This is a genomic window from Polaribacter sp. KT25b (assembly GCF_900105145.1).
Classification (GTDB): domain Bacteria; phylum Bacteroidota; class Bacteroidia; order Flavobacteriales; family Flavobacteriaceae; genus Polaribacter.
The window spans coordinates 3,837,913-3,895,583 of record NZ_LT629752.1 but is presented as its reverse complement, the minus strand read 5'-3'; the positions used below and the strand labels follow the sequence as shown (position 1 = coordinate 3,895,583).

The 57,671-nt window shown below is 29.3% G+C and carries 50 protein-coding genes (1 of these 50 running past the window's edge); 40 read left to right on the top strand and 10 right to left on the bottom strand.

What is annotated here, in order from left to right; genetic code table 11:
• Nucleotides 1-130 precede the first annotated feature (130 nt).
• From BLT70_RS16930 to BLT70_RS16870, 13 genes are all read left to right on the top strand, one after another.
• A complete protein-coding gene (locus BLT70_RS16930; protein ID WP_091897181.1) occupies nucleotides 131-1,372 on the top strand; it encodes a PAS domain-containing sensor histidine kinase in 1,242 nt (413 codons plus the stop codon).
• On the top strand, nucleotides 1,369-2,427 hold the full coding sequence (locus BLT70_RS16925; RefSeq protein ID WP_091897178.1) for a response regulator: 1,059 nt from the start codon (nucleotides 1,369-1,371) through the stop codon (nucleotides 2,425-2,427). The genes BLT70_RS16930 and BLT70_RS16925 overlap by 4 nt, the downstream gene beginning before the upstream one ends.
• An 88-nt stretch (nucleotides 2,428-2,515) precedes the next feature.
• Nucleotides 2,516-3,358 carry a universal stress protein gene (locus tag BLT70_RS16920; RefSeq protein ID WP_091897175.1) on the top strand — a complete coding sequence of 281 codons (843 nt, stop codon included), beginning with the start codon at nucleotides 2,516-2,518 and terminating at the stop codon, nucleotides 3,356-3,358.
• Nucleotides 3,359-3,369: 11 nt separating this feature from the next.
• Nucleotides 3,370-3,756, top strand: a complete 387-nt coding sequence (locus BLT70_RS16915; RefSeq protein ID WP_091897172.1) for a hypothetical protein — start codon at nucleotides 3,370-3,372, stop codon at nucleotides 3,754-3,756.
• A 26-nt stretch (nucleotides 3,757-3,782) separates the two neighbouring features.
• Nucleotides 3,783-4,085 (top strand): ribosome-associated translation inhibitor RaiA, encoded by a 303-nt coding sequence (gene raiA, locus BLT70_RS16910; protein WP_091897169.1) that lies wholly within the window; start codon nucleotides 3,783-3,785, stop codon nucleotides 4,083-4,085.
• A 110-nt stretch (nucleotides 4,086-4,195) separates the two neighbouring features.
• Nucleotides 4,196-5,044, top strand: a complete 849-nt coding sequence (locus tag BLT70_RS16905) for a universal stress protein (RefSeq protein ID WP_091897166.1) — start codon at nucleotides 4,196-4,198, stop codon at nucleotides 5,042-5,044.
• Nucleotides 5,045-5,062: 18 nt separating this feature from the next.
• Nucleotides 5,063-5,914: a universal stress protein gene (locus BLT70_RS16900; RefSeq protein ID WP_091897164.1), complete on the top strand. Its 852-nt coding sequence runs from the start codon at nucleotides 5,063-5,065 to the stop codon at nucleotides 5,912-5,914.
• A gap of 71 nt (nucleotides 5,915-5,985) precedes the next feature.
• Nucleotides 5,986-6,840: a universal stress protein gene (locus tag BLT70_RS16895; RefSeq protein ID WP_091897161.1), complete on the top strand. Its 855-nt coding sequence runs from the start codon at nucleotides 5,986-5,988 to the stop codon at nucleotides 6,838-6,840.
• A gap of 146 nt (nucleotides 6,841-6,986) precedes the next feature.
• Nucleotides 6,987-7,838, top strand: coding sequence for an ATP cone domain-containing protein (locus tag BLT70_RS16890; RefSeq protein WP_091897158.1), 852 nt, complete (start codon nucleotides 6,987-6,989; stop codon nucleotides 7,836-7,838).
• A gap of 3 nt (nucleotides 7,839-7,841) precedes the next feature.
• On the top strand, nucleotides 7,842-9,215 hold the full coding sequence (locus BLT70_RS16885) for an MBL fold metallo-hydrolase RNA specificity domain-containing protein (RefSeq protein ID WP_091897155.1): 1,374 nt from the start codon (nucleotides 7,842-7,844) through the stop codon (nucleotides 9,213-9,215).
• Nucleotides 9,216-9,230: 15 nt separating this feature from the next.
• The gene (locus BLT70_RS16880; RefSeq protein ID WP_091897152.1) at nucleotides 9,231-9,647 is read left to right on the top strand and encodes a hypothetical protein; all 417 of its coding nucleotides are present in this window, start codon (nucleotides 9,231-9,233) and stop codon (nucleotides 9,645-9,647) included.
• Nucleotides 9,648-9,747: 100 nt separating this feature from the next.
• Complete coding sequence (locus BLT70_RS16875; protein WP_091897149.1) at nucleotides 9,748-10,197, top strand: hypothetical protein; 450 nt, start codon at nucleotides 9,748-9,750, stop codon at nucleotides 10,195-10,197.
• Between the two features lie 12 nt (nucleotides 10,198-10,209).
• Nucleotides 10,210-10,851 carry a hypothetical protein gene (locus BLT70_RS16870; RefSeq protein WP_091897146.1) on the top strand — a complete coding sequence of 214 codons (642 nt, stop codon included), beginning with the start codon at nucleotides 10,210-10,212 and terminating at the stop codon, nucleotides 10,849-10,851.
• A 105-nt stretch (nucleotides 10,852-10,956) separates the two neighbouring features.
• On the opposite strand, the gene BLT70_RS16865 is transcribed toward BLT70_RS16870, so the two are convergent.
• The gene (locus BLT70_RS16865) at nucleotides 10,957-12,030 is read right to left on the bottom strand and encodes a T9SS type A sorting domain-containing protein (RefSeq protein WP_091897144.1); all 1,074 of its coding nucleotides are present in this window, start codon (nucleotides 12,028-12,030) and stop codon (nucleotides 10,957-10,959) included.
• 667 nt (nucleotides 12,031-12,697) lie between these two features.
• On the opposite strand from BLT70_RS16865, the gene BLT70_RS16860 reads away from it, so the two are divergent.
• Both BLT70_RS16860 and BLT70_RS16855 read left to right on the top strand, forming a co-directional pair.
• Nucleotides 12,698-15,886, top strand: a complete 3,189-nt coding sequence (locus BLT70_RS16860; protein ID WP_091897141.1) for a TonB-dependent receptor — start codon at nucleotides 12,698-12,700, stop codon at nucleotides 15,884-15,886.
• 10 nt (nucleotides 15,887-15,896) lie between these two features.
• On the top strand, nucleotides 15,897-17,198 hold the full coding sequence (locus BLT70_RS16855; RefSeq protein WP_091897844.1) for a RagB/SusD family nutrient uptake outer membrane protein: 1,302 nt from the start codon (nucleotides 15,897-15,899) through the stop codon (nucleotides 17,196-17,198).
• 556 nt (nucleotides 17,199-17,754) lie between these two features.
• Here BLT70_RS16855 and BLT70_RS16850 read toward each other — a convergent pair.
• From BLT70_RS16850 to gndA, 7 genes are all read right to left on the bottom strand, one after another.
• Nucleotides 17,755-18,813 carry a polysaccharide lyase family 7 protein gene (locus tag BLT70_RS16850; protein ID WP_091897138.1) on the bottom strand — a complete coding sequence of 353 codons (1,059 nt, stop codon included), beginning with the start codon at nucleotides 18,811-18,813 and terminating at the stop codon, nucleotides 17,755-17,757.
• Between the two features lie 53 nt (nucleotides 18,814-18,866).
• Complete coding sequence (locus BLT70_RS16845; protein ID WP_091897135.1) at nucleotides 18,867-19,301, bottom strand: RbsD/FucU domain-containing protein; 435 nt, start codon at nucleotides 19,299-19,301, stop codon at nucleotides 18,867-18,869.
• Nucleotides 19,302-19,382: 81 nt separating this feature from the next.
• A complete protein-coding gene (locus tag BLT70_RS16840; RefSeq protein ID WP_091897133.1) occupies nucleotides 19,383-20,150 on the bottom strand; it encodes an SDR family NAD(P)-dependent oxidoreductase in 768 nt (255 codons plus the stop codon).
• A 9-nt stretch (nucleotides 20,151-20,159) separates the two neighbouring features.
• A complete protein-coding gene (locus BLT70_RS16835) occupies nucleotides 20,160-21,254 on the bottom strand; it encodes a polysaccharide lyase family 7 protein (protein WP_091897841.1) in 1,095 nt (364 codons plus the stop codon).
• Between the two features lie 7 nt (nucleotides 21,255-21,261).
• The gene (locus tag BLT70_RS16830; RefSeq protein ID WP_091897130.1) at nucleotides 21,262-21,969 is read right to left on the bottom strand and encodes a FadR/GntR family transcriptional regulator; all 708 of its coding nucleotides are present in this window, start codon (nucleotides 21,967-21,969) and stop codon (nucleotides 21,262-21,264) included.
• 56 nt (nucleotides 21,970-22,025) lie between these two features.
• Complete coding sequence (locus BLT70_RS16825; RefSeq protein WP_172824438.1) at nucleotides 22,026-23,300, bottom strand: Nramp family divalent metal transporter; 1,275 nt, start codon at nucleotides 23,298-23,300, stop codon at nucleotides 22,026-22,028.
• 17 nt (nucleotides 23,301-23,317) lie between these two features.
• The gene (gene gndA / locus BLT70_RS16820) at nucleotides 23,318-25,219 is read right to left on the bottom strand and encodes an NADP-dependent phosphogluconate dehydrogenase (protein WP_231962758.1); all 1,902 of its coding nucleotides are present in this window, start codon (nucleotides 25,217-25,219) and stop codon (nucleotides 23,318-23,320) included.
• Nucleotides 25,220-25,637: 418 nt separating this feature from the next.
• On the opposite strand from gndA, the gene BLT70_RS16815 reads away from it, so the two are divergent.
• From BLT70_RS16815 to BLT70_RS16800, 4 genes are read left to right on the top strand one after another with little or no spacing between them, the layout of a single operon-like run.
• Nucleotides 25,638-26,219, top strand: a complete 582-nt coding sequence (locus BLT70_RS16815) for a HupE/UreJ family protein (RefSeq protein WP_091897127.1) — start codon at nucleotides 25,638-25,640, stop codon at nucleotides 26,217-26,219.
• A gap of 55 nt (nucleotides 26,220-26,274) precedes the next feature.
• Nucleotides 26,275-26,700 (top strand): dCMP deaminase family protein, encoded by a 426-nt coding sequence (locus BLT70_RS16810; protein WP_091897124.1) that lies wholly within the window; start codon nucleotides 26,275-26,277, stop codon nucleotides 26,698-26,700.
• Complete coding sequence (locus BLT70_RS16805; RefSeq protein WP_091897121.1) at nucleotides 26,693-28,351, top strand: S41 family peptidase; 1,659 nt, start codon at nucleotides 26,693-26,695, stop codon at nucleotides 28,349-28,351. The genes BLT70_RS16810 and BLT70_RS16805 overlap by 8 nt, the downstream gene beginning before the upstream one ends.
• Before the next feature lie 15 nt (nucleotides 28,352-28,366).
• Nucleotides 28,367-29,131 carry a UDP-2,3-diacylglucosamine diphosphatase gene (locus BLT70_RS16800; RefSeq protein WP_172824437.1) on the top strand — a complete coding sequence of 255 codons (765 nt, stop codon included), beginning with the start codon at nucleotides 28,367-28,369 and terminating at the stop codon, nucleotides 29,129-29,131.
• 46 nt (nucleotides 29,132-29,177) lie between these two features.
• Here the strand turns inward: BLT70_RS16800 and BLT70_RS16795 are convergent, their stop codons facing one another.
• Together BLT70_RS16795 and BLT70_RS16790 are read right to left on the bottom strand one after the other, a co-directional pair.
• Nucleotides 29,178-30,002, bottom strand: coding sequence for a hypothetical protein (locus BLT70_RS16795; protein ID WP_091897118.1), 825 nt, complete (start codon nucleotides 30,000-30,002; stop codon nucleotides 29,178-29,180).
• A 5-nt stretch (nucleotides 30,003-30,007) separates the two neighbouring features.
• Nucleotides 30,008-32,869, bottom strand: a complete 2,862-nt coding sequence (locus tag BLT70_RS16790; protein WP_091897116.1) for a TonB-dependent receptor — start codon at nucleotides 32,867-32,869, stop codon at nucleotides 30,008-30,010.
• Nucleotides 32,870-33,109: 240 nt separating this feature from the next.
• Here BLT70_RS16790 and BLT70_RS16785 point away from each other — a divergent pair, with 240 nt between their 5' ends.
• The 21 genes from BLT70_RS16785 to BLT70_RS16685 form a co-directional block, all read left to right on the top strand.
• A complete protein-coding gene (locus BLT70_RS16785; RefSeq protein WP_091897113.1) occupies nucleotides 33,110-34,099 on the top strand; it encodes a MoxR family ATPase in 990 nt (329 codons plus the stop codon).
• Between the two features lie 67 nt (nucleotides 34,100-34,166).
• Complete coding sequence (locus BLT70_RS16780) at nucleotides 34,167-35,036, top strand: DUF58 domain-containing protein (RefSeq protein WP_091897110.1); 870 nt, start codon at nucleotides 34,167-34,169, stop codon at nucleotides 35,034-35,036.
• 7 nt (nucleotides 35,037-35,043) lie between these two features.
• On the top strand, nucleotides 35,044-35,958 hold the full coding sequence (locus BLT70_RS16775) for a hypothetical protein (RefSeq protein ID WP_091897829.1): 915 nt from the start codon (nucleotides 35,044-35,046) through the stop codon (nucleotides 35,956-35,958).
• Nucleotides 35,945-36,952 (top strand): VWA domain-containing protein, encoded by a 1,008-nt coding sequence (locus BLT70_RS16770; RefSeq protein ID WP_091897107.1) that lies wholly within the window; start codon nucleotides 35,945-35,947, stop codon nucleotides 36,950-36,952. Before BLT70_RS16775 ends, BLT70_RS16770 begins: the two co-directional genes overlap by 14 nt.
• Nucleotides 36,953-36,999: 47 nt before the next feature.
• Nucleotides 37,000-37,185, top strand: coding sequence for a four helix bundle protein (locus tag BLT70_RS17465; protein ID WP_231962757.1), 186 nt, complete (start codon nucleotides 37,000-37,002; stop codon nucleotides 37,183-37,185).
• 267 nt (nucleotides 37,186-37,452) lie between these two features.
• Nucleotides 37,453-38,499 (top strand): VWA domain-containing protein, encoded by a 1,047-nt coding sequence (locus BLT70_RS16760; RefSeq protein WP_157691933.1) that lies wholly within the window; start codon nucleotides 37,453-37,455, stop codon nucleotides 38,497-38,499.
• An 857-nt stretch (nucleotides 38,500-39,356) separates the two neighbouring features.
• Nucleotides 39,357-40,772 carry an FAD binding domain-containing protein gene (locus BLT70_RS16755; RefSeq protein WP_091897104.1) on the top strand — a complete coding sequence of 472 codons (1,416 nt, stop codon included), beginning with the start codon at nucleotides 39,357-39,359 and terminating at the stop codon, nucleotides 40,770-40,772.
• Nucleotides 40,765-43,089, top strand: a complete 2,325-nt coding sequence (locus tag BLT70_RS16750; RefSeq protein WP_091897824.1) for a xanthine dehydrogenase molybdopterin binding subunit — start codon at nucleotides 40,765-40,767, stop codon at nucleotides 43,087-43,089. The genes BLT70_RS16755 and BLT70_RS16750 overlap by 8 nt, the downstream gene beginning before the upstream one ends.
• Nucleotide 43,090: 1 nt before the next feature.
• Nucleotides 43,091-44,428 carry an allantoinase AllB gene (gene allB, locus BLT70_RS16745; protein WP_091897084.1) on the top strand — a complete coding sequence of 446 codons (1,338 nt, stop codon included), beginning with the start codon at nucleotides 43,091-43,093 and terminating at the stop codon, nucleotides 44,426-44,428.
• An 8-nt stretch (nucleotides 44,429-44,436) separates the two neighbouring features.
• Nucleotides 44,437-45,840 carry a urate hydroxylase PuuD gene (locus tag BLT70_RS16740; RefSeq protein ID WP_091897081.1) on the top strand — a complete coding sequence of 468 codons (1,404 nt, stop codon included), beginning with the start codon at nucleotides 44,437-44,439 and terminating at the stop codon, nucleotides 45,838-45,840.
• Nucleotides 45,841-45,845: 5 nt separating this feature from the next.
• Nucleotides 45,846-46,715 carry a 2-oxo-4-hydroxy-4-carboxy-5-ureidoimidazoline decarboxylase gene (gene uraD, locus BLT70_RS17355; protein WP_197678370.1) on the top strand — a complete coding sequence of 290 codons (870 nt, stop codon included), beginning with the start codon at nucleotides 45,846-45,848 and terminating at the stop codon, nucleotides 46,713-46,715.
• A 33-nt stretch (nucleotides 46,716-46,748) separates the two neighbouring features.
• Nucleotides 46,749-47,531, top strand: a complete 783-nt coding sequence (gene xdhC, locus BLT70_RS16730; protein WP_091897078.1) for a xanthine dehydrogenase accessory protein XdhC — start codon at nucleotides 46,749-46,751, stop codon at nucleotides 47,529-47,531.
• Between the two features lie 10 nt (nucleotides 47,532-47,541).
• Nucleotides 47,542-48,660, top strand: coding sequence for an alanine--glyoxylate aminotransferase family protein (locus BLT70_RS16725; protein WP_091897075.1), 1,119 nt, complete (start codon nucleotides 47,542-47,544; stop codon nucleotides 48,658-48,660).
• Entirely contained in the window at nucleotides 48,653-49,876 is a 1,224-nt protein-coding gene (locus BLT70_RS16720; RefSeq protein ID WP_091897072.1) for a M20 family metallo-hydrolase, read from the top strand. Before BLT70_RS16725 ends, BLT70_RS16720 begins: the two co-directional genes overlap by 8 nt.
• 38 nt (nucleotides 49,877-49,914) lie before the next feature.
• Entirely contained in the window at nucleotides 49,915-51,180 is a 1,266-nt protein-coding gene (locus BLT70_RS16715) for a M20 family metallo-hydrolase (RefSeq protein WP_091897069.1), read from the top strand.
• A 3-nt stretch (nucleotides 51,181-51,183) separates the two neighbouring features.
• On the top strand, nucleotides 51,184-51,945 hold the full coding sequence (allE, locus tag BLT70_RS16710) for a (S)-ureidoglycine aminohydrolase (RefSeq protein ID WP_197678369.1): 762 nt from the start codon (nucleotides 51,184-51,186) through the stop codon (nucleotides 51,943-51,945).
• A gap of 351 nt (nucleotides 51,946-52,296) precedes the next feature.
• Complete coding sequence (locus tag BLT70_RS16705) at nucleotides 52,297-53,118, top strand: tetratricopeptide repeat protein (RefSeq protein WP_091897066.1); 822 nt, start codon at nucleotides 52,297-52,299, stop codon at nucleotides 53,116-53,118.
• Between the two features lie 21 nt (nucleotides 53,119-53,139).
• Entirely contained in the window at nucleotides 53,140-54,909 is a 1,770-nt protein-coding gene (locus BLT70_RS16700; protein WP_091897063.1) for a BatD family protein, read from the top strand.
• A gap of 1 nt (nucleotide 54,910) precedes the next feature.
• Nucleotides 54,911-55,669, top strand: coding sequence for a tetratricopeptide repeat protein (locus BLT70_RS16695; protein ID WP_091897060.1), 759 nt, complete (start codon nucleotides 54,911-54,913; stop codon nucleotides 55,667-55,669).
• 52 nt (nucleotides 55,670-55,721) lie between these two features.
• The gene (locus BLT70_RS16690; protein WP_231962756.1) at nucleotides 55,722-56,018 is read left to right on the top strand and encodes a hypothetical protein; all 297 of its coding nucleotides are present in this window, start codon (nucleotides 55,722-55,724) and stop codon (nucleotides 56,016-56,018) included.
• Between the two features lie 78 nt (nucleotides 56,019-56,096).
• A protein-coding gene (locus BLT70_RS16685) for a SulP family inorganic anion transporter (RefSeq protein ID WP_091897057.1) crosses the window boundary here: on the top strand, nucleotides 56,097-57,671 show its 5' portion. It continues 18 nt past the right edge of the window; 1,575 of the gene's 1,593 nt are visible here — the first part of the coding sequence; its start codon is at nucleotides 56,097-56,099; the stop codon falls past the right edge of the window.

The following is a 57,671-nucleotide window of genomic DNA, read 5'->3' as shown; positions in this document are numbered from 1 at the left end:
AATTTATGAATATGAGTAAAAATAGATTATATAACGTTATTAAATTATGATATTAATCATAATTAACTATAATTTTCTGTAAAAATGTAGTATTTTTATTTCCTTATTAAATCTGATAATTATAGCTAAAATGTTAAATAAAGAACAAGATGTTTTTAACGTACTTTTTGAAGCTGTGTCTGAAGGTGTTGTTGTTGTAGACGACCAACAAAACATAGTTTCTGTAAATTCTTCTGTAGAAAAAATGTTTGGTTATGAGAAAAATGAACTTCTAGAAAAAAAATTAAATGTTCTAATTCCTAAAGATTATCATGCTGGTCATGGAGCTCATTTTAATGGGTTTATGAAGCATAAAGAAAAAAGACAAATGGGAAACGGGCGCGATTTATATGGCGCTAGAAAAAATGGCGATATTTTTCCGTTAGAAGCTGGTTTAAATCCGTTTGAAATTTATGGAAAAACTTTTATAATGGCTTTAATTATAGATATTTCTGTTAGAAAAAGGCAAGAACAAGAAATCTATAAATTAAATGAAGAATTAGAAAAAAAGGTTAGTGAAAGAACAAAAGAATTAAGAAAAACTGTTAATGAATTAAAGGCAGTAAATCTTGAGCTAGATGAAGAAAACCATAAAAGAATAGAAGCAGAAAATCAAATTAAAGATGCTTTAAAAAAGGAAAAAGAACTAAATGAATTAAAAACAAAATTTTTATCGTTAGTTTCTCATGAATTTAAAACACCTTTAAGTGGTATTTTAACATCAACAATATTATTAGGAAAATATAAATTAGCAGAACAACAAGAAAAAAGAGATAAGCATTTAGGTACCATTACCAATAAAGTACATTATTTAAATAATATTTTAAACGATTTTTTATCCGTAGAAAAGTTAGATACAGGTAAAATAAATTACAAATTTCATACTTTTAGATTAAGTAAAGTTTTAGATGAAGTAATTTATAATGCTAACATGCTTTTAAAAGAAGGACAAAGAATTAAATATCCAGAAAATATTGATGAAATTTCTTTAACACAAGATGAAAAAACAATTGAACTTGCGCTATCTAATTTAGTAAATAATGCTATTAAATATTCGCCAGAAAATACAGATATTGACATTAATATAACTCAAGACAAACAATATACTACAATTAAGATTAAAGATAACGGAATTGGAATTCCAGAGGAAGATCAAAAAAATATATTTAACCGTTATTTTAGAGCAGAAAATGCATTATTAACACAAGGAACAGGAATTGGCTTAAATATTATTAAAAGCCATTTAGAAAATTTAGGCGGAACAATTACCTTTGAAAGTAAAGAAAATATTGGTTCTACTTTTACCATGAAGATTATTAACACAGCAAAATGAAAAAAATACTACTAATTGAAGACGATTTAATTTTAAGAGAAAACACATCAGAACTTTTAGAATTAGCAAACTACGAAGTTATAAATGCACCTAATGGTAAAATTGGTGTAGAAGTAGCTAAAGTTGCTTTGCCAGATATTATTGTTTGCGATATTATGATGCCAGAACTAGATGGTTATGGCGTGTTACAAGCTTTACACACAAATGAAAGCACACATCATATTCCTTTTATTTTTTTATCAGCAAAAACAGAAAGAAAAGATGTTAGAAAAGGAATGGATTTAGGTGCTGATGATTATATTACAAAACCTTTTAACGAAGATGAATTAATTAGTGCTATTGAAAGTAGATTAGCAAAAGCTGCAATATTAAAAGATCTTAGAGAAAAAAAGGAAGAGAAAAAAGTAGTAATAGAAGAAAAAGAATCAATAAGAAATTTAAATGATTTAAAAAATTATTTTGATGATAATGGCGAAATTTTTCATTTTGCTAAAAATCAAATTATATACCAAGAAGGCAATAACTCTAATTACATTTATTTAATAATTAGTGGTCTTATAAAATGCCATAAATTAGATGAACAAGGTAAACAACTAACAACGGCTTTATATAAAGAAGATGATTTGTTTGGTTATACATCTTTTACACAAAATTTATCATATCAAGAATCTGCAACTGCCATTAAAGATTCAGAATTGGTTGGTCTTTCTAAAAAAGCATTAACAAATGTTTTAAACAAAAACCATCAAGTAACTTTAGAATTAATAGAATTACTAACAGAAGATTTAGCGGTTGTAAAAAATCAGCTTTTACAAATGGCTTACAGTTCTGTAAGTAAAAAAACTGCAAATACAATTTTAAAATTTGTAGAAAAATTGAATAGCAAGCCAGAAGAACAAATAAGAATTTCTAGAAACGATTTAGCTAGTGTTGCTGGTATTGCAACCGAAACTTTAATAAGAACATTATCTAACTTTAAAAAACAAAATATTATAGAAATTGAAGGTAGAAATATTAGAATTTTAGATTTAGAAAAACTAAAAGACATCTATTAGTTTTTAGCTAATTAGAGCCAATATGACCAATATCATTTTTTAAAAAGCCCTGTAACGATAAATTTGTCTAACTCTAAGACGAATTTAAATGAAGACGATTTTATTACCCACAGATTTTTCTGATAATTCTTGGAATGCTATTGAGTATGCTTTAAATTTTTATAAAGACTCAACTTGCAACTTTTATTTATTACATATTAATAGATTAAGTAACGTAGCTACTACCGATTACCCATATATTCCTACAGAAGATGTTATTGTAGATATTTATATAAAACCGGCTAAAACGCAATTAAAAGCGCTTCTAAAAAAAATATCAGAGAATTTTCCAAAAAATAAAAAACATAAATTTCACACATTAACAGAAAGCAATTTCTTTATAGAATCTATAAGAAATAACGTCGAAGAAAAAAAAGTAGATGTTATTGTTATGGGTACAAAAGGTGCTTCTGGATTAAGTAAATTTATTATTGGCAGCAATACAGGCGATGTTATTACTAAAGTAAAATGCACAACACTTGTTGTACCAGAAAATGCAAAATATAAAAAACTAGAAGAAGTAGCTTTTCCTACGGATTTTTCTTTATCTAACAATTTACAAGTATTACAACCAATTGCAGAAATTTTAGAAGAAACTAGCTCTTCATTAAGAGTGCTTAATATTAGTAAAAAAGATTCTGTATTAAATAGAGATCAACAAAAAAGCAAAGAATTATTAGAAGATTATTTTTATAATTACAAACATAGTTTCCATTTTTTAACTAATAAAAAAGTAGAAGATGCCGTGCAATGTTTTGTAGAAAGTAGAAATATAGATTTAATAGCAATGGTTGCAAAAAACCTAAATTATTTTCAACAAATATTATTTCACACTAAAGTAGAGGAAATTAGTTATCATACAGATGTTCCTTTCTTAGTTCTTCATGAATAAAAACAAAGGTTATGGATAGTTCAATTTTTTTAGCAAAGTTTTGGGGATATTATTTACTTATCTTTTTCGTTATTTTGAGCTTTAATCCAAAAAGGATAAGACAGATATTTAATGATTTAGAAGATCAAAAATTCTTGATTATTTTATCATTTTTATCAATTATAATTGGGTTGTTAAACATTCTATTTCATAACATTTGGGAACCTAATTGGAAACTTATAATTACACTAATTGGTTACACATCTTTAGTAATTGGTTTATCTCTTTTTATTATTCCGAAACAGACAATCAATTGGTTAAAATTTGTAAACATAAAATTTGTACAAGTAATATATACATTACTTTTTCTAATAGGATTATACCTTTTAAACATTGGGTACGCAATCATTTTAATTTAATTTTAATAACTTAAAAATCCATAATTATGAACGTAAACATTCAATTCATTAACATGACAACAAGTGAAACTATGGAAGCTTATACTATTAAAAAGTTAGATAGTTTGGTTAAAAAGTTTGAGAAAATTATTAGTGCAAACGTAGTTTTTAAAAAAGAAAAAAACTCTAAAGATAAAGGAACGATTTGCGAAATAGAATTAAGCGCTCCTGGACCAAGATTGTTTGCTTCTTCTGATGAAAAAAATTATGAACTTGCTGTAAAAAACACAATTTCTGACTTAGAAATTCAATTAAAAAAGAGAAAAGGAATAGCAAAACCTTATTTGTAATTTGTAAATACAGATTTTAAATATTTATTATTCTTATCATAACATGATGTAGATCATTGTCTTAGTGCAAAAATAGGTATAAATTTAGATATGCCTTAAAAACACTTACAATGAAAAAGATATTAATTCCTATCGATTTTTCTAAAAACTCAATAAATGCTATCAACTATGCTTTAGCGTTGTTTAAACATGAGTTTTGTAAGTTTTATATTTTAAATGCATATCAAGAAGATATTAATTTAAGCAATGCGCCTATTACTAAAGAAGTAATTAATGAGGTTATTAGAACTGCAGGTAAAGACTCTCAATTACAACTAAAAAATACGCTAAAGCAAATTAAAAAGCTTTCCCAAAACTCTAAACATCTATTTAAAATTCTATCTGCCAATAACATTCTTGTTGATGAGGCAGATAGAGTTGTAGAAGAAAAAAACATAGATCTCATTGTTATGGGAACTCTGGGCAAAACAAATAATAAAAAACTAACGTTTGGAAGCCACACACTACAAGTTTTAAAATATGTTAGATGTCCTGTTTTAGTAATTCCTCAAGGTTATACTTATAAAAAGCCCAATCATATTCTTTTTGCTACAGATTACAGCATGCCTTATCAACAAAGAGAATTAGCGCTTTTAAATGAAGTAGCTTCTGATTATAAATCAACAATCGATATACTTTATATATCAGACAGTGGCTCTTTATCTGTTAGGCAAGAAGGCTACAAATCTTTTATTAAAGAAAACTTAAAAAACACAAAAATTCATTTTAAAATAACAAAAGATAAAAATATCTCGAACGAAATTAATAAGTACATAGAAGATTATGAAACAGATATTTTAGTTATGATAAATAGAAGACATTCTTTTTTAGAAAACATACTTTTTAAAGATAATATTGATAAAATAAGTTTATCAATAAAGATTCCTTTTTTAGCATTACAAAACATGAGACGTACTTAATTATTAAAAATAAACATTATGAAAAATATACTTTTACCTACCGATTTTTCTGATAATTCTTGGAATGCAATTCAATATGCAGTTGAATTGTTTAAAGATGAAAAATGTAATTTCTTTTTACTAAACACGTATACACCCATAATTTATGATGTAGAATACATGAATGTAGGTGCTGCAAGTTTTGGTTTAATTGATGCAATGAGAGAAGCATCAGAAAAGGGTGTTAGTAAACTTCAAAAGAAAATTGAAAAAAAATATGTGAATTCTGATCATAAATTTATTCAAATTTCTTCATTTAACACCTTAACCTTCGAAATTCAAGAACTTTCTGAAGCCAAACCAATGGATTATATTGTAATGGGTACAAAAGGTGCAACTGGTTTAGATGAAGTTTTATTTGGTTCAAATACAGTGCATGTAATTAAAAAGGCAAAATGCCCAGTATTAGCAATACCTAGTGGTTTTAGTTTTGAAGCTCCAAAAGAAATCTTATTTCCATCTGATTATGAAATTTCTTTTAAGAAAAAACAAGTAAAACCAATTGTAGATATTGCTCTTTCTCAAACTTCAAAAGTTCATGTTTTAAATGTGTCTTATGGTTATGATTTATCTGAAAAACAAGAAAAAAATAAACAAAAACTAAATACGTTATTCAATACTATTTCTCACGTATTTCATAGCGTACCTGATCAAAATGTAACAGAAGCTATTTCTGAATTTCAACAAAAAACACGCGTTAATTTGTTGGTGATGATTAATAATAAGCATTCTTTTTTCGAAAACTTATTTTTTAAATCAAAAATTAAAGAAATCGGTTTTCATTTAAATGTTCCTTTTTTGGTAATTCCTTCAAATACAAAAAAGGACTAAGTTGACTTAGATCATTTTATATTTTTAGATTATTAATTATAATTACATCAGCATATTTAACAACTCATATTATGAAACGTAAAATATTATTACCAACAGATTTCTCTAAAAATTCTTGGAATGCTATAGAGTATGCTCTAAAATTATTTAAAAATGATGAATGTGTTTTTTACTTTTTAAATGTATTTACTGCAACACAAAATGTTTATGACATTCTAATAAACTTTGAACCTGGAAGCGAATTATACGAACTTTCAAAAGCAAAATCTGAACAAGGTTTAGTACGAATTTTAGATGTCTTAGATGTTGAAGGTTATAAAAACCCAAAACATCATTTTGAAACCATTTCTACTTTTAATTATCCTTTAGAAGCCATCAAAAATATTGTGGAGCAGAAAGATATAGAAATGATTGTAATGGGCACAAAAGGAGAAACAAATTCAACACAAATTGCTTACGGTAGAACTGCAATTTATGTTATGGAAAAGGTTAGAAATTGCCCCGTAATTGTGGTTCCAGAAAAAGCAAACCACACCTTACCAAAAGAAATTGTTTTTCCAACAAGTTATAAAACACATTATAAAAGACGAGAGTTAATTTATCTGATAGAAATAGCTATAAAATGTGATGCTAAAATTGCAATCTTACATGTTTCTGAAGAAGAAAAATTAACTAATAATCAAATAGAAAACAAGCAATTGCTTACAGAAATTTTTGAAGATGTTTCCTGTTCATTTCATGAGTTAAAATATAACTCAGTAGAAGCTGCAATAAATATTTTTATTGAAAGTAGAGATAGTAATATGGTGGCATTTATTAATAAAAAGCATTATTTTTTTGGTAGTGTTTTAACACAACCTCTTGTAAAAGAAATGGGCTTTCATTCTAATATTCCAATATTAGTAATGCACGATTTAAGAAACTAAAACAAGATAAAAAATACAAAAAATTTAGTTAGAAAGTAAATTAGAACAATTGAAACAGCAGTTATAACACCTAATTATCAAGCAAAAAAATAGATTAGAGATTTCTTTAAATCAAATTAATTTAGTTTCATTTTTTGATTTTAAATATGAACGATAAAGATATAAGCATCATAAAATATTCTGGAGAAAAAGTAAAATTTTCTGCTAATAAGCTCTACAATTCATTAAAAAAAACTGGAGCAGAAGATGTTGTTATAAATCAAATTATAGAGAAAGTTAAAGATGAATTATATGAAGGGATTTCTACAAAAGAAATTTATGATAGAGCATTTTCATTACTCAAAAAACAGGAAAATTGTTTAGCTTCTAAATACAAATTAAAAAAAGCAATATACGAATTAGGTCCAACTGGTTTTCCTTTTGAAAGGTTTGTTGCAGCAATCTTAAAACATTCTGGCTACAATGTAGAAGTAGGTCAAATTTTAAATGGTAAATGCGTTACTCATGAAATAGATGTTACTGCAAATAAAAATAATGAAACTACAATTATAGAATGTAAGTTTCACAGCGAACAAGGTTTTAATTGTAATGTAAAAGTTCCGTTATATATTAACTCTCGTTATTTAGATGTTAAATCATTTTGGGATAAAAGCAGTAAAATTCAAAATAAACTAACAGCAGGTTGGGTTGTAACAAATACAAGGTTTACAGAAGATGCTTTAAAGTTTGGTAACTGTTGTGGCTTGTATTTATTAAGTTGGGATTATCCTAAAGGAAATGGTTTAAAAGACAGAATAGATCGCTTAGGATTATACCCAATAACAGTATCAACATTACTTACAAATAGAGAAAAACAGTTTCTATTAAATAGAAATGTAGTTTTATGTAGAGAGTTAATTGAAGACTTTTTTTTCTTAGATCATTTAGGTATTTCTAGCATCAGAAAAGATAAAATACTAAATGAATTTAAGCAATTGTGTAACAGTAAAAATCACTAAACGATGGATCATTTTGCTAAAATAAAATTCTTAGGAGCTTCTGGAGTTGTAACAGGCTCAAAATTTTTGATTGAAACTTCAGAAAAAAACATATTGATAGATTGTGGTATGTTTCAAGGTTTAAAAGAACTTAGAGAATTAAACTGGAAAGATTTACCTGTAGCTGTTAAAAAGATTGATGTTGTGCTTTTAACGCATGGTCATTTAGATCATGTTGGTTATTTACCAAGACTAGTTAAACAAGGTTTTACAGGCAAAATTATTGGTACAGCACCCACATTAGCAATTGCAGAAATTATATTAAATGATAGTGCTAAAATTAATGAAGAAGATGCAGAAAAAGCGAATAGAGAACATTATTCTAAACACGAACCTGCATTGCCTTTTTACACAGTTGAAGATGCCGAAAAAACTATAAATCTATTTAAAGTAGAAGTTGAAAATAAATGGATTGATTTATCAGAAAATATTAAATATCGTTTTCAATATAATGGTCATATTATTGGCGCAACTTTTATAGAATTAGATATTCACGGAAAACGTTTTGTGTTTTCTGGAGATATTGGCAGAAGCAATGATTATCTTTTAGAGAATCCGAAAACGCCAGAATGGGCAGATTTCTTATTTATTGAATGCACTTATGGTAATAAATTACATCCAAAAGAAGATGTAGAACAAAAGTTAGCAAACATTATTATTGATACAATTTACAACAAAGGAAATCTAATCATTCCGAGTTTTGCCGTAGAACGTATGCAAACATTGATGTACATTTTATGGAAATTATACAAAGAAAACAAGATTCCGAATATTCCAATTTTTGTTGATAGCCCAATGGGAGAAAAAGTTTTAGAAGTTTTTAAACGATTTCCAGCCTGGCATAAATTACCAATTGAAGACTATAATGCAATGTGTAATCACATAAATATTGTTCAATCTTTTAAAGAAACTTGGGAAACGATTGATAATAAAAGATCTAAAATTATAATTGCTGGAAGCGGAATGGTAACCGGAGGAAGAGTTTTAACGTATTTGCAACAATTGATAGATGAGCCTTCTACAACTGTTTTATTAGTAGGTTATCAAGCAGAAGCAACTCGTGGAAGACAACTTTTAGAAGGTGCTCATGAAATTCGCTTTTACGGTAAATATTATCCTGTAAAAGCAACGATTAAAACCATAGAAAGTTTGTCTGCGCATGGCGATCAGCAAGATTTATTAAATTGGATGAAGAACATTAAAAACATCCCAGAAAAAGTGTATTTAATTCATGGAGAACCAACTGCTTTAGATGCTTTTAGAGTAAAAATAAAAGACACTTATAATTGGCAAGCAACTATACCTAAACTAGATAGTGTTGAGGAAGTTGTAATTTAATTAACATCAAACAAAATGGAAACAAAAAATATTTTTAAAAGTTTTAATGAAAAAAAATCTATTGAAGAATTAAAGTACAATATGCTTCAATTTAAAACAAAAATAGAAGAAGAGCTTATTGAATATAAATTCTATGAAAACCTCATAGAAGCATCAATCTATAAAACGAATGCAATTAATTTATTTGAAAACTTAGAGCTATTTAAAAAAGAAATTAATGCAACAGAAAATGAAGCTTCAGACTTGTTTATAGAAATTAATTTACACTCAAACTCAATTTCAAATAAGATTGAATGTGATGATTTATTTTGTGATAATTTTTTTATTAAAAGGCATGATGAATTAGAAGAAAAAACACATAATTTCTTTATTAAATGCACAAAATTTAAAATTCAGTTTTTTCAATATCTAGAAAGTGTAATAATTAATTAAAAACCTATAACAAACTGATAATTATCAGTTTATATTTTAATTTTTAAATATAACTTAGTAGCACAACTTTTTTTATAATCTTAATTTTATAATTGTAATTATGAAAACAACACCTATAAATACAAACTATATTGAATGGTTAAGTGCAGAAGAAATGCACAATAACTCTAAAGAATGGCTTTTAGAATTAGAGTTTTTAAATGATGAATATTTATTTTTTGAAGACCTAATAAAATGGAATACGCTTCAATTAATTGATTTTCAAGCATACTCTAAAAGTAAAGAAATTGTTGAAAATTTTAGCAAGTCTAAAAATACAAATGACACCTTAATTAAATTGATTAAAAAACATGAAAATGAGCTGGAAATTTTAGTTGATGGAATAGATCAACCAAAAGAAGAAACAGCATATAAAAAAGAGCATAAAGCCCTTTTAATTTCATTTAAAAATCATTTAAAAGAACACAGAGCATTAAAGTCAAGTTTATTTGATATTCTAAAAAAAATTAAGAAATCAGAAAAGCAAAATAGAATCATAGATGTAGAATAAAATCACCACAAGATGAAAAATTTTCTTTTTTTACTATCGGCATTATTATTAATGAATTGCAGCACAACAGAACTTGTAGATGTTTGGAAAAATCCTGCAATAGATTCACTTGTAATATCTAAAGTATTAATTGTTGGTATGACATCAAATATTGAAGCTAGAAAAGAATTTGAGCAAAAACTAAAAAAAGAATTTGAATCAAGAGGTATAGAAGCTGTTATGAGTTTAGAGTTATTTGAGCCAACATTTACAGCCGAAAAAAAATCTAAAGAAGAGTTAAGAATTGTTGAGAAAATTTTAGCAACCAGTTATTTTGATGCTATTTTATTTACAAAAATTAAAGGAATAGAAAATAAAACAGTTTATACAAAAACATTTAAAAACAAAGAGCATTTAGATATTAGGTTTAAAGATGATTATTATAAAAATCAAGAAATTTTTTACAATCCAGATTACTATAAAAAGTTTGATATTTACCATGCAGAAACTTCTTTGTATTGCATTTGCCCTGTAAAAGAAAGAGAGTTAATGTGGAAAGGTTCTATAGATATTATTGATCCTTCTTCTACAGAAGAAACTGTAAATGATTATGTAAACTTGTTAATATTTGCTCTAGAAGAAGAAAATGTTTTAAAGAAAATAGCGGTAGAATAAAGTTGTAAAAAGAATATTTTGGGTTTTTAAAGCTGATGAAAAGACGAAAGTTTTTGGGCTTAAAAATCCAATTTATGTTTAGCAAACAAATTAACCAACCTTCAATTATTCAACAACAAATTTTAAAACTTTTGTAGTAATTGTATCTTTTTTAAAGACCACAAAATACATTCCTTTAGAAAGTTCAGAGACGTTTAATTTATTTTGATGTAAGCTGTTTTTGATAAAAATTTGTCTTCCAAAAGTGTCATAAAGTTCTACAGAAGTATAAGTATCAGAAGTTACATTTTTAAAATTCACTTCATGCGATGCTGGGTTTGGAAACAACACAATTTGATCTGCGTTACTTGTTAAATCATCTACAGAAAGTGATCCCGTAATTTCTTCAATGCTAAAATCTGCAAATTTTACAATTTCGTCTTGCAAATCTGCTGGACTGTTTAAACTTCTGTAAATTCCCCATTTTGGTCTTGCAAATTCAGCGCCATCTTGCCACATATCAACAGAGTTATTCGCATACGTAAAAATAACTTGACTGGTTGCAATATTTTTTATTTCAATTTCGTAACGACCAACGTCACCAAAAGTAATTTTCTCATAAACTTCTACCCAATTTCCTCTAAACAAATCTAAATCTGCAGTTTTTAATGTATTTTGATCGTTCGTTGGCGTATATCTTAACTCTAATCTATCTGGACTCGATTTTCTTAAGGTTAATGTAATCATTGGTATTGATTCGTAAGAACCGCCAACAGATTTTATTTGATGAATATGTGTAAAACTTGTGGATGGTTTAAAAGTATCACTTATTTTAAACTTCCATTTATATGCTACAGTTTCGCCAATAGTTGCTTTTAAATTTTCTGGTGATGAGTCGTAAGATTTAATCTCTGTTCTTTGTCTATCAAAAGTTTTACAACGGTCGTTATCAGGAGAAACATGTGCATAAAAACGAAATACATTTTTATTTAAATCAGTATCAAAAACCTCATCTATATGTCTACCAAAAGTTGTGTGAACACAATCTGGCACTTCAATAACATCTTTTCCTGCATTTGCTAAAATCGAATTAATTAACTCGTAAGTATTACCTGGACCATTTGCTTCTAATATAACTTGACTAGAAATTCCTTGATAAATCAAGATAAAAATGAACGATAAAAAGATGCTTTTTTTCATAATTGTAATTGGTTAACCAATTTAGGTTTCCAAATATACACTAAAAATAATTGTTAATTGAGAATTATATAAAACCAAATTATTCTGATAATCATAACCTTATATATAGTACTAATAATTAAATACAGTTTTTATAAAGATGATAGTAAGCATGCAATAACTATCAAATATCATTTGATAAGGTTGTTTTAAAAAATTATTAATTAAGAGTTTTAGATATATTTAGCCTTTTCTCGTTTCTAAAATTATTTATCAATTACCAAATGCGCATTTTCATTTAAATTCTTAATAGAATATCTTATTAGGTGTTTTTTATCTTAAAAAAAGATAAAAGAGAACTTATTTTACCCAGAAAATTGGGCTTATTCATACAAATTTCATTCATTTTAATCATAAATTATACTTGATTTTAAAAAAAAAATGAAAATTTATACCTCATCAACTAGATATCTTAAAAAAAATGAAAAACCCAACAAACAGTACTGTTTTAGTAATAATTTAACACTTAAACACTACAGAAAGTTAATGTTTTTTATATAAGAAATCCCTCTTTCGATAAAATAACACACAAATAAGATAAAATAATACATATTATTTGTATATTTGGCGAACCAGTTTGGTTAACCAATTTGGACAACCAATAAATCAATAATTTAAAATAAATTAAATGTCAAAAAACAACTTAATTAAAAAAATTAGCACATGCCTATTTCTTCTGGCATCGCTTTTTGCTTATTCACAGCAAAAAGTAACAGGAAAAGTAACAGACGACACTTCTGGGGGAGTTTTACCCGGAGTTAGTGTTCAGGTTAAAGGAACTACTACAGGTACCAGTACAGATTTTGATGGTCTGTTTAGTCTTAAAGTACCAAATAACGAAGCTATATTAGTTTTTAGTTATATTGGTTATGCAAAACAAGAAATTAAAGTAGATGGAAAATCAACTATAAATGTAATTTTAAAAGAAGACGCAAGTACTTTAGATGAAATTATAATTGTAGGTTATGGTACTAGTAAAAAATCTCATTTAACAGGTTCTGTTTCTAAAATTGGTGGTGATGATGTTGCTGCCGTTCAAGCTACTCGTGTAGATGAAGCATTAGCTGGTAAGTTATCGGGGGTTTTAATTCAAAACGCTAGCGGTGGACCTGGTGCAGATCCAAAAATTCAAATTAGAGCAGCTTCTTCTATATCAAGTGATTCAAATCCGTTAATTGTTGTTGATGGGTTTCCTATTTCAGGAAGTTTAGCGACAGTTAATCCTAGCGATATTGAAAGTATGGAAGTATTAAAAGATGCTGCTTCTGCTGCTATTTATGGTTCTAGAGGTGCAAATGGTGTAATTTTAGTTACTACCAAAACAGGTAAGTCTGGTAAAACTACTTTTAACTATAATACATATCTTAGTGTTTCTAATAAATATAGAGATAACATTCTTAAAACGGGTTCTGAATGGGCTGCGTTTTCAAGAAAAGAAATTGCTGCAGGAAATTGGGATCTTTCTCAAATTGACCCAGCATTCATTGAATATAGATTATCTGCTTATGAAAATTCTCCAGGAGAAGTAAGTGTAGAAGATTGGTTATACCAAAGTGGTACAAGTGTTAATCATGATTTTAGCATGAGTGGTGGTACTGACACTTCAAATTACTTTGCTTCTGTTGGATATCAAGATACCGAAGGAATTGTAAGAACTCAAGGATATGAAAGATTTAATGCACGTTTAAATGTAAACACTCAATTTGGAGAAAAATTTAAAACAGGCTTAAGTTTTAATGGGTTTATGTCTAAAAGAGATATTGTAGCTCATGATATAAGAGATTTGGCTAGATCTTATAGTTTTCACCCAATTTATCATACCGAAGAATCTATTGCGTTTGTTCAAGATTTAGATAGACAAGCACAAGCTTTAGGTTTAAATGGATTTGATAGTGGAAGAAATTCAAAAACAGATGGAGTTACTGGATATGTACAAAGTATTCAAGATTTAGTACCTGGTGATTTTGTTAACGACTGGCATTATGGTAGAGCAAATAACGGTATTGGAGGTTCTGGAGATCAAGGTCCAGCAGCGAAATTAGACAACGCCACAAATTGGGAAAAAACTTACTTTTTTAATGTTAGTTCATATTTAGAATATAACATAATGGAAGGATTAAATTTAAAAACTGTTTTAGGTGCAGATCTTAGAGATACTCAATTATATTACTACCAAGGAATCTTAGCAGATAACCAAGCTAGATGGGAAAATACAGATTTAGACCAAACAGATACAAAAAGATCTTCTGTTTTAAGTACAACAACTTTAAGCTATGCTAAAGAAATTGGAAAACATGATATCTCTGCTGTTGCAGGTATTGAATTTCAAAATAACTATACAAAAGCAACTCAGTTATTAGGAAGTTACGTGCCTTTTGGTGAAGTAATTAATTATGGCTTATTAGAACCAGAAAACATTACCGTATCAGAACGAAATGAAACTAGTACAAGAAGAAGTGTTTTTGGTAGAGTTAGTTATGCTTATGATGATAAATATTTAGCGTCTGTATCTCTTAGAAGAGACGGTGATTCTCGTTTTGGGGCTAACAATAGATATGAAGTATTTCCTGCGGTTTCTTTAGGATGGAATTTACATAAAGAAGATTTTTTAGCAGATAATGAAAAATTAAGTAAATTAAAATTAAGATTTAGTACAGGTTCTTTAGGTACAGCATCTTTTTTAGGAGCATATAGCTCTTTAAGCTTATTAGAATCTGGTACTACAGTATATGGAAACGGATATTTGATTCCTACAGATGTAGCTAACCCAGATTTAACATGGCAAACAAATACTGAAACAAATTTTGGTGTAGATTTTGGTTTTGTTAACAATCGTTATACGTTAGGTGTAGATTACTATACGTCTGATATTGAAAACATTTTACTAGAACAAAGTGTATCTGAAGTATTAGGTACAAACCAAATTAAATTAAACTCAGGTGATGTAAAAAGTACTGGTTTAGAATTTGAATTAGGTGCAGATTTAATTAGAAAAGAAGATTTATCATGGAATTTAAGTGCAAACTTATCTACAGTTAAAACAGAAATTACAGACTTAGGTGAAAGAGATGAATTACCAAGATTACCTTCTGGTCAATCTGGAAGAGATATTGTATTTAGAAACTACGTAGGTGGTCAAATTGGTGAAATGTGGGGAATAGAAACTGCTGGTCAAGTAGAAATGAAATATTTAGAAGACCCAACAAGAAGCCCAAATAACACTTCTGGTGAATATTATGTAGTTGACCAACAAGGAGATGGTATAATCGATATTACTAAAACAGTTGAAGAAGGCGGAGATTTAATTAAAGTTGGTAATAATACTCCTGATTTTTATTGGGGATTAAACTCTTCAATTAATTATAAAGCTTTTGATATTTCTATGCAATTTCAAGGAGCTCAAGGTGGAGAAGTTTTTAATGTTGATCCATATTACTACGGTTCTCAATGGGGAGGTAGATTAGTTGATAATTTTAAAGATGCAGATGGTCGTGCTGTACATAATGGTATGTTTGTTAAAGATGCTAAAAGTAATTTAGACGCTAATGTACAAGATGCTTCTTATTTAGCTTTAAGAAACCTTACTATTGGTTACACTGTAGAAGATAATATTGTAGAAAAAATGGGTTTAAGTTCCATAAGAATATATGGAGCAGCAACAAATCTATTATACATATTCGGAGACGATTATACGTCTTATAATCCAGAAGGTATAGAAACTACTGGTGATTACCAAGGACCTGTTAACTCTGGTTTTCAAATAGGTGCAAGTCCTGTAGTTAGAAGTTTTACTGTAGGATTAAATGTTAAATTTTAAAATGAAAAAAATGAAAAAAATATTTTTAATAGTTTTTGTTTCAATGATGTTTATAACATCATGTGATAATAGTTTAGAACAAGTACCGCCAAATATTGCAAATGCAGATTCTTTGACAGATTTTACAGGAGTTTTAAATGCAGCTTATTACTATCAAACAGCAGCAGGTACTCCATTAGCAGTAATGGGAGATTTTAGAGCAGATAATGCAATTTTTGATGAGGCTCCTCATAATTCTTTTCAAGTTTTTAATGGAGATTTAATTACTTTGGAAGGTGATTTTTTCCAACCTTTTTACGCTAACCTATATAAATCTATATTAAGCGCAAACAATGTAATTGAAAATTCTACAAATGCAACTCATATTGCAGAAGCTAAATTTTTAAGAGGATTAGCATATTTTAATCTAGTAAAAGTTTTTGGTGATATTCCTGTAAATTTATCTGCAAGTCCTAGTACAACAGATACCTCAATTTTAGCAAAACAACCCGTAGCTGATGTTTATAAAATTGTTATTGATGATTTTACAGATGCAATAAATGGGTTAGATAATTCTGGTATTATTACAGGAAGAGCATCTAAGCTTGCAGCTCAAGGAATGTTAGGTAAAACATATATTTTTATGGGAGATTTTACTAATGCAGAAACTCATTTAAAAGATGTTATTAATGGTGCAGCAGCAGCGGGCGTGAGCTTACAAGATAATTTTGCTGATGTTTTTGGAAGTGTTAATGATTTAAATTCTGAAATTATATTTGCAACTCAAACTTCTGGCGCAATAACTGCAGGTAGTGGTACTGTATTTGCTGCTTGGTTTGGTGGTAATGACACGAAAGCAGATGAATATCCTATAACAAGTTCTTTAGTAGATGCTTTTGACGCAGAAGGTGATGTAACAAGAAAGGATGCAACTATTTTAATTAGTGCAACAAATAGAGTTGGTGTTAAATTTGATGGAGCAGATCAAGATTTTATAGATTTAAGATTAGGAGATGCAATTTTATTATATGCAGAAGCATTAAATGAAAACAACAAAACTTCTGATGCCATTATTCAATTAAATAAAATTAGAAATAGAGCTAATTTAGCTAATACAACTGCAACTACTAAAGCTACTGTTAAAGTTGCAATTGCAAATGAAAGAAGATTAGAATTAGCTTTTGAAGGGCATAGATGGTTTGATTTGGTAAGAACAAATACCGTTAGTGCAGAAATGGGTACAACAGTTGATAGCAAATATTATGTATTTCCAATTCCAACTTCAGAAATTTTTGCAAGTGATGGAATAATAACACAAAATACAGGATATTAAAAAATAATTATTTGAATTAAGTTTGAAAAGGGTTACAACATTAAAAGTTGTAACCCTTTTATATTTTATAGAAATTATTAGCTTTTTATTTATAAACAAATAAAAATAGCTTTAGCATTAATATTCATTTTTATTACTAGGTCTTATTATTACTGCAAAACATTAACGCTAATTTGCCAACTAATCAAGTATCATTGTTCATCATCAACATTTTTTTTAAACACTCATAAAAAGATTTTATCTTTACTATATATCAACTAAACTAAAGCAACAAAAAATAAAGATTACTTATTATAAGTTATACTACCCAATATAATCATAAACAGAAACTTAAAAAAGCAAGAAACACTCTTTAATAATAGTTTAAATTAACCCTATAAATCAAAATTTTATACCTACAAAAGAAAAAATCGACTAAATATTAAGCATCTATTTTATCAGCAAAAAATTAAATTCGAACTAAGTTTAGAAAGTAATAAATCCAATTAAATAGAGAGTTATTGTTTTTAAGAGATATGCTTTCTATTTTCCTATTACCGTAATCTAAATAAAACTACTAATTTTTGGGTGGCGTACCCGCACCCACAGTAGCTTCTTTAAACCATACTTCAGAATAACAGCCGTTTGCATATTGTTTTGCAATATCTCCATTATACGTTTCAGATCCTGTATACCAAACTATATTATCTTCTGGATTCTTTCCATTTGTTTGATTATATGCACCTTGTTTAAAATACTGAATTTCTCCAGCGTACGCATTTTCACGCTCTACTCCATCACGACCTATTGCAGCATATAATGTCCATATTTGTTGTGGAATATCTTCTTTCGTTGAGAAATCTGATTTCAATAAGTTTTTTGTAAATTTAATAGTTTCATGACCTTCACTTTTAAAGGTAAGATACATAATTCCTTTATAAACATTTATTTCATAACTAAACTCTTCACCTAATTCAATTCCGTCTATAGGTTCTTTTGGATATGAAGTTGCATTTTCACCAACAACAGACATATCATTACCCCAAACCGCGGTTGAATAATCCCATCTTTTTGAATTATCACCTTTTGTATTAATTTCATAGTTCCAAAAAACAGAACCTTTTTTATGTCTAGGAAATTTTTTATAAAATATTTTTATAGGTTCATTTTCATGACCTTCATCACTATGAATTTGACCAACAACAACTGAGTATGAAGCTGCAACTCTTGCATCTCCAGAAGTAGAAACATGTTGTACTTTTAATGTGCCTGTTAACTTCCCTCCTATTTCAGGAATCCAATGTTTTTTTTGCCCTAATTCTGTTCTTGTATTGCTAGAAGTTTTTGAAGTTATTCCTGCATTTGGTGTTTTGTATACCACCCAATTTGTCTTTCCATCATTAGAAACATAGAAAAAATCCTTTTTACTATATTTTAATAAGTCATCAGAATGTTCTCCATCACCTAGAAGAATTTTCCATTCATCCATAAAAGGAATCACATCACTAGGATATGTGACAGAATTGGTTTCTTTAATAGGAGTTTTTTTCTTTGACTTAAAACAACCTACTAATAGTAAACCAAAGCTTACTACTAAAAAATATTTTATGAATATTTTAGCGATTCTTATTTTCATTATTTTTCTATTTAATTTTATTATTTTTCTTGTAACAGTGTGTTTTACAATCTTTAAAAATTGCTTTCTTCTGCCATTTTTACCACTCCAACAGTTAGTATCAAATTAGCAAAACGACGTTGTTCTCCTGTTTGAATAATTAATGTTGTATTTTGGTCTCTAATTTTATCATAAAAAGCCCATCTTTCCATTTCATCCCAAGTTACATCTCCAAGCAACTTTTTATATGCATCATGTATTTCTGCATTTGCTTCTGCTGGTTTTTCCATAACAATTGCACCTTGAATGGGACAAACTTCTAATATACCTTCTAGCACTGTAAGAGCATCTAACAATCCGGGACGAAAATTAAGATGAACAGTTGTAGAATTTAGCCCTTTCATAGCACCAACAGGTAGGTTACCATCAGCAATAACTACTTGAGCAAAATGACCAGAACGTGCAAGCACTTCCATAATTGTTGGATGAATTACTGGAGTTTTTAGCATAGTTTTAGGTTTAGGCACTGATTAAATTTAAACGCTAAGAACTTAAATTGATCTTGTGTTTATTCACTTTTTTATAATAAATTACATATTGTAAACACCTCCATTGATGTCTAGTGTAGCACCAGTTATAAAACCATCATATTCTGATGCTAAATATAAAACAGCTCTTGCTACATCTGCTGCGTTACCCGCTCTTTGAATTGGAATTCCAGCAATTGTTTCTGCTGCTGATTCTTTTGTTGTATGTGTATTATGAAATGATGTACCAAGAATTAAACCAGGAGCAACTGCATTAACTTTTGTTCCTTGAGGACCTAATTCTGTAGATAATGCTCTTGTAAATGTTAAAATAGCACCTTTGCTGGTTGCATACACTAATGACCCTGGGTGACCTCCTTTACGTCCTGCAAGTGAAGCTAAATTAACAATACTACTAGTATCGTTTTTTGCTAAATATGGTACAGCAGCTTTTGTTACAAACATCATAGAAGTCATATTAATATCCATTACTTTATGCCAAAATTCAGCTTCCATTTCGCCTAATAATCTTCTAGCCACAAGAGATCCTGCGTTATTAATTAGTATATCTAAACCACCGAAAACCTCAACAGTTTTTTCTACCATTGTAATTGCATCAGCTTCTTTGGTTAAATCCCCACTAATAGCTACAGCATTTACTCCTTTACTTTTTGCATATATTACCAACTCATTTGCAGTATCGGCACTAGAAAAATAGTGTATTGCAACATTAGATCCAGCATCTATAAAGTGTTTTGATATGGATTCTCCAATTCCTTGAGCTCCTGCAGTTATAAGTACGTTTTTCCCGTTTAATTTATTCTGATTCATATTGATATATTATTTATGATCGTTTTTATTAAAATAACCTTGATTGGAAACAGCAGCTTTACTTACCGAAATACTTGCTTTTTTAAACCAAACCTCGGCATAATTTCCGTCTTCATATTGTTTTTGAATATCCCCTCCATGTGTTTCTGCACCAGAACACCAATTTTTATTTACTTCCGGAGATTTACCATTTGTTTGATTGTAACAACCCAACTTAAAGAAACAACCCTCTCCTTTATATGCTTCTTTTCGTTCTACGCCATCTTGACCAATTGGCACAAATAATTTTTGTGTTTGTTCTGGAATATCTGCTTTTGTAGAAAAATCGGATTTAATTAAGTTTTTTGTAAATGTTTTGGTCTCGTGTCCTTCACTAGTAAATGTTAAGTTCATAATACCATCTTTAACTTCAATTTCATAGCTAAATTCTTCGCCTAACTCAATACCTTCTTCTGGTTCACTTGGAGGTGTATTTGCATCTGGTCCAACTACAGAAAAATCATTACCCCAAACAGGTAAAGAATAATCCCATCTTACAGAATTATCATTACCCGCAGTATTAATTTCGTAATGCCAAAAAACAGAACCTTTAGTATGACCAGGATATATTTTATAGAATATTTTTAATGGTTCATTTTCATGTTTATCTGCACTATGAATTTGACCTACAACCACAGCATGAGACGCCGCAACAGTTTTATCACCAGTAGAAGAAACATTCATTACTTTAAGCGTTGCTGATAATTTATCATTTGCAGTTTCAGGATACCATTTTTTAATTTGCCCTAATTCTGTTCTTGTATTGTTTGATGTTCCATGTGTACTTCCTGCATTTGGTGCTTTAAAAACAACCCATTCTCCATTGGCATCTTTTTCGGTATAAAAGAAATCTTTATTTTCAAAATCATTAGCAATTCCTGCATTTACACCGTTTCCTAAAACTAATTTCCAGTGATCAAAAAATGGAATAATATCACTTGCATACATTGTTTTTTGTACTTCTTTTTTAGCTTTTGGCTTCGTTTCTTTTTTACAGCTATTAAGTGTTAATAAAGCTCCAAAAAGCAAGCATACCGATACGGACTTAATTATTTGTTTTTTCATTTTTAATTTATTTAGTTTCATTTATTTCTATGTGTTTTGATAATTTAAAAAAGTGCTTATGCATCATTTTTGTTGCAATTTGAGAGTCTTTAGATTTTATTGCTAAATAAATATCTTCGTGTTTTTTAATTTCTGAAAATACTTTATCACCTTCACAAACAGTATCTCGATCGTATGTTTTTAGAATTGGCGGTGTTAATAAAAGCATTAATGACACCATTGTATTATTTTTACTAGCTTTTGCTATCGATATATGAAATAATAAATCTTCTTCTAAATAATCATCACCAATAGTAATTTTGGCTTTAAAAGCATTTAATGCATCTTTTATTCGTTTTAAATCAAAATCTGTACGTCTTTGAGCAGCTAAAGAAACAATCTCTAACTCTAATGAAATACGAGTTTCTACAAGCTCATTAAAAGCTGGTATATCTAGAGACACTATTTCCTCTATCATACCGTTAAAACCAGTTAACCCAATTGCTAGAATAGTACCACTTTGAGACATTGATTTTAACACGCCATAAAATTCAAGTTTTCTTATAGCTTCTCTAATATGATTTCTTTTTACATCAAATTTTTCTGACATAACTCTTTCTGATGGTAACTTATCTCCACGCTCTAAATTTTTAGCGTTAATTAAATCACGAATCTTACAGATTACATCATTCTGAAACATTCTATTTGAATTTTCATCTATTAAACTTATTTTCATACGTTTGACTATTCTATTATTATATAAAACTTGGCTGTAATTAAAATTTATTTCATTTAAAAATATTCTAAAAGAGCTAATATACCGTTGTATGAAATCACTAAAGAAAAGAACAACGCAGCGTACATTCCAATATAAACCCCTAAACTAGTCTTGTAATCTTTCATTACTTTTTTACTACTTAACATCAGTATAATTCCAAATATTACAACTGGCAAAACAAAGACATTAAATACTTGAGATAATATTTGAATTTCTATTGGATTTGCTCCAAAAGCAGGACCAATTAAAGCAACCAAACAAGCTATAGCAGTAATTATTCTAAACTGACGAGAGTTTGTATCTAAAACACCAGACTGATAATCTGCAATTAATAAAGGAGCGATTAACAAACAAGGAAATATAGAAGATAAACCCGCACTTAATGCGCCAAAAAAGAAAATAGAAACTGCCCATTTACCCGCAACTGGTTCTAAAGTATTTGCCATATCTAAAACTTGAGTAACTTCTTTACCTTGATAAAATAAAGCTCCAGCTGCTACTGCCATTATAACTCCACTAATTACAAAAATTAAAACTGCCGCTGTAATAGAATCTTTTTTCTGTTGATCTAAATTTTTAATGGTCCAACCTTTTCCTTTTACAAATAATGGTCTTGATAAAAATGTAGCAGATGCCATCGTTGTACCAACAAAAGCAGCAACCAACATTTTTCCGCCAGGAATATCTGGTATTGTTGGTATTAATCCTTTTACAACATCCAAAGGTAATGGTTGTACAAAACATAATGATAACAGAAACGAAAACCCCATTAAGCTTACAAATAGGACGAGTATTTTTTCAAAAAAAGTATATTTACCTACCAACATTAATAAGTAAAAAGTAACAATTATTATAATTGCAGTTATTAAAACGGTTTCATATTTATATGCTTCTAAACCTTGAAAATTTATTGCTAGTATTTCAAAAATAATATTGGCAGAAATACCCAAAATTCCCATTAAAGAATTCCATTGACCAAAAGTTATACCAACAATAATTAGAATCGCTAAAACCTTACCATATTTTAAATGTTTCTTAAATCCATAAAGTGCTGTTTCGCCAGTTAGTAAAGCATAATTTCCATAAGCAAACATTAAAACTCCAGAAAAAACACAACTTAATAATAGCACCCATAATAATTGCATATTAAACTTACTTCCGGCAACAATCATAGAAGTTACACTACCTGTACCTATGGTATAACCAATGGCAAAAATTCCTGGCCCAAAGCCTAAAACTATTGCAATAATTTTTTTTAGTAATGATTTCTTCTTTTCGACTGTGGACATCGTTTTATGGTTTTAGTTTAGTTATTTATCCAATCTGTATGATAAAATTTCTTTGAATTATCATCTTTTCTTTGATACGTATGTGCACCAAAATAATCGCGTTGAGCTTGTATTAAGTTTGCTGATGAATCTGCGACTGCAAAACTGTTTAAAAAATTAATAGCTTCACTAAAAGTAGGAATTGCTAATTCATTTAAAATACCTTCAGAAACCACTTTTTTAATACTTGGTTTTAATAATTTTATTTTTTTAATTATTATTTTATTGGTTAACAAATTATCTGTTGTTTTAAAGATGTCAACAAACTCTACCATCAAATCAGATTTAATAATACAACCACCTGTCCAGATTCTAGCTAATTCGCTTAAATTCAAATTCCAACTATAACTTTTAGAAGCCTCTTGAATTAATTTAAAACCTTGATAATGATTTATAATTCTAGCAAATTGATATGCTTTTAGAATATCATCCGTAGTAAGATTTAGATTAGAAGTAGTATTTTTTTCAAAATTTTCACTTGCAGTAATTCGTTCTTCTTTATAAAATGAAGTATAACGAGCAAATAATGCAGAAGCTATCATGGTACTTGGCACTCCTAATTCAGCAGTCGAAATAGTTGTCCAGTTTCCCGTTCCTTTATTTCCTGCTTTGTCCATTATTTTGTTCACTAACCAATCATCACCTTCTTTTTTTCTTAAAATATCAATCGTAATTTCTAATAAATAACTGTTTGTTGATGCTTTCCAAGATTCTAAAATAGTGGCAATTTGGTCTGGATTATTTCCTAAAGCTTTTAACATTACATAAACCTCAGCAAGTAATTGCATTTCTGCATACTCAATTCCATTGTGCACCATTTTTACAAAATGACCACTTCCTTCAGTTCCTATGTGAGTACAACAAGGCAAATTATTAGCATCTTTAGCTGCAATCGCTTCTAAAAAAGGCTGAATATCTTTATAAACATCTTTATCACAACCAGGCATAATTGACGGTCCTTTTAAAGCGCCTTCTTCGCCACCAGAAACTCCAGTGCCAACAAAATGAATATTTTTAGATTTTAAATAATGAAATCGTTCTTTTGTTTTATTATAGTTTGAGTTCCCTCCATCAATTAAAATATCTCCAGCATCTAAAAATGGCAAAAGATCTTCAATAACATAATCTACAATTTTACCAGCATTCACCATTAACATGATTTTTCTTGGTTTTTGTAGAGAATTCACAAAAGATTCTATATTATCAAAAGCAAGACTTGATGATAATTCTTTAAATTCATTCTTAAATTTTTTCGCTACATCTTCTTCTACACCTTCAACATGTCTGTTAAATAAAGAAATGTTAAATCCTTTATTTGCTAGGTTTCTACTAAGGCTTTTACCCATAACTCCTAATCCGAATAAACCAAATTCAGATTTTTTTAAGATTTCCTTACTAATCATTTCTACAATATTATTAGGTGATAAATTTATATCTATTTCAATAGCGTTTTTTGGTGCTTCTAAAATGTCAAATTGAGATTTTAACAAGTCAGAACTCATAAAATGCCCTTTACGATCGTTAATTCTTTGCTTAATTTGTTCGAAAGAACCATTTAGGAAAACCCATTCTGCGCGCTCTTTTATATCCGTATTTAAAATGTCGCGGTATTTTTCTTTTAATGCCGAACAAACAATAACACAACCTTTATTTACCAATTGTTCTATCGCTAATTTGTTTAGCGTTTGCAACCAACCCAATCTATCATCATCATTTAAAGGCTCTCCTTTAGACATTTTTAAAATATTTTCTTCCGGATGAAAATCATCTCCATCAAAAAAAGGAATATTTAATTTTTCTGATAATAAGCTTCCTATGGTGCTTTTTCCCACTCCAGAAACCCCCATAATAAAGATAATTTTAGCTTTCGTTTTAATCATAATATTTTGGTTAACCAGTTTGGGCACCCAAATATAGGCTTTTTAAATTAAAGAATTACATAAGAACAAAATTTTTATTTAAAAGCTAAACACCTGTTTCTTTTATAATTAAACCTTATCAATGTATGACTTATAAATTTTTAATCTTTTTTCAGATTTTCTATCTTTTTTAATTTTGATATATACTACACACAAATATTACATGAATATTATATCCAAAAAATCATTCTATCAGAAAAAATATTACTTTTTGTTTTTGAAGAATTACGAGAGATAATTGGTTTGAATCAAGATTTTAAACGAAGTGATTTAACAATATAATCGAATTGATTTATTCTGATTTAAAATCAATCCTTTTTATAATTATCTAAAATTATTGTTTTTAATATCTTTGACACTCTCTAAATTAGAATTTTAAATGGACGATTTTTTACTTTATTTTAAAATGGGCTTATATCACGTGCTAGATTACCTAGCTATTGATCATATTTTATTTTTAATTGTTTTAGCGGTTGTGTTCACTTTTAAACAATGGAAAAAAGTATTATGGCTTGTTACATTATTTACATTAGGACACTCTACTAGCCTAGCTTTAGCTGCTTTTAAAATTGTGGAAATTAGAGTTGATTTAATTGAATTTTTAATTCCCTTAACCATTTTTATTACAGGTGTAATTAACTTGTTTACAGCTAAAAGAACATCCAACGGAAAAGAAAATCTTAACTTAATTTTTGCGCTATTTTTTGGATTAATTCATGGCTTAGGATTTTCTAATTACTTTAAAATGATGATTGGTCAAGAAGAAGATAAAATTTTACCTTTAGCAGAATTTGCGCTTGGTATTGAAGCTGCACAAATAATTATTGTTTTAGCAATTTTAAGTTTCGGCTACTTATTTATAAATCTTTTTAGGGTAAATAGAAGAGATTGGATTTTAGTTTTATCATCAATTGTTATTGGTTTTGCGATACAAATGATGATGGACAGAGTTTTCTGGTAATTATTTTGTCTATTAATTAACATCCTAATTCTACAAATCTTTATACTTTCGTTATATGACAGAAAAAAAGCAATTAAAATACGATAAAGCTTATTTAAAAATGGCTTTAGAATGGGGTAAATTATCGCATTGTAAACGCAAACAAGTTGGTGCGTTAATTGTAAAAGATAGAATGATTATTTCTGATGGTTTTAACGGAACACCAACAGGTTTTAATAATTGTTGTGAAGATGAAGAAGGAATTACAAAATGGGAAGTTTTACACGCAGAAGCAAACGCAATTTTAAAAGTTGCTTCTTCTACACAATCTGCTAAAAACGCAACTTTATATATAACATTATCGCCTTGCACACAATGCAGCAAATTAATACATCAAGCAGGTATAAAACGTGTTGTTTACGCCAAAGCTTACAGAGACAATGCTGGTTTAGAATTTTTAGAAAAAGCTGGTGTAGAAATTAAATATTTACCTTATGAATAAAAATAATCTACCAATATATTTTTCAATTGCTATTGTTCTAGGAATTTTAATTGGCGTTTTTTTTGCAGGGAATTCCAACGATATGTTATCGTTTTCTAAATCGCAATCAAAAGAGTTAAAAATTAAAAAACTTATTAATTTTATAGAGCAAGATTATGTAGATAAAATAGATACAGACAGCTTATTAGACGATGCAATTACTACAATATTGGGCGATTTAGACCCACATTCTGTTTACATTCCAAAAGAAGAATTACAAGAAGTTACAGAAAATATGCAAGGTAATTTTGTAGGAATTGGCGTTCAATTTAGAATGATAAAAGACTCAATAACCGTTGTGCAAACTATAAAAGGAGGCCCAAGTATTAAAGCAGGAATTAAAGCAGGAGATCGTATTTTAATAGCAAACAACGATACTTTATACGGCAAAAGACTTAGAAGCAATAATATTCCTCAGTATCTTAAAGGAAAACCAGACACAAAAGTAAAACTTCAAATCTATAGAAAAAGCAACAACTCTTTATTTAATGTTGATGTTACTCGCGGAAACGTAAACATTAAAAGTGTCGATTTAGCTTATATGATGAACGATTCTATTGGCTATATAAAGCTAGATCGTTTTGCTAGAAATACATATAAAGAATTTAAACCCGCTTTAAATACCTTAATTAAAAAAGGAATGAAATCTTTGGTTTTAGATTTACGCGGAAATGGTGGTGGTTATATAGATATTGCAAACAGAATTATTGATGAGTTTTTAGAAGACAATAAACTCATGGTATTTACAAAAAACAATAAAGAACAAATAGAAGAATTTTTTGCTACAGAAATTGGCTCTTTCGAAAAAGGTGGTTTATATGTTTTAATTGATGAAAATTCTGCTTCTGCATCAGAAATTGTTGCTGGCGCTTTGCAAGACAACGATAAAGGAACCATAATTGGAAGACGGTCTTTTGGTAAAGGTTTAGTGCAAATAGAAATGGATTTAGGCGATGGTTCTGCTGTTCGTTTAACAACTGCAAGATATTACACTCCAACTGGTCGTTCTATTCAAAAGCCATATACAAATGGCGAAAAAACAAGTTACTATAAAGATTATCAGAAAAGAATTATTAGCGGAGAATTGTTAACTAAAGACAGCATTAAAGTGGTAGATTCTTTACAATACAAAACACCAAAAGGAAAAATAGTTTATGGCGGAGGCGGTATTATTCCTGATGTTTTTGTTGCAATAGACACTGCTTCTTATATGTCTAATTTCTATTTTAATTCAATTAATAATTTTGCTTTTGATTATGTAGATAACAATCGAAAAAAATTATCAAAATGGACAGTTGATAGTTTTATTGCTGATTTTGACAAAGACGAAACAGTTTTTTACAACTATTTAACTAGTATAGAAAATAGCAAAAACCCATTATTAAAAGATTTAAAAAACTTAAAAATAACATATAAAGACGGAACTGCTTTTAATTCAAACTCCAATATTACAAACGGAAGTTTAGATTTAAAAAAACAAGAAAGTTTAAAAAAATACTTAAAAGCAGCAATCGCAAATACTCTTTTTGGCGATATTGGATTTTATAAAATTATACATCAAGATGATAAAATGTTACAAAAGGTTTTAGAGTTGGAAAGTAAAAAGGAATAGCTTTTCTTTGCACTAATGATTACAATAACTACATCAGAAAATAAAAAAGTATATTTTGCTTCAGATCAACATTTAGGAGCACCAACAGCAGCAGCAAGTTTTCCTCGAGAAAAAAAGTTTGTTGCTTGGTTAAATAAAATTAAAAAAGATGCAGGAGCAATTTTTTTAGTAGGCGATTTATTCGATTTTTGGTTCGAATACGACACCGTTGTTCCTAAAGGATTTGTGCGTGTTTTAGGAAAACTAGCAGAAATAAAAGATGCTGGAATTCCTATTTATTTCTTTGTTGGTAATCATGATTTATGGATGAATGATTATTTTGAAAAAGAATTAAACATTCCTGTTTATCACAAACCACAAGAATTTCTCATCAACAATAAAAAATTTTTTATTGGTCATGGAGATGGTTTAGGCCCTGATGACAAAGGCTTTAAACGCATGAAGAAAGTGTTTACATTTCCTTTATTTAAATGGATGTATAAATGGCTTCACCCAGATTTAGGCGTAAAATTAGGTCAATATATGTCCGTAAAAAACAAAGCGATTTCTGGTGATGAAGACGCAAAATACTTAGGCAACGAAAAAGAATGGCTAGTTTTATATTGTAAATACAAACTTACAGAAAAACATTACGATTATTTTGTGTTTGGACATAGACATTTGCCTTTAGAAGTTGAACTTCAAGAAAATAGCAAATACATAAACCTTGGTGATTGGATTAACTATTTTACATATGGAGAGTTTGAAGAAAATTTTAAATTACTTGAATATAAGCAATAAAAAAAGCGGCAAAATTTGCCGCTTTTTTATAAAATATTAGTTTTACTTAAAGTGCCGTAAACGTATATTCTAAACCAGAAGCATCTGCATTAAGAGATGTTTCAATTTTTAAAACATACTTATCTTTATCTATTGTTAAGTTAAATACTTGAGGGCTTTCTCCTGCAACAGTAATTGTTAAAACAACTGGATCACTCGCATTATTATCATTCCAATAATCTTCAACAAAAATATAAGCTGAGCCAATAGGTAAAGCTGTTGAAATTTCTTCTAAAGCTACAGTTTCACCACTATACCCATAAACTGTTGTAACCAATGAAGAATCAAAATTATCATATACATCTACCAAATTAGGGTCTAGCACATCAAAAATAAAAACATCATAATCATAAAAATCATCTGCCCATTCAAATGTATATTTAACTGGACTTGGAACCAAAAAGATAGATTTATTTTCTACAATAGTTAAGTCTGCAGAAGAACTACCAGCCACAAACACCTCATACCTACCTGCTGCCAAAAAAGTAACATTAGCAGTTATATTTGTATCTCCAGAAAGTAAAGAAGTATTGTCAACAGTATAATCTGTATTCAATACAGCTGCACTACCATCTTTTGTAACATTAAAAGTGAAATCTACATCTGTGGAAATTGCAGTATTTACACCTACAGTAATATTTTGACTTTCGTCTACATTTGCAATAGCTACTTCTTGTTGCGTAGCATCTGTTTCTATAAAAATAGTGTTCACTATATCTGTAGTTTCAATTTGAGAAACAACTTCATCAAAATCTTCGCTATTATCACAGCTTAGAAAACTTATGCTAACACTTAAAAGTGCAATTCCTAAAAATTTATTAATATTCTTCATCGTTTTTATTTTAAAGTGAATGTTAATTTACCAAATACGTATCTTCCATTAAACCCAAATTGAGAAGTTCTTCTTGAAAAGATGAATTGACCTCCATAATTACTTGCTGTAGGCACTTCATCTGGGTATACGTCTAATAAATTATTAGATCCAACAGTTAATCTTAAATTCTCTGTTACTTCATAACCAAAAGTTAAATCCGTAATAATTTTTGCATCATAAGTTACTGCTCCTGCAAAGTCTGGGTCATTTACAGAACCAAAATAAACATTTCGTAACATAGCACTAAACTTACCAGTTTTATAACTATTAGTTAAATTAAACTTCGTTCTTGGCATTGCATCTTGTATATAACCTTTTAAAGTAGCATCTAAAATTTCAGTTCCAAGAATAGATTTTACATTTTTAATTTCTGTTTTAGAGAATGTTCCTGATAAAATATTATTCAAAGTACCATTTTCTCCAATACTCATATTTTGATCAATTACAATATCTAATCCGCTAGACTCTGTATCAAAACCATTGGTAAAAAACTTAGCTGCTCCTGCTGCTGCTGCATCAAAAATTGCTGTTTGTTCAGCTCCACTAGGGCTATAACTTCTTGTTAAACCAACTCTATCATCAACATTTACCATATAAGCATCTACAGTAATTTTTATTTTTGACTCTGGTAATTTAGCTGTTAAACCTAAACTAAAATTTTGAGAAGTTTCTTCTTTTAGTGTTGGAATTCCAATTAAATCTGCTAATCTACTATTGTTTGCGAAAGTTCCTTGCTCTATTGGTAAGCCACCAACAAATTGTGTAGCAGTTGCATTAAAATAAATTTGATGTAAATCTGGCGCTCTAAAACCAGTACTAATTGCAGCACGAATTGCAAAATTATCAGAAGCTTTAAATCTAGAAGCTATTTTCCAATTAAAAACATCTCCAAAATCATTATAATTCTCATAACGTATTGCAGCGCTTACTAAAAAAGATTCAGATAAATCTGCCTCTAAATCTAAGTAAGTTGCAAAACTATTTCTGTTTTGATCTACTTCATTTTCTGGCCTATATCCTGGGAAAACTTGAGCGCCTCCAGGTACATTACCACCAAAATAACTTTTAACTTTATCACTATCTAATGTAAGATTGTTTACAGGCTCTCCATATACATCATAGGCTGTGTATGAAGATTCTTCACCTGCAAGTAATTGATAATTTTCAACACGATATTCCCCTCCAAAAGCAACATTTAATCCTTCAAAAGTATCTTCATAAAACTTAGACACATCTAAATTAGTAGTATTTTGTGCAAAAGAAAATCCTCCAGCTTCAAATTCATTTGGAGATGAAGCTCCTAAAGTTGCATTGGTTGTATTTACAATCGTAAAATCAAAACTATTTACACCATAAGTATTAGAGAAATCAACATCCCATTCTCCTATTTTACCTTTAATTCCTGCTGCAAATGATTTATCTATTACACGAGATGCAATATGAGGTAAAAAACCGTTAGCATAAGCATCTGTATTTCCACGTCCATCGGTATAAGCTGGTCTTCTAAAAAAACCTGCTGCTAAACCGTCTCTAAAACTTAGACCCCCAAAAGAATAAAATGTAGCTCCATTATCATCCAAAGGCAACTCCATATTCATCATAAACTGTCCAGAACGCAGTTTAGATTGTCCTACTTTCATTCTAAAATCATCACGAGTTAAACCTCTTTGTGTTAATTCATATTCTGATACTGCTCCATTATTTCCATTAGAAGAAATAATGTCTAAAAATGAATCTCCATTTGCTATACCAGCATCATAAACTGCTTGCAAAGACGGATCTAAACCACCAACATAGGATGCTAATGCACTTGGGTTCATTGCAAAGGCTGCATCATAACCTAAGTTACGTGTAGCAATATCAAACATTGTGTAAATTGGTTGCCCCATAGAATCACTTCTATTGGTTGCGCCTCTTGTAGCTAAAGATCCTGTAAAATTAATATAACCACCATTATCTCCTAAATCTACACCATAATTTGCATCAATTTGAAATTTTTCGCCATCTACACCACCTTCATTATATTGGTTAGAATGTTCACTAAAATTTGCACCACTGTTAATATTTATTGCTAACTCATTAGTAGCTTTCTTTAAAACAATGTTAATTACTCCAGCAATTGCATCAGAACCATATTGAGCAGCTGCACCATCACGTAAAACTTCAATTCTTTCAATAGAAGCAGTGGGAATAGAGTTCATATCTGTACCAACTGTACCTGTACCAACTGTACCATTTACATTTACTAAGGCAGATTTATGACGTCTTTTCCCATTAATTAAAACCAATACTTGATCTGGCCCTAAACCTCTTAAAGACGCTGGATCTACATGATCTGTACCATCAGAAACTGTTTGTGTAGTTGATGTAAATGAAGGCGCCACATAATTTAATATTTCTGTAACAGAAGTTTGAGCTCCTGAATTAGAAAGATTTTCCATACTTATAATATCTATAGGAACAGGAGTATCAATCATTGTTCTAGATTTATTTCTAGACCCAATAATAACAACTTCTCCTAAAGCATTATCTTCTTTTACAACTATTGTTAAATAAGACGCCTTATTCACTGTAACTTCTTTAGTTTTAAAACCCATAGAAGAAATTACTAATTTTATTGGTAATTCTTTTACAGGTATAGAAAATTCTCCGTTATCATCTGTAACGGTTCCATTAGTAGTTCCTTTTTCAACTACATTCATATAAGGCAAAGCACCTCCAGATGAGTCTGTAACTTTTCCTTTTATTGTTTGTGCCGCCATTATTAATGGTAACAAAAACAAGAAAGAAAACATTAATGTTTTTAAAATGTCATTTTTTTTCATATTCAATAAAATTTTGAGTTATACACAAATATTGATTAATATATCGAGTATTCCTATTTAATTTAACAAAAAAATAACGTTTTTAAATTAAATTTAAATAATACATATTTTTTTTAACACAATAATTATCATCTATTTAAAAAAGTAATTTTAAAAAACATCTTTAACCTTCTTTTAACAAAAAGAATTTTGTTAAAATTGTAGCTTTGTTTCAAAAAAATAATACCTAATAAATATACAATGGATGTAGATGTAAGAGCTATTAATGAAAAAATAGAAAGAGAAAGTGCCTTTATAGATATTCTTACTTTAGAAATGAATAAAGTAATTATTGGACAAAAACAAATGATTGAAAGTTTGTTAATTGGCTTACTTGGTAATGGGCATATTTTACTTGAAGGTGTACCTGGTTTGGCAAAAACTTTAGCCATTAACACTTTAGCGAAAGCTGTACAAGCAAGTTTTAGTAGAGTGCAATTTACACCAGATTTATTACCTGCGGATGTTGTAGGAACAATGATTTACAACATGAAAGTAAATGATTTTTCTATAAAGAAAGGTCCAATTTTCGCAAACTTTGTATTAGCGGATGAGATAAACAGAGCGCCTGCAAAAGTGCAATCTGCTTTATTAGAAGCGATGCAAGAACGTCAAATTACAATTGGTGATACTACTTTTAAATTAGAAGAACCTTTCTTAGTAATGGCAACACAAAACCCTGTAGAACAAGAAGGAACATATCCTTTACCAGAAGCACAAGTTGATAGATTTATGCTAAAAGTGGTTATCGATTATCCAAAACTACAAGACGAACAAGTTATTATGCGTCAAAATTTATCTGGCGGATTTGCAACTGTAAATCCGGTAATAACTGTAGAACAAATTTTAAGAGCAAGAGAAGTTGCTAATGAAGTTTATATGGATGAAAAAATTGAGAAATATATTCTTGATATTATTTTCGCAACTCGTTATCCAGAGAAATATAATTTACCAAAATTAAAAGATTTAATAAGTTTTGGAGCATCACCTCGTGGAAGTATCAACTTAGCAAAAGCTGCTAAATGTTATGCTTTTATCAAAAGAAGAGGATATGTAATTCCAGAAGATGTTAGAGCCGTTGTTTTTGATGTTTTACGTCACAGAATTGGTATTACGTATGAAGCAGAAGCAGAAAATGTAACTTCAGAAGACATTATAAATTCAATTATAAACGAAGTAGAAGTACCTTAGAAAGCTATTAGCTAATTGCCTTTAGCCTTTCGCTAAAAGCTAACCTACCAAAAGCCAACAGCATAAAATGGAAACTAAAGAGATACTTAAAAAAGTTCGTAAAATTGAGATTAAGACAAGACGTTTGTCTGATCATATTTTTGGAGGTGAATATCATTCATCATTCAAAGGGCGTGGTATGACTTTTTCTGAAGTAAGACAATATCAATTTGGCGATGATGTAAGAGCTATTGATTGGAATGTTACCGCACGTTACAATGAACCTTATATTAAAGTTTTTGAGGAAGAACGTGAGTTAACAATGATGTTAATGGTAGATATTTCTGGATCAGAATCTTTTGGAACATCAACTCAATTTAAAAAAGATACGGTTACAGAAATTGCAGCAACACTAGCCTTTTCTGCCACTCAAAATAATGATAAAGTAGGTTTAATTTTATTTTCTGATGATATTGAGTTATTTATTCCGCCTAAAAAAGGAAAAAGTCACGTTTTACGAATTATTAGAGAACTGATAGAATTTAAACCAAAAAGTAAAAAAACAGATATTTCTGTGGCTTTAAAATTTTTATCAAGCGTGATGAAAAAGAAAGCAATTGTTTTTATGTTATCAGATTTTATTGATGATGATTATGAAAAAACATTAAAAATTGCTGCTAGAAAACACGATTTAACAGGAATCAGAATTTTTGATAAACATGATGAGGAAATTCCGAATTTAGGAATGGTTCAAATGTTAGATGCAGAAACTGGAGCTGTACAGTTGATAAATACGTCTTCAAAATCAATCCGAAGAAATTACAAAGCAAATGCGCTAAGATTAACAGATTATTACGTTAACACTTTTAAAAGATGTGGTGCAGGTACAATAAACACAAGGGTTGATGAAGGTTACGTAAAAAAATTACTTGGCTATTTTAAACATAAAGGAAGATAAGCAAAAAATGAAAAAATACATTTTACATATTTTTTTACTGATAACGACAATTAGTTTTGCCCAAAATCCGATGGTTAAAGCGCAAATTGAAACGTCGCGAATTAGAATTGGCGAACAATTTAATTTAAAAATTTCTGTAAATGAAATTGACGATGTTATTTTGCCAAAACTAGCATTAAAAGGATTAGAAGTAGTTGATTCTGCAAAGATTGATACTCTTAATAATATGCTTATTCAAAAGTATATTATAACTGGTTTTGATAGTGGCGCATATTACATTCCGCAGCAACACGTATTTGTAAAAAACCAAGCGTATCTTACAGATTCTTTATTGGTAAATGTTGCTACAGTTGCCATTGATACCACAAAAGTTAAGAAATATCCTATAAAAACCATCAAAGCAGAACCTTATACTTTTGATGATTTTAAAATATACATTTATATACTTATTGCTGCTTTAGCAATAATTGGTTTTTGGATTTACTGGTTTGTTATCAGAAAAAGAAAAATTGAAGAAGATACACCAACTTTTAGAGTTTTACCACCTTTCGAAGAAGCTGTCTTTAAATTAAATGAATTGGATGAAAAACTTTTATGGCAGAACAATAAAGTTAAAGAATATTATAGTGAATTAACAGAAATTGTGCGTGGTTATATTGAACGCGAATTAAGTGTACCTGCTTTAGAAAAAACTACGGATGAAGTTGTAGAAATGTTAAAAGATTTTAATGAAGCAGAAACAATAAGAACATCAAAAGAAACCATTAAAAAATTAAAAGAATTACTGCAAGAGGCAGATTTAGTAAAATTTGCAAAATCTAAACCTTTGTCTTTAGAAATTGAAGAAGACAGAAAAGATGCACTTGATATTATTAGTAATTTAAAACCAAAACCAGTTAGAAAAAATGATGAATTGGAATAATTTTGAATTTCTAAATCCGGAGTTTTTATGGCTGTTGATTTTAATTCCGCTTTTAGCAATTTGGTATTTCTTTATGCGCAAAAAAGATGCCGCAGTTTTAACCATACCAAGTGTAAAAGGTTTTAAAGCAAAAGCGTCGATTTTACCTAAATTAAAACCAATTTTACACCTTTTAAGACTCTTTGCTTTAGCGGCAATTATAGTTGCTTTGGCTAGACCTAGAAATGTTTCTGTTAGTAAAAAAACAAAAACAAACAGAGGTATAGATATTGTTATGGCTATTGATGTTTCTGCAAGTATGTTGGCTCGAGATTTAAAACCCAACAGACTAGAAGCGCTTAAAAAAGTGGCTGTAAATTTTGTTGATAGAAGACCAAATGATAGAATAGGAATTGTTGTTTACGCAGGTGAAAGTTTCACACAAACACCTATTACAAGCGATAAAAGCATTGTAAAACGTACTATTTCTGAATTACATTGGGGACAATTAGATGGCGGAACAGCAATAGGAATGGGTTTAGGCTCTGGCGTAAATAGATTAAAAGAAAGTAAGGCAAAATCTAAAGTTATTATTTTATTGACTGATGGTGTAAACAACTCTGGAAACATAGATCCAAGAACTGCTACAGAACTTGCAAAAGAATTAGAAATCAAAGTATACACGATAGGAATTGGAACCAACGGAATGGCAGATTTTCCTTGGAGTAAAGATCCTAGAACTGGTCTTTTAAATTTTAGAAAACAACAAGTTGAAATTGACGAAGAATTGCTTAAAGAAATAGCAACAGAAACGCAAGGAAAATATTTTAGAGCAACAGACAACAATTCATTAAAAGAAATTTATGATGAAATTGATAAGCTCGAAAAAACAAAAATAGAAGAATTTAAATATTACAATTATCAAGAATTATATAGAGAATTAGTTTTTTTAGCTCTTGGATTTTTAATATTAGAATTCATTTTAAGAAACACATTATTTAAGAGTTTTATATAAATATGATGTGTAAATGTTGAATTATTTAAACGTGTAATTGTAAAAAAATGTATGTATTTTCATTTAAAAAATTAGAAGTATGGAAAGAAGCAATTCAGCTATCCAAAGACATTTATAAAGTAACTTCTACTTTTCCTAATGAAGAAAAATTTGGATTAATTAGTCAAATAAGGAGATCAAAAAATTCTATTGCGGCTAATTTAGCAGAAGTTACATCAAGAATTACAAATTAGGATAAAGCACATTTTACAACCATTGCATTTAGTACAACAACGGAAGTTTTAAATCATTTTAGTATCAAAAGAATTAGAATTTATTTCTGAAGAAGATTATTTAAAATTAAGAGAACGAATTTATAAGATTTCTAATATGCTAAATGCATTAAGAAAATCACAATTAAAAAAAGAGTAAAAAAGTGTAACTGTTTAATTATTTAAACGTGTAACTACTTAGCAACGCGAATTAACAATTAAACAATTAACCGCTTAAACAATTACACAATGTATAAGATTGAAGAACCAATTTATTTTTATTTACTAGCAATTATTCCTGCAATGATTGTTGTTTTTCTGTTGGTTTTATGGTGGAAAAAAAGAACGCAACGTAAATTCTCTAATGCGGGTTTATTAAAAAAGTTGGCACCAAATTCATCCGTATTTAAATCAACTTTAAAATTGATTATGTTGCTTTTAGGAATTGCTTTCTTAGTAATTTCTTTAGTAAATCCAAAAATGGGATCGAAGTTAAAAACCATCAAAAGAGAAGGTGTAGATATCGTTTTTGCGTTAGATGTTTCTAAAAGTATGTTGGCAGAAGACATTGCGCCTAACCGATTAGAAAAAGCGAAACAAATAATTTCTAAAATCATAGATAAATTAGGTAGCGATAGAGTTGGTATTATTGTATATGCAGGTAATGCGTATCCACTTTTGCCAATTACTACAGATCATGCAGCAGCAAATATGTTTTTGCAAAACGCAAATCCAGATATGGTTTCTAGCCAAGGAACAGCTATAAATGAAGCGTTAGATTTAGCAAAAACTTATTATAATGACGACGAACAAACTAACCGTTTTTTAGTTATTATTTCTGACGGTGAGGATCATCAAGAAGAAACTAAACAAATGGCTCAAGATTTATCTAACAAAGGCATCAAAATTTATACAATTGGTGTTGGTTCAGAAAAAGGAGCTCCAATACCAATGCGAGTTGGTAATTCTATGATTGGCTACAAAAAAGACAATAAAGGAGAAACCGTAATTACACAACGCAAACCTGATGTCTTAAAAGGAATTGCAAATGCTGCTGACGGAAATTATATTGACGGTAATGTTACTAAAAATCCTGTAAAAGAGATTTCTGATATAATTACAAGCGCACAAAAAAGCGAATTTGAAACCAAGCAGTTTTCTGATTATAAAGACCAGTTTCAATGGTTTTTAGCAATTGCTATTTTATTTTTACTATTAGATATTTTCTTGTTTGATAAGAAAACGAAATGGTTAAGAAAGGTTGATTTATTTAATGAGGAAAAAGCAAATAAATAACTTATCTTTTATTTACTAAAACACAAAGGTTCATTTTAAGATTAAAATCTATTGAACTCAAATACCTTACACAATAACAGAACTTAATAGTACAAATAACGTCTTATTTGCACTATTAAGTTTTGTTTATTCTTTATATAGATACCTGATATTATTATTTAAATAATTCTAAAAAATTAAAAAAAGACACCTTTTTTTCTTTATTATTTTAACACACTTAACTCTTTATAAGTATGTAATTCAAATATTTTGCTATAAAATATTTTCATTTTGATAAAAAAACATCAAAATTATAGCGAAAACATTTTTTTTAAATATTTTTAACAACATTAATTTTAAATAAACTAAAAAAACTTTATGTTTGTTTTTATAAACCAGAATAGTAGCTAAAATATTAGAAAGAAATCTGTAAACTATTTATGTAATTCTCATTACTAAAAAACCCTCAGAATAAAACCTAATAGACTTACTACTATTAATTTACACACTAAATGAATTTTTATTTCTAAATAATATTATCTAAATATTTTTAGAAATAAAATTAATAATTATTAAAAAACGAATCTAATCGTTTCTATATAATTTGTAAAAACTGTACTTAAAAATCTACTTTAACTACGGTTTTAAAAATTTCATTAAAAGTGTTATTTTTTTCCTAGAAATACTTCGTTGGCTGAAGAACTTTCAAATTGATTATTAACCATATAAAAGTATAAATATGTATATAAAAAATAAAGAAAAGTTCATACAAAAAGCATTCGCTTTAAAAAATTAGCTCGTTATATTACTCTAGATCCTTTTATAAAATTGCAAAAAAAAGTCGATAAAACAAAATATTAAATACTATTAATAACCGTATGATTGCATTCATTCTTAATAATAAATTAATACATACTCACGCAAATACCAGCATGACTTTATTGGACTTTGTTAGGTATGAACAACGTTTAACTGGCACAAAAATTGGTTGTCGCGAGGGAGATTGTGGTGCTTGTAGTGTTTTAGTTGGAACTTTAAAACCAGATAACACTATAGAATATCATAGTATTACCTCTTGTATTTCTCCATTAGGTAATGCCAATGGCAAACATATTGTAACGGTTGAAGGCACTAATTTAAAGAATAATTTAACCGTTTCTCAAAAAGCCATGAAAAACAACTACGCTACACAATGTGGGTTTTGTACTCCTGGTTTTGTGGTCTCACTTACTGGATTTTGTCTTTCAGATACAGAAAAAAAGCAAGACAACGCATTAAATGCAATTAGTGGAAATATATGCAGATGTACGGGCTATAAATCTATAGAAAAAGCTGCTAATGAAGTTTGTAATCAACTAGGTGACAAAAAGGAAAATACCTCAACAGAATGGCTTATAGAAAATAATTTTATTCCAGATTATTTTAAGGATATTCCTAAGCGATTATCAGAAATAAAACAAGAAAAACCGACACAACAAAATGAAACATTTGTTTCTGGAGGTACAGATTTATATGTACAAAAAGCAGATAGTTTAAGTGAAAAATCGATTCATCTGATTTCAGATAATTCAAAATTAAAAGGCATTTCTATTAAAAATAATGTTTGTACAATTGGTGCCGGAAATGTAGTTTCAGATTTATGGAATCACCGAGAATTAAACAACTATTTTCCAAATTTAAGAAAACATCTTAAACTCGTTTCATCAGAGCAAATACGTAACATGGCTTCTCTTGGCGGAAACTTGGTAAACGCCTCTCCTATTGGTGATATGACTGTTTTCTTTTTAGCTCTAAATAGTAGTATTACCATTATTGATAAAAATGAAAACGAAAGAAATATCCCCCTTAAAAATTTCTTTAAGAATTATAAAATTTACGATTTAAAAGAAGGTGAATTACTTAAAAATATCAATTTTAAATTACCTACCGAGACTTCATTTTTCAATTTCGAAAAAGTATCTAAACGTACACATTTAGATATAGCAAGTGTAAATTCTGCTATTCATATAATTACTGATCATCAGAAAATAAAAGAAGTTCATATCTCTATGGGAGGTGTTGCTGCCATTCCAAAATATCTGCACGATACAGTAGCTTTTTTAGAAGGTAAAAGTTTAAATCCAGAATTAATTATTGAAGCAAATGAAATACTCCAAAAAGAAATTAGCCCAATAAGTGATGTTAGAGGTTCTAGCGATTACAAACGTTTACTAGCACGTCAACTATTTTTTACACATTTTACAGAGTTATTTCCAAATATATTCACCCTTAATAATGTTATTAAAAATGGATAAAAACATATCAAATAACAAACTAGAATCAAAGCTTGATGCACTTACAAAAGATTTAAAATCTAGTGTAAAAAATATGGATTCATACACACATGTTAGAGGAGAATCTATTTATGTTGATGATGTTAACGTAAGACAAGGAACGTTTTTTGGTGTTGTTTTTGATTCGCCAAAAGCACACGGAAAAATAAAATCTATTGATTACACTAAAGCAATAGCTCTAGAAGGTGTAGAACGTATTTTTACACACAAAGATGTAACAGGAGAAAACCAAATTGGTGGTATTATTCCTGATGAGCCTTTATTTGCTGAAGATGAAGTCCATTTTTTAGGAATGCCAATTGCCTTAATTGTTGCAGAATCTGAATTTATTGCTAGAAAAGCAAGACAACTTATAAAAATTGATATTGAAGAGTTACCTGTTATTACTACTGCAAAAGAAGCTAAAGAGAAAAAACAATTTATTAACGCTCCAAGATCTTTTAGTTTAGGAAATACAGAAACTGCTTTTAAAAATTGTGATTTTGTTTTTGAAGGTGAAACTTTTTCTAACGGACAAGAACATTTATATATAGAAGCTCAAGGTGCGTATGCAGAACCTTTAGAAAATGGTAATATCAAAATAACATCATCAACACAAGGACCAACATCTGTTCAGCTAATGGTTGCCCAAGTTTTAGGATTACCAATGCATAAAATAGAAATAGACGTTACGCGTTTAGGTGGTGGTTTTGGTGGTAAAGAAGACCAAGCAACACCTTGGGCAGTAATGGCAGCTTTAGCAGCGCATCATCTTAAACAATCTGTAAAACTAATTTTAAATAGACATGATGATTTACGGATGACAGGTAAACGCCATCCTTATAGCAGCTCATTTAAAATCGGACTTTCTAAAACCTATAAAATACTTGCTTACGAAGTAGAATTTTTGCAAAACTCTGGTGCTGCTGCAGATTTATCTCCCGCAATTGCAGAACGTACATTGTTTCATGCAACGAATAGTTATTATATTCCAAATGTATCATCAACAGTACACAGCTGTAAAACAAATTTGCCTCCAAATACCGCTTTTCGTGGTTTTGGTGGGCCACAAGGTATGTTTGTTATTGAATCTGCAATAGCAAAAGCAGCTTCAGAAATTGGTGTTTCTTCCCAAAAAATTCAAGAAGCTAATTTATTAGATGAACAAGACACTTTCTCTTACGGACAAATAGCAACTCAAGTTGAAGTAAAAAATACATGGAAATCTGCAAAAACTATATTTGATTTAAATCAGATTGAGAAAAATATTAATGATTTTAATACGAATAATACTCATTTCAAAAAAGGATACGCACTAATGCCAATTACTTTTGGCATCTCATTTACAAATACATCAATGAATCATGCACGTGCACTGGTTCACATATATCAAGATGGAAGTATTGGTATTAGCACAGGAGCAGTAGAAATGGGACAAGGCGTGAACACCAAAATGGTTCAAATTGCTTCTCAAATTTTTTCTTTGAGCCCTAAAAAAATAAAGCTAGAAACTACAAATACAACGCGTGTAGCAAATACATCTCCTTCTGCGGCAAGTTCTACAGCAGATTTAAACGGAAAAGCCCTCTTAAAAGCGTGTAATGCTTTAAAAAGTAGATTAAAAAATCTTATTTCTGAAGAATTTGATGTTGCTATTAATACTATTGAATTTAAAAATGAATTTGTTTATATAAACAATCAAAAATCAGAAATCAGTTGGGAAAAATTAATTAGTAAAGCCATGTTTAATCGCGTTGCTTTAACTGAAAATGCACATTATGCGACACCAATAATTCATTTTGATAAGACAAAAGAAAAAGGACATCCGTTTGCATATCACGTTTATGGAACAGCAATTATTACCACTACTGTAGACTGTATGCGTGGAACTTATGTTTTTGATGATGTAAAAATTGTGCATGACTATGGAGATAGCATGAGTAAAGGTATCGACTTAGGACAAGTTGAAGGTGCAGTTATACAAGGTATAGGATGGATGACGATGGAAGAAATAGCTTATAATAAAGATGGACGTTTACTTTCTAATGCATTGTCTACTTATAAAATACCTGATATTTTTTCAGTGCCTAAAAATGTAGAAATTATTCCTGTAGAAACTGAAGGAAATGAGATGGCTATTTTAAAATCTAAAGCAGTAGGAGAACCGCCTTTAATGTACGGAATTGGTGCTTATTTTGCTATTCAAAATGCTATTAAAGCTTTTAATACAAATTATAAAATGAAATTTCATGCGCCTATGACTCCCGAAAAAGTATTAATGAGTTTATATAATAAATAAAATGTCAGAATTTTTAATTTATAGTAAACGTTGCTTTATCGATAATAAATTTATTGAAGCTACTCTGCACATTAAAAATAAAAAAATTGAGTCAATTTTAGATGGTTATCATCATTTACAAGGCCTTTCTCTATTTGATTATAATAATTTAATTGTGATGCCAGGTATTATTGATGCGCATGTGCATATTAATGAACCAGGAAGAACACATTGGGAAGGTTTTCATACAGCAACAAGAGCTGCAGCTTCTGGAGGAATAACGACACTTATAGAAATGCCTTTAAATGCGAGTCCGGTAACGACAACTGTTAGTGCTTTTAAATTAAAACAAGAAGCATCAATTAACAAACTACATGTTAATTGTGGTTTTTATGGAGGAGCTATTCCTAATAATGATAAAGATATTGAAGGTCTAATTGAAGCTGGTGTTTTTGGGATTAAAGGTTTTTTAACACACTCTGGAATTGATGAATTTAAAAATATTACCAAAGAGCACTTAGAAGCAATTGCGCCCATTTTAAAAAAACATAATGTTCCTTTGCTGCTTCATTGTGAACTAGAAGATAAAAATGTTCCTACAGTAATTGATCCAAAAAATTACAAAGAATATTTAAATTCTAGACCTCAACACTGGGAAACGAATGCGATTGAATTAGCTTTAAATCTTCAAAAAGAATTTGATATTAAAGTACACATTGTGCATTTATCAGCATCTAACGGTGTTGAAGCCATAAAAGAAAGAAAAAAAATCACAGATAAATTAACCGTAGAAACCTGTCCGCATTATTTGTATTTTAATGCAGAAAATATACCTAATGCATCGCCAATATATAAATGCGCACCACCAATAAGAGAAAAACAGAATAATGATATTCTTTGGGATTCTCTTTTAAATGATGGTTTCGATTTTATTGCCTCAGACCATTCTCCAGCACCAAAAGATATTAAAAACTTAGAAAATGGAGATTTTTTTAAAGCTTGGGGAGGAATTTCTGGATTACAATTTACACTTCCAATTATGTTTACAGAAACTAATAAAAGAGGATATTCATTAGAAAAATTAATTCCTTTATTAACAAGTAACCCAGCAAAATTTTTAGGATTACACGACAGGAAAGGAGCTCTTAAAATTGGATTTGATGCTGATATTACTATTTGGGATGACACTAAAAACATCATAATTTCTGAAGAAATTATAGAACATAAGCACAAAGCAACACCTTATTTAGGACATGAATTTAAAGGAAAAATTATGGCTGTATTTGTAAATGGATATCAGATACTTAAAGATTCTAAAATAATTAAAGAAAATAAAGGGGAACTTTTACTTAAAAAATAAAATACTGAATGTTAGAGATTATAATACTTATTGAGTGGCTTATTCTTTTTACCGCAATTGTGGCTACCACATATAAAATACATGAAATAATAAAAGACTTAAAAAATGAAAAAGATTATGAAAAAGCAGATTTATTTCAAACTCGTCAAAACTGGTTCTATGTATTAATAATTATTACATCACTTTGTGGAATTGGTATTCTTTATATCTTTTTAAAAGGCACTATTTACGAAAGTCACTTTTTTGAATGGTTAAACCTAACAGTTCGTTTAATCCATATTACTTTTGGTATTGCTTGGATTGGAGCTTCTTTTTATTTTGTTTTTTTAGAAAACGCACTAAATAGAACCGATGGTGTTAGAGATGAATTAGCAGGAAATTTATGGGCAGTTCATGGTGGCGGATTTTATTATTTAGAAAAGTACAAACTAGCTCCAAAAAAAATACCTAAAAATTTACATTGGTTTAAATACGAAGCCTATTTTACATGGTTATCTGGTTTTTCTCTACTGGCAATTGTGTATTATTTTAATGCCAGTTCTTATTTGATTGATCCAGAAGTATTAGATTTAAAGCCTTTAGAAGCCATTTCTATTAGTATCATTTCTTTAATATTTGGTTGGATTATTTATGATCAAATTTGCAAAAGGCTCAGTAAAAATAAAGTTATCTTTACAATATCGATTACAGTTTTAGTTTTTTTTGCCGCTTGGTTTTATGCACAAGTTTTTAGTGGAAGAGGATCTTATATTCACTTTGGAGCATTTTTAGGAACCTTAATGGCAGGAAACGTGTTTTTTGTTATCATTCCAGGGCAAAAACGCATGGTTGCAGCAGCAAAAAAAGGAGAAACACCTAATCCTGCTGATGGTAAAGCAGCTTTTTTACGCTCGTATACAAATAATTATTTTACACTTCCTGTGCTTTTTGTGATGATAAGTAATCATTTTCCAAGCACTTTTGGTAATGATTATCAGTGGTTGATTCTATTAGGTATTACCTTAGGAACCGCAGGTATTAAGCATTATTTAAATATGCGAGAAAAAGAACAAATTTCTATTTGGGTAATGCCTATTTCAGTTTTATTATTATTAGGCATGGCATTTATTACAGCTCCCGAAAAGACCAACGAAGAAAATTGTACAACATCAGTAACTTTAACAGATGTACAAACTATTGTTAATAAAAGATGTATTCAGTGTCATTCATCAAACCCAACAGATGCTGTTTGGAAAGTAGCGCCTAATGGAGTAAAATACGATACAGGAGAACAGATCTATAATTTACGTAATAAAATTTATCAAAGAGTAGTAGTAAGTAAAAATATGCCGTTTAATAACAATCAAACAGAAATAACACAAGAAGAACGTGATTTGATTAATTGCTGGATTAATCAAGGTGCTCCAAAATAAATAATATGATAACAATTAGTCAATTAAATTCTTTATCAAAAAAAGAGGCTTTTAAAACATTAGCTGCATGTTGCGTTTCAACCCAATGGATCTCTCAAATGGTAGAAAGCAGACCTTTTGATTCTTCAAAAGAACTCATTGAAAAGGCCGCTTTTATTTGGTATGAAAACTGTGTTTTAGAAGATTTTAAAGAAGCCTTTACTGGACATCCTAAAATAGGAAATCTAGAAAGTCTAAAAGCTAAATTTGCAGATACAGCCACTTGGGCAGGTAATGAACAAGCTAAAGTAGAAGAAGCTACACAAGAAACTATTGAAGCTTTATCTGAAGCAAATATGCTATACGAAGCGAAGTTTGGTTATATATTTATTGTGAGTGCTAGCAAAAAATCTGCAGACCACATGTTAGCGATTGTTAATGCTAGATTACATCATAATCCTGAAGATGAAATTTATGTAGCGATGAACGAACAACATAAAATAACGGTTATCCGATTAGGAAAACTCATTGAAGGCTTACTACAAGAAACAGATATAAATAGTCATATTACAACTCATGCATTAGACACATCTAGAGGTTTTCCTGCCAAAAACATGGTAATTACGCTAAAAACAAAACATGAAAACAATTGGAAACCTGTAAGTTTAGGTATTACAAACAGCGATGGAAGAATAGTAGACCTTTTGCCTCCTGGTAAGCTTTTAGAATCAGGAATTTATATGATGCAATTTCATACGGAAAAATACTATAAAGAGAATAATATGAAAGGTTTTTATCCTGAAATTTCAATACAGTTTGAAGTAACAGATGATTCTCATTATCATATTCCATTATTAATAAATCCATTCGGTTATTCAACTTATCGCGGAAGTTAAAATTGAAAGAAAAAAGAATAATACTTTAATTATATGTTCCATTGGATTGAAATATTAAATAGGTTTCAACAAGAAAAAAAACCTGTTGCCTTGGTTACCATAACCAAATGTTTAGGATCAGCCCCTTGTAAAGTAGGCTCTAGAATGATTGTTGATAAAACTAAAGTGGTTTATGGTACAATTGGTGGTGGTAAATTAGAGTTTGAAGTTATTGATAAAGCAATTAATGCTATTAAAGAAAATAAAATTATTGAAGCATCGTTTACGTTAGGCCCAGAATTTGAGCAGTGTTGTGGTGGTAAAGTAGAACTAATCATAGAACCCATGAATCAATCACCAGAATTATTTTTATTCGGAGCTGGACACATAGGTGTTGAAATCAGCAACCTCTTAGTTGACACACCTTTTAAAACATATTTAATAGACTCAAGAACAGATTGGTTTGAAAATTTAAAATTACATGAAAGTGTAAAAACGTGTAAAGTATCAGAAAATGATTTTAAAACCTTTAAAGATGTGGTAACTTGGGGAAAAAACACTTACGTTCTTGTAATGACTCATGATCATGGCATCGATTTAGATATTATTGCAATGGCCATCCCTGAAGAAAAAAAATACTTGGGACTCATTGGGAGTAAAACAAAATATGTGCGCTTTAACAACATATTAAAAAAGGAGTTACAAATAGAAGAAGGCATGGAAAATGTAACATGTCCAATTGGCTTAAATTTAGGAGGAAGTACTCCAAAAGAAATAGCAATAGATTGTGTTGCTCAATTATTACAAATACATTATAATCAGAATAATAACAAATAAAATAAACAATATGAAATATACATTTAATCCACCAAATAGGGTTTTAATGGGGCCAGGACCATCAGATGCACATCCAAGAGTTTTAAAAGCGATGGCAACACCTTTAATAGGACATTTAGATCCAAAATTTGTAGAAATGATGGATGAAGTTAAGGTCATGGTTCAAGATACATTTTTAACTAAAAACGAATTAACTTTTGTTGTATCTGCTCCAGGAAGTGCAGGAATGGAAACCTGTTTAGTAAACCTTTTAGAACCTGGAGATGAATGCATAATTTGTGTAAATGGGGTTTTTGGTGGTCGTATGGTTGATATTGCAGAACGTTGTGGAGCAACTGTACACAAAATTGTAACGCCATGGGGAGAAGTTACAAGTGTGGAACAAGTAGAAGAAGCTCTTAAAACATGTTCTAAACCTAAATTAGTAGCGTTAGTGCATGCAGAAACCTCTACTGGCGCATTACAACCTTTAAAAGAAATTAGTGAAGTTGTACATAATGCTGAATCGCTTTTAGTTGTTGATGCAGTAACTTCATGGTGTGGAATGCCTTTAAAAGTTGATGAATGGGGTATTGATGCCATTTATTCTGGTACACAGAAAAATTTAAGTGCACCTCCAGGACTTTCTCCAGTAAGTTTTTCTCCAAGAGCTGTAAAAGTACTTGAAGAAAGAAAAACAAAAGTTCAAAGTTGGTTTTTAGATTTAAATTTAGTTAAAAATTATTGGGCAGGAGCTAAAAGAGCTTATCATCATACAGCACCAGTATCTTCTGTTTATGCAATTCACGAAGCTCTGAGTATCGTTTTGGAGGAAGGTTTAGAAAATAGATGGAAAAGACATCAAGATGTTCATCAAAAATTAAAAACAGAATTAGAAAGCTTAGGTTTTAAATATTTAGTAAACGAAGAACATAGATTACCTAATTTAAATTCCGTTTTTCTTCCTGAACAAATTAAAGATGAAGCCGCTTTAAGAAATAGATTATTAAATGAATTTAATATTGAAATAGGAGGCGGACTTGGAGATTTTGCAGGTAAAATTTGGCGTATCGGAATTATGGGAGAAAGCTGTACAAAAAACCATGTTAACATGCTTATTGGAGCATTAAAAGAATTAATGAATGAATAGAATTCACGACGAATTAAAAAAGTTGGCGACTTATTCATCAACCAAAGTGCCAGCAATTACAAGAGTATTATACACTGATAAAGATTTAGAAGCAAGAGATTATTTTATAGCATTATGCGAAGAAATAAATCTAAAAGTAACAATTGATGCTATTGGAAATATATTTTCCAGATGGGAAGGTTCTGATTCAACTTTGCCAGCTGTAGCAACAGGATCTCATATAGATGCAATTCCTTTATCTGGAATGTATGATGGAACCGTTGGCGTATTTGGTGGACTTGCAGCAATAAGAACTTTAAAGAACGAAGGTTATAAACCGACTCGATCTATAGAATTAATTTTATTTACATCCGAAGAACCAACACGGTTTAAAATAGGATGTCTTGGTAGCAGAATGTTAGGCGGTCAACTTAAAGTAGCTGATGTTTTAAAGTTAACGGATGATGCTGGAGAATCGTTTGATGAAGTGAGAAAAAAAGCAGGTTATACTTCAAACTTATCAGAAGTTTTACTTTCCAAAAACCATTACAAAGCATTTGTAGAATTACATATCGAACAAGGCCCTATTTTAGAAAATGAAGACTTAGATATAGGAATTGTAACTAAAATTGCAGCACCAAGTTCATTAAAAATTACACTTACAGGAGAAGGTGGACACGCAGGAGCTGTACTTATGGAAAATAGAAAAGACGCTGGAGTTGCTGGAGCAGAAGTTATGATTGCGGTAGAAAAAGTTGCTAAAGAATCTGAAAGTAAAGATACAGTAGCTACTGTTGGGATTTTTGACATAAAACCAAGAGCGGTAAATAGTATTCCTAAAGAAGTTTATATGGAAGTAGATCTTAGAGGCACAAATGTTACTGCCCGAGATTTCGCTTTAAATAAACTGAAAGAGGATGTAAAAACAATTTGTGAAAAACGACATATTCTTTATGATATTAAAATGGTTAATTGCGATTCTCCAGCAATTTGTGATAGCGATTTAGTAAATGTTGTTGAAAGTGTTACCAAAAACCTTGGATACAAATCTAAAAGAATGGTAAGTAGAGCTTATCACGACACCTTGTTTATGGCTTTAATTGCGCCAACTACAATGATTTTTATTCCTTGTAGAGGTGGTGTGAGTCATAGACCTGATGAGTATAGCTCGCCAGCACAGATTGAAAAAGGTGTTGAAACTTTAAAAAATACTTTAAAAATATTAACAGAATCGTAGATTAATTTTTACATATTAAAATAATATTTATCAATTATATGAAGCAAAACGGAATAGATATTAATGTGGAACGCATCATAAATAGACTAAATAAACTTGGCTCTATAAGTGATAATGATACATGTCTTTCGAGATACTATGGCACAAAAGCTCACAAAATATCTAGTGATTTATTAATATCATGGATGCAAACAGCTGGTATGGAAGTCACAAAAGATACCATAGGTAATGTTCGAGGTATTTTAAAAAGTAAAAATGAAAATGCTAAACATTTTGTTATTGGTTCTCATTACGATACCGTTTTTAATGCAGGTAAATACGATGGACCTTTAGGTATTTTATTAGGCTTAGAAGTTGCACAAAAAATTAATGAAGAAAAAATAGAACTCCCTTTTCATCTAAATATTATTGCCTTTGCTGATGAAGAAGGCTCTCGTTTTAATACAGCGTATTTAGGTAGCTCTGTTTTAGTTGGTAAATTTGATAAAATATGGCTGAATCGGAAGGATGATGCAGGACAAACTCTTGCAGAAGTAATTGAGAAGAACAACGGAAAGACACCTCAGATATTTGAAGAATATATTCCAAATAATCAATGGCTTGGTTATTTTGAAGTTCACATTGAACAAGGTCCAGTTTTGTGTACCGAAAATTTACCATTAGCCTTAGTTGATAGTATTTCCTCTCAAACTAGAATTAATATAATTTGGGAAGGTGTTTGTGGACATGCAGGAACTTATCCAATGGATTTAAGGGCTGATGCACTTTGCGCTGCTTCCGAATTTATTTTAGAAATAGAAAAAACAGGAATCGCACATAAAACCAATTTAGTAGCAACTGTAGGAAAGCTAACAGTAGAACCAAATACATCAAATGTAATTCCTGGAACGGTAGCACATAGTTTAGATATTCGTTCTCCAAATGATTTGTTTTTATCAGAAATTATTAAAACATTAAAAAAGAAAGCAACTAATATTGCAGATAAAAGAGGAATTACTCTTAACTGGGAAATAATGCAGGAAAATCCGTCTGTATTATGTAATGAAGATTTAAAAACAGCGCTTAGTAAAAGTATTTTAGCATCAGGTGTAAACCGAGTAATAGAAATTCCAAGTGGAGCTGGTCATGATGCAGTTATGATTTCTAAAGCAGCGCCAGTTGCAATGCTTTTTGTACGCTGTAAAGCTGGTATAAGTCATAATCCATTAGAATACACATCACCATCAGACATTAAAGAAGCATTAAAAGTTTGTAATCATTTTATAAATGAAATCGTAATTTTAGAAAATTTAAAAAATAATTAATTTATGAATAAAATAAAACTTACTTCAATATCAAATACTGTAGTAACAAGAAATCACGCATTAATTACAGGTGATGGATTTGTAAATAGCCTTATTCCTGGATGGGAAAATTGTGAAGTTAATGTTGTCATCAATCAAGCAATGGGAGCAGAATTTTGTCAATTAATTACAACTCTTCAAAACAACAGTGTTTTAAAAGGAGAAACAATAAAAACACAAATTTTCTTTTATGTTTTAGAAGGTTTCTGTTCAATTAAAATAAATAAAAAGGAAATTCTTTTAGAAAAAGGTGGCTACATATATATTCCAATAAATGAAAGCTATGAAATTTTTAATTCTGAAAATGACACAAAATTACTCTCATTTCATAAAGAATATGAAGTTCTAGAAGGATCTAATTTACCAGAAATTGTTGTTAATAAAGCGTCGAATATAGAAAAAACTATTTTTTGCAATGATCCTGATTTAATAATGCAAAACTTACTACCAGATCAAAATAACACAAGTTTTGATATGGCAATTAATATTTTCACTTACAATCCAGGAGCAAATCTACCATTTGTAGAAACTCATATTATGGAACATGGACTTATGTATTTAGAAGGACAGGGTATTTATCGATTAGATGATAAATGGTACCCTGTTAAAAAAGGAGATTGTATTTGGATGGCACCTTATTGCCCGCAATGGTTTGGAGCTTTAGGCACAGAACCTGCAATTTACATTTACTACAAAAATGTAAATCGATCTCCAATAAATATTTAAAAAACAGAAAATCACTTCAAAGAAATCGTAATAATAAAGTTTATTACGATTTCTTTTTATTCAGTTTTTTTTGAAGATAAATATTCTTTTACACTTTAAAAGTTGAACAAATTTACATTTATGATAACCAATTTAAATCTAATTGTAATTAATTTCTAAATTCTTTATTTAAATTTTCTAATTAACGATAATAACGTTTTTCTACAGCAACTTAAAGTTGAGTTAATTTAATTGAAACTAATAAAATCTTCAATAAAATAACAAGTTCTTAACAAAAAAAAAAATGGAATCACTTACTTTTGTCTTCATCCATTTTTTAAAAAATAGATATTGATAAAAATATAATTTAATATGAAATTTTATTTAAACATACTTATTTTATGCTTGATGTTTTTATCATCAACAAAAATTCTTGCCCAAAAAGACTCTATTGCTTCGCAACGTAAAGCGAGAAGTTTGGTAAGACAAGGAAATCAACTATATGCAAAAGAACAATATACAGATGCTTCTGTTGCGTATAGAAAAGCCTTGGATAAAAGTTCTTTTTATGACAAAGCGAGTTATAATTTAGGAAATGCTTTGTATGAGGACAAAAACTTTAAAGAAGCTGTACCTCAATATGAATTATCAGCAAAAACAGCTACAGACAAGTTTTCTAAGGCAGAAGCTTACCACAATCTTGGCAACTCTTTGATGGAAACTAAAAACTATCAAGGCGCTGTAGATGCTTATAAAAATTCGTTAAGAAACAACCCAAATGATGATGAAACTCGTTATAATTTAGCGGTTGCACAAAAAATGTTAGAGAAAGAAAAGCAAGATCAAAAAGACGACAAAAACAAAGATAATAAAGACAAGAAAGATCAAGATAAAAAGGATAAAGACGATCAAGATAAAAAGGATAAAGACAAGAAAGAAGGTGACGATAAGGATAAAAAGGATGACAAGGATAAAGATGGTGAAGGAGATAAAGATCAAGATAAAAAACAAGATCCTAAAAAAGACGACAAAAAAGATCCTAACGAAAAACCGAAACCTCAAAAAGGAAAAATGTCTCCTGAACAAATTAAGCAATTGTTAGAAAGCTTAAATAACGAAGAAAAAAAGACGCAAAAGAAAATGAATGCAGAAAAAGCTAAAGGAGCTAAAGTAAAACAAGAAAAAGATTGGTAAATTTGAAGCTTTAAGATGATGATGAAATTGAAACTTTACATATCTATAATTTTTAGCTTATTAACACTTTCATTTTTTGCACAAGATGCAGAATTGTCAGTGAATCTTAGCAAAAATAAACTAGGGTTAAACCAGCGTTTAAGAATTGAATTTTCTATAAACAAACAAGGCGCAGACAATTTTACACCACCAAGTTTTAGAGGTTTTAAAGTAATTCAAGGACCTAGCCAATCGGTTAGTCAATCTTGGATAAACGGCAAAGTAAGCTTCTCTCAATCTTACACATATATTATTGAACCTAAAAGAAAAGGAGAACTTATAATTGAAGCTGCAAGCATAAAATATAATGGCGGAATTTTAAATTCTAAAATGGTAAAAGTTGTTGTTTTAGACCCAATTGATGTTCCAGAAAACCCAAATGACCCAAATTATATTGCACAACAAAATATTCATTTAGTCGCAGAAATTTCTAAATCTCGACCTTTTGTTGGTGAAGGAATTTATGTGGAATACAGATTGTATGTTAGCGAAAATGTAAGTGTTTACGACACTTCTGTAACGGAAGCACCACAATACAATGGTTTTTGGAATCAAGATATTAAAATTGATGGATTTCCTGTAAAAATGGGAACATACAACAATGAAAAATACAGATATATTGTACTTCAAAAAGCATTGTTAATTCCTACAAAAACGGGAAACCTTACTATTGATCCTATGAAAATGGATATTGTAATCGGCGTTCCAACAGGAAGAGCAGACTTTTTTGGAAATGTAATTACAAAAAATATTAAAAAAGAATTTGCTTCTACTAAAAAAACAATTAGCCCTAAAAGTTTACCTTTAGATGGTAAACCAGAAAATTTTACAGGAGCAGTTGGGCAATTTTCTTTTGATGTTTCTTTAAGTAAAAATGCTTTAAAAGCAAATGAATCATCGCAAATTAAAGTAACCGTTTCTGGAAAAGGAAATTTAAAATTATTTGAATTACCGGTTATAGAAACTCCTGCCGAATTAGAAAAATATCAACCAGAAAGAAAAGAAAGTATTTATGTTAAAACAGACGGAATTTCTGGTTCTGTAACCGATGTTTACACCATTGTACCACAATACAAAGGCAAATATAAAATACCAAATACTTCCTTTTCTTATTTTAACCCTGAAAAAGAAAAATACGAAACTATTGCCACAAATGATTTGTATGTAGATGTTTTAGAAGGCAAAGAGTTAATTTCTAATTCTGACAACAACACAAATTCCATACAAAAAAGAGATGTTGTTACTAAAGGAAATAACTTTAGATATATATTAACCAGCAGCAATTTTGAAGCAAAAGAAAATAGCGATTTTTATAAATCATATTTATTCTATTTATTATTGTTATTACCGTTAATTACAATCCCGATAGGAATTATTATTGCAAAAAATAATGAAAAACGTAATAGTGATGTTATTGGTAGAAAACAACGAAAAGCAGAACGATTAGCTAAAAAATATTTATCAGAAGCACAAAAACAATTAGGTAAAAAAGAGGCATTTTATGAAGCTTTAGAAAGAGCTTTACACAATTACTTAAAAGCGAAATTGTCTATTGAAATTGCAGATATCAGTAAAGAAAATATAACGCAAATTTTACAACAAAAACAAGTAGATAAATCAACAATACATCAGTTTATAGATGTTTTAAAAGCCTCAGATTTTGCGCGTTACACACCTGTTACAAACACAGAAATGAAACAAGAGTTTGAAAGAGCTAAACAAGTAATCGTTCAATTAGATAAACAGTTATAAGATGAAAAAGATATTATTTTTATTACTGATAATTGCAAATACTATCTCTGCACAAAATGCAGATGAACTCTTTTCGTCTGCAAATGATTTGTATAAAAACGAAAAATTTGAAAAAGCAATAGAACTTTACAAGCAAATTGAATCTAAAGGTTTAACATCATCAGAATTATATTATAATTTAGGTAATTCTTATTATAAATTAAACAAAGTTGGCCCATCAATTTATTATTTAGAAAAAGCATTAAAAATTAACCCTTTAAATGAAGATGCAAAAAATAATTTAGTTTTTGCAAAACGATTAGCACTTGATAAAATAGAAGAATTACCAAAAACTGTACTTCAAAAATTTAATATTAATTATTTACAACAACTATCTTATAATCAATGGGCAATTGTAGTTATTGTATTTTCAATTTTAGGTAGTTTACTGTTTTTATTGTTTTATTTTGCTGATGCCCCTTCTATAAAAAGGTTCTATTTTGTAACAAGTTCATTGAGTTTTATTCTGTTAATTATCTCTCTGTTAATTACCTTTAATCAATATTCTCTTTCAAAAAATAAGAAAGAAGCCATTGTTTTTGCAGAAAAAACAGAAGTAAGAAATGCTCCAACTTTTAATTCAGAAGATGTATTTACTTTACATGAAGGCACAAAGGTATTGGTTTTAGACGATGTAGATGATTGGAGAAAGATAGAAATTGCAGACGGTAAACAAGGTTGGATTATTGCCAAAGAAATAAAAGTGTTAAATGATTTTTAATTAACCCCTTTTTAAGTTTTGCTTTATTATTTTTGCTTTTTATACAAATCATTTGAAAATTAAAATTGTTCTCTTTTTTTCTATCCTTTTTATTGGTGTTATAACAGCGCCAACAGTTATCTCATTGGTTAATGAAAATCAAGATATTTCAATTTTTTTAAGTTTAAATGAAGAGGAGGAAGAAAACTTTGAAATAGAAACATTTAAAGAGCTGAAAGTTTTTCCAAATCCTTATTTAATAATATTTTTTAAAAAAATTCAGAAAAGAAAAACTGTACGTTTTTCATCTAAAGATTATATTTCTGTATTTCCAAAAATAACAACTCCGCCACCTAAATTAGTGCTATAACTTTCGCACAAAAAACAATTTAAAAAACTTAACAAAAAACTCTATTCTTAATAAGAATGGAGTAAAAATATATTATATATGTTTAAAAACATTAAAAACGATTTACCTTCAAGTATTGTAGTGTTTTTCGTAGCATTACCTTTATGTTTAGGTATTGCATTAGCAAGTGGAGCACCATTATTTTCTGGCGTAATTGCAGGTATTATTGGTGGTGTTATAGTAGGATCTCTTAGTGGATCAAAATTAGGAGTTAGTGGGCCAGCAGCAGGACTGGCAGCAATTGTATTATCTGCAATTGCAACTTTAGGTAGTTATGAAAATTTTTTAGTAGCTGTTGTTTTAGCAGGTATTATTCAATTAATTTTTGGCTTTTTAAAAGCAGGTGTTATTGGTTATTATTTTCCGTCTTCGGTAATTAAAGGAATGTTAACAGGTATTGGTATTATCATTATTTTAAAACAAATTCCGCACTTTTTTGGTTATGATGCAGAACCAGAAGGAGCAGAAAGTTTTATAGAAGCTTCAGGAGAAAATACTTTTTCTTCTCTTTTTAATATATTCGATCACCTTATTTTAGGATCATTAGTAATTGGTGTTTTAGGATTAGCTGTAATTCTATTTTGGGATCTTGTTTTAGCCAAAAAAGCAAAATTTTTCACAATTATTCAAGGACCATTAATTGCAGTGGTTTTAGGTATTGCTTTTTTTATGATAACAGGTTCTAATGAATCGTTGGCTATTTCTCAATCGCATTTAGTAAGTGTGCCAATACCAGAAGATATTAATTCATTTTTAAATCAGTTTAGCTTTCCTAATTTTAGTGCAATTACAAATCCTGAAGTTTGGATTGTAGCTTTTACAATTGCCTTGGTTGCAAGTTTAGAAACTTTATTAAGTGTAGAAGCTTGTGATAAACTAGATCCAGACAAAAACGTAACACCAACAAATAGAGAATTATTGGCACAAGGAACAGGTAATATTGTTTCTGGTTTAATAGGCGGTTTACCAATTACACAAGTAATTGTAAGAAGTTCTGCAAATGTACAATCTGGCGGAAAATCTAAATTATCAACAATTATACATGGTTTTCTATTGTTAATATCGGTAATATTAATTCCAACTTTATTAAACAAAATTCCATTATCTGTTCTTGCTGCAATTTTATTAGTTGTAGGTTATAAATTAGCAAAACCTAAATTATTTAAACAAATGTATCAATTAGGATGGAAACAATTTGTACCATTTATAGTAACAATTATTGGTATTGTTTTTACCGATTTATTAGTAGGAATTGGTTTAGGACTAGCTGTAGGAATTGTTGTTATTTTATTAAAAAGTTACCAAAACTCTCACTTTCTTCATATTGAAGATAACAGTAATGGTAAGCACAAAATAAAAATGACTTTAGCAGAAGAAGTAACATTTTTTAATAAAGGTGCTATTTTAAAAGAATTAGACAGTTTACCAAGAGATACACAATTAGAAATTAATCTTATTAAAACAAGATATTTAGATAATGACATTATAGAAATTCTAGAAGATTTCTTATTTAAAGCAAAAGAAAGAAATATTGATATAAAATTAATATCAAAACGTGGTATTGTAGACAAACCAGCTAGTTTTATTCATTTTTTTAATGAAAGACCTAAATCT

What these genes read in the sequence shown, in the direction of transcription:
- BLT70_RS16930 (WP_091897181.1), top strand. Translation starts at nt 131, where the DNA reads ATGTTAAATAAAGAACAAGATGTTTTTAACGTACTTTTTGAAGCTGTG.
- BLT70_RS16925 (WP_091897178.1), top strand. Translation starts at nt 1,369, where the DNA reads ATGAAAAAAATACTACTAATTGAAGACGATTTAATTTTAAGAGAAAAC.
- BLT70_RS16920 (WP_091897175.1), top strand. Translation starts at nt 2,516, where the DNA reads ATGAAGACGATTTTATTACCCACAGATTTTTCTGATAATTCTTGGAAT.
- BLT70_RS16915 (WP_091897172.1), top strand. Translation starts at nt 3,370, where the DNA reads ATGGATAGTTCAATTTTTTTAGCAAAGTTTTGGGGATATTATTTACTT.
- raiA (WP_091897169.1), top strand. Translation starts at nt 3,783, where the DNA reads ATGAACGTAAACATTCAATTCATTAACATGACAACAAGTGAAACTATG.
- BLT70_RS16905 (WP_091897166.1), top strand. Translation starts at nt 4,196, where the DNA reads ATGAAAAAGATATTAATTCCTATCGATTTTTCTAAAAACTCAATAAAT.
- BLT70_RS16900 (WP_091897164.1), top strand. Translation starts at nt 5,063, where the DNA reads ATGAAAAATATACTTTTACCTACCGATTTTTCTGATAATTCTTGGAAT.
- BLT70_RS16895 (WP_091897161.1), top strand. Translation starts at nt 5,986, where the DNA reads ATGAAACGTAAAATATTATTACCAACAGATTTCTCTAAAAATTCTTGG.
- BLT70_RS16890 (WP_091897158.1), top strand. Translation starts at nt 6,987, where the DNA reads ATGAACGATAAAGATATAAGCATCATAAAATATTCTGGAGAAAAAGTA.
- BLT70_RS16885 (WP_091897155.1), top strand. Translation starts at nt 7,842, where the DNA reads ATGGATCATTTTGCTAAAATAAAATTCTTAGGAGCTTCTGGAGTTGTA.
- BLT70_RS16880 (WP_091897152.1), top strand. Translation starts at nt 9,231, where the DNA reads ATGGAAACAAAAAATATTTTTAAAAGTTTTAATGAAAAAAAATCTATT.
- BLT70_RS16875 (WP_091897149.1), top strand. Translation starts at nt 9,748, where the DNA reads ATGAAAACAACACCTATAAATACAAACTATATTGAATGGTTAAGTGCA.
- BLT70_RS16870 (WP_091897146.1), top strand. Translation starts at nt 10,210, where the DNA reads ATGAAAAATTTTCTTTTTTTACTATCGGCATTATTATTAATGAATTGC.
- BLT70_RS16865 (WP_091897144.1), bottom strand. Translation starts at nt 12,030, where the DNA reads ATGAAAAAAAGCATCTTTTTATCGTTCATTTTTATCTTGATTTATCAA.
- BLT70_RS16860 (WP_091897141.1), top strand. Translation starts at nt 12,698, where the DNA reads ATGTCAAAAAACAACTTAATTAAAAAAATTAGCACATGCCTATTTCTT.
- BLT70_RS16855 (WP_091897844.1), top strand. Translation starts at nt 15,897, where the DNA reads ATGAAAAAAATATTTTTAATAGTTTTTGTTTCAATGATGTTTATAACA.
- BLT70_RS16850 (WP_091897138.1), bottom strand. Translation starts at nt 18,813, where the DNA reads ATGAAAATAAGAATCGCTAAAATATTCATAAAATATTTTTTAGTAGTA.
- BLT70_RS16845 (WP_091897135.1), bottom strand. Translation starts at nt 19,301, where the DNA reads ATGCTAAAAACTCCAGTAATTCATCCAACAATTATGGAAGTGCTTGCA.
- BLT70_RS16840 (WP_091897133.1), bottom strand. Translation starts at nt 20,150, where the DNA reads ATGAATCAGAATAAATTAAACGGGAAAAACGTACTTATAACTGCAGGA.
- BLT70_RS16835 (WP_091897841.1), bottom strand. Translation starts at nt 21,254, where the DNA reads ATGAAAAAACAAATAATTAAGTCCGTATCGGTATGCTTGCTTTTTGGA.
- BLT70_RS16830 (WP_091897130.1), bottom strand. Translation starts at nt 21,969, where the DNA reads ATGAAAATAAGTTTAATAGATGAAAATTCAAATAGAATGTTTCAGAAT.
- BLT70_RS16825 (WP_172824438.1), bottom strand. Translation starts at nt 23,300, where the DNA reads ATGTCCACAGTCGAAAAGAAGAAATCATTACTAAAAAAAATTATTGCA.
- gndA (WP_231962758.1), bottom strand. Translation starts at nt 25,219, where the DNA reads ATGATTAAAACGAAAGCTAAAATTATCTTTATTATGGGGGTTTCTGGA.
- BLT70_RS16815 (WP_091897127.1), top strand. Translation starts at nt 25,638, where the DNA reads ATGGACGATTTTTTACTTTATTTTAAAATGGGCTTATATCACGTGCTA.
- BLT70_RS16810 (WP_091897124.1), top strand. Translation starts at nt 26,275, where the DNA reads ATGACAGAAAAAAAGCAATTAAAATACGATAAAGCTTATTTAAAAATG.
- BLT70_RS16805 (WP_091897121.1), top strand. Translation starts at nt 26,693, where the DNA reads ATGAATAAAAATAATCTACCAATATATTTTTCAATTGCTATTGTTCTA.
- BLT70_RS16800 (WP_172824437.1), top strand. Translation starts at nt 28,367, where the DNA reads ATGATTACAATAACTACATCAGAAAATAAAAAAGTATATTTTGCTTCA.
- BLT70_RS16795 (WP_091897118.1), bottom strand. Translation starts at nt 30,002, where the DNA reads ATGAAGAATATTAATAAATTTTTAGGAATTGCACTTTTAAGTGTTAGC.
- BLT70_RS16790 (WP_091897116.1), bottom strand. Translation starts at nt 32,869, where the DNA reads ATGAAAAAAAATGACATTTTAAAAACATTAATGTTTTCTTTCTTGTTT.
- BLT70_RS16785 (WP_091897113.1), top strand. Translation starts at nt 33,110, where the DNA reads ATGGATGTAGATGTAAGAGCTATTAATGAAAAAATAGAAAGAGAAAGT.
- BLT70_RS16780 (WP_091897110.1), top strand. Translation starts at nt 34,167, where the DNA reads ATGGAAACTAAAGAGATACTTAAAAAAGTTCGTAAAATTGAGATTAAG.
- BLT70_RS16775 (WP_091897829.1), top strand. Translation starts at nt 35,044, where the DNA reads ATGAAAAAATACATTTTACATATTTTTTTACTGATAACGACAATTAGT.
- BLT70_RS16770 (WP_091897107.1), top strand. Translation starts at nt 35,945, where the DNA reads ATGAATTGGAATAATTTTGAATTTCTAAATCCGGAGTTTTTATGGCTG.
- BLT70_RS17465 (WP_231962757.1), top strand. Translation starts at nt 37,000, where the DNA reads ATGTATGTATTTTCATTTAAAAAATTAGAAGTATGGAAAGAAGCAATT.
- BLT70_RS16760 (WP_157691933.1), top strand. Translation starts at nt 37,453, where the DNA reads ATGTATAAGATTGAAGAACCAATTTATTTTTATTTACTAGCAATTATT.
- BLT70_RS16755 (WP_091897104.1), top strand. Translation starts at nt 39,357, where the DNA reads ATGATTGCATTCATTCTTAATAATAAATTAATACATACTCACGCAAAT.
- BLT70_RS16750 (WP_091897824.1), top strand. Translation starts at nt 40,765, where the DNA reads ATGGATAAAAACATATCAAATAACAAACTAGAATCAAAGCTTGATGCA.
- allB (WP_091897084.1), top strand. Translation starts at nt 43,091, where the DNA reads ATGTCAGAATTTTTAATTTATAGTAAACGTTGCTTTATCGATAATAAA.
- BLT70_RS16740 (WP_091897081.1), top strand. Translation starts at nt 44,437, where the DNA reads ATGTTAGAGATTATAATACTTATTGAGTGGCTTATTCTTTTTACCGCA.
- uraD (WP_197678370.1), top strand. Translation starts at nt 45,846, where the DNA reads ATGATAACAATTAGTCAATTAAATTCTTTATCAAAAAAAGAGGCTTTT.
- xdhC (WP_091897078.1), top strand. Translation starts at nt 46,749, where the DNA reads ATGTTCCATTGGATTGAAATATTAAATAGGTTTCAACAAGAAAAAAAA.
- BLT70_RS16725 (WP_091897075.1), top strand. Translation starts at nt 47,542, where the DNA reads ATGAAATATACATTTAATCCACCAAATAGGGTTTTAATGGGGCCAGGA.
- BLT70_RS16720 (WP_091897072.1), top strand. Translation starts at nt 48,653, where the DNA reads ATGAATAGAATTCACGACGAATTAAAAAAGTTGGCGACTTATTCATCA.
- BLT70_RS16715 (WP_091897069.1), top strand. Translation starts at nt 49,915, where the DNA reads ATGAAGCAAAACGGAATAGATATTAATGTGGAACGCATCATAAATAGA.
- allE (WP_197678369.1), top strand. Translation starts at nt 51,184, where the DNA reads ATGAATAAAATAAAACTTACTTCAATATCAAATACTGTAGTAACAAGA.
- BLT70_RS16705 (WP_091897066.1), top strand. Translation starts at nt 52,297, where the DNA reads ATGAAATTTTATTTAAACATACTTATTTTATGCTTGATGTTTTTATCA.
- BLT70_RS16700 (WP_091897063.1), top strand. Translation starts at nt 53,140, where the DNA reads ATGAAATTGAAACTTTACATATCTATAATTTTTAGCTTATTAACACTT.
- BLT70_RS16695 (WP_091897060.1), top strand. Translation starts at nt 54,911, where the DNA reads ATGAAAAAGATATTATTTTTATTACTGATAATTGCAAATACTATCTCT.